General features: G+C 45.0%; 56 protein-coding genes and 1 riboswitch (1 of these 57 only partly in view). Of the genes, 36 read left to right on the forward strand and 20 right to left on the reverse strand.

The window, feature by feature from the left end; translation table 11 throughout:
• Positions 1–153: 153 nt before the first annotated feature.
• Complete coding sequence (locus CES79_RS08850) at positions 154–540, reverse strand: hypothetical protein (protein ID WP_089136957.1); 387 nt, start codon at positions 538–540, stop codon at positions 154–156.
• Between the two features lie 190 nt (positions 541–730).
• On the opposite strand from CES79_RS08850, the gene CES79_RS08855 reads away from it, so the two are divergent.
• Positions 731–1,063 carry a hypothetical protein gene (locus CES79_RS08855; protein WP_143456347.1) on the forward strand — a complete coding sequence of 111 codons (333 nt, stop codon included), beginning with the start codon at positions 731–733 and terminating at the stop codon, positions 1,061–1,063.
• A gap of 124 nt (positions 1,064–1,187) precedes the next feature.
• Here the strand turns inward: CES79_RS08855 and CES79_RS08860 are convergent, their stop codons facing one another.
• The gene (locus CES79_RS08860) at positions 1,188–2,420 is read right to left on the reverse strand and encodes a DNA/RNA non-specific endonuclease (RefSeq protein WP_089136959.1); all 1,233 of its coding nucleotides are present in this window, start codon (positions 2,418–2,420) and stop codon (positions 1,188–1,190) included.
• Positions 2,421–2,679: 259 nt separating this feature from the next.
• Between CES79_RS08860 and CES79_RS08865 the strand changes: the two genes are divergently transcribed.
• On the forward strand, positions 2,680–3,003 hold the full coding sequence (locus tag CES79_RS08865) for a thioredoxin family protein (RefSeq protein ID WP_054655444.1): 324 nt from the start codon (positions 2,680–2,682) through the stop codon (positions 3,001–3,003).
• A 68-nt stretch (positions 3,004–3,071) separates the two neighbouring features.
• Here the strand turns inward: CES79_RS08865 and CES79_RS08870 are convergent, their stop codons facing one another.
• The 3 genes from CES79_RS08870 to CES79_RS08880 form a co-directional block, all read right to left on the reverse strand.
• On the reverse strand, positions 3,072–3,266 hold the full coding sequence (locus CES79_RS08870) for a hypothetical protein (protein WP_054655442.1): 195 nt from the start codon (positions 3,264–3,266) through the stop codon (positions 3,072–3,074).
• A gap of 14 nt (positions 3,267–3,280) precedes the next feature.
• On the reverse strand, positions 3,281–4,156 hold the full coding sequence (locus tag CES79_RS08875) for a DegV family protein (RefSeq protein WP_089136960.1): 876 nt from the start codon (positions 4,154–4,156) through the stop codon (positions 3,281–3,283).
• 91 nt (positions 4,157–4,247) lie between these two features.
• Entirely contained in the window at positions 4,248–5,159 is a 912-nt protein-coding gene (locus CES79_RS08880; protein ID WP_089136961.1) for a magnesium transporter CorA family protein, read from the reverse strand.
• A 278-nt stretch (positions 5,160–5,437) separates the two neighbouring features.
• Between CES79_RS08880 and CES79_RS08885 the strand changes: the two genes are divergently transcribed.
• From CES79_RS08885 to CES79_RS08915, 7 genes are all read left to right on the forward strand, one after another.
• Complete coding sequence (locus CES79_RS08885) at positions 5,438–5,767, forward strand: hypothetical protein (protein ID WP_054655440.1); 330 nt, start codon at positions 5,438–5,440, stop codon at positions 5,765–5,767.
• A gap of 56 nt (positions 5,768–5,823) precedes the next feature.
• Complete coding sequence (gene prmA, locus CES79_RS08890) at positions 5,824–6,783, forward strand: 50S ribosomal protein L11 methyltransferase (RefSeq protein WP_054655438.1); 960 nt, start codon at positions 5,824–5,826, stop codon at positions 6,781–6,783.
• On the forward strand, positions 6,784–7,518 hold the full coding sequence (locus CES79_RS08895; protein ID WP_089136962.1) for a 16S rRNA (uracil(1498)-N(3))-methyltransferase: 735 nt from the start codon (positions 6,784–6,786) through the stop codon (positions 7,516–7,518). It begins immediately after the preceding gene.
• Between the two features lie 76 nt (positions 7,519–7,594).
• Positions 7,595–7,921 carry a hypothetical protein gene (locus CES79_RS08900; RefSeq protein WP_133286358.1) on the forward strand — a complete coding sequence of 109 codons (327 nt, stop codon included), beginning with the start codon at positions 7,595–7,597 and terminating at the stop codon, positions 7,919–7,921.
• A gap of 4 nt (positions 7,922–7,925) precedes the next feature.
• Entirely contained in the window at positions 7,926–10,163 is a 2,238-nt protein-coding gene (locus tag CES79_RS08905) for a RelA/SpoT family protein (RefSeq protein ID WP_089136963.1), read from the forward strand.
• Between the two features lie 65 nt (positions 10,164–10,228).
• Entirely contained in the window at positions 10,229–10,675 is a 447-nt protein-coding gene (gene dtd / locus CES79_RS08910; RefSeq protein WP_054655434.1) for a D-aminoacyl-tRNA deacylase, read from the forward strand.
• 10 nt (positions 10,676–10,685) lie between these two features.
• Complete coding sequence (locus CES79_RS08915) at positions 10,686–11,330, forward strand: HAD-IA family hydrolase (RefSeq protein ID WP_054655432.1); 645 nt, start codon at positions 10,686–10,688, stop codon at positions 11,328–11,330.
• Between the two features lie 3 nt (positions 11,331–11,333).
• On the opposite strand, the gene CES79_RS08920 is transcribed toward CES79_RS08915, so the two are convergent.
• On the reverse strand, positions 11,334–12,167 hold the full coding sequence (locus CES79_RS08920) for a fructosamine kinase family protein (protein WP_089136965.1): 834 nt from the start codon (positions 12,165–12,167) through the stop codon (positions 11,334–11,336).
• A 23-nt stretch (positions 12,168–12,190) separates the two neighbouring features.
• A complete protein-coding gene (locus tag CES79_RS08925) occupies positions 12,191–13,039 on the reverse strand; it encodes an N-acetylmuramoyl-L-alanine amidase family protein (protein ID WP_089136966.1) in 849 nt (282 codons plus the stop codon).
• Between the two features lie 361 nt (positions 13,040–13,400).
• Between CES79_RS08925 and hisS the strand changes: the two genes are divergently transcribed.
• Positions 13,401–14,687, forward strand: a complete 1,287-nt coding sequence (gene hisS / locus CES79_RS08930) for a histidine--tRNA ligase (protein ID WP_054655430.1) — start codon at positions 13,401–13,403, stop codon at positions 14,685–14,687.
• 12 nt (positions 14,688–14,699) lie between these two features.
• Positions 14,700–16,496 carry an aspartate--tRNA ligase gene (aspS, locus tag CES79_RS08935; protein ID WP_089136967.1) on the forward strand — a complete coding sequence of 599 codons (1,797 nt, stop codon included), beginning with the start codon at positions 14,700–14,702 and terminating at the stop codon, positions 16,494–16,496.
• A gap of 104 nt (positions 16,497–16,600) precedes the next feature.
• Here aspS and CES79_RS08940 read toward each other — a convergent pair whose 3' ends face one another.
• The gene (locus CES79_RS08940) at positions 16,601–17,923 is read right to left on the reverse strand and encodes an MFS transporter (protein ID WP_089136968.1); all 1,323 of its coding nucleotides are present in this window, start codon (positions 17,921–17,923) and stop codon (positions 16,601–16,603) included.
• A gap of 606 nt (positions 17,924–18,529) precedes the next feature.
• Between CES79_RS08940 and msrA the strand changes: the two genes are divergently transcribed.
• From msrA to CES79_RS08970, 6 genes are all read left to right on the forward strand, one after another.
• Positions 18,530–19,069 carry a peptide-methionine (S)-S-oxide reductase MsrA gene (gene msrA / locus CES79_RS08945; protein WP_089136969.1) on the forward strand — a complete coding sequence of 180 codons (540 nt, stop codon included), beginning with the start codon at positions 18,530–18,532 and terminating at the stop codon, positions 19,067–19,069.
• A gap of 100 nt (positions 19,070–19,169) precedes the next feature.
• Positions 19,170–20,045 carry a YitT family protein gene (locus CES79_RS08950; RefSeq protein WP_054655427.1) on the forward strand — a complete coding sequence of 292 codons (876 nt, stop codon included), beginning with the start codon at positions 19,170–19,172 and terminating at the stop codon, positions 20,043–20,045.
• A gap of 179 nt (positions 20,046–20,224) precedes the next feature.
• On the forward strand, positions 20,225–21,379 hold the full coding sequence (locus CES79_RS08955) for a CDP-glycerol glycerophosphotransferase family protein (RefSeq protein ID WP_225362374.1): 1,155 nt from the start codon (positions 20,225–20,227) through the stop codon (positions 21,377–21,379).
• A 23-nt stretch (positions 21,380–21,402) separates the two neighbouring features.
• Positions 21,403–22,209 (forward strand): ABC transporter permease, encoded by an 807-nt coding sequence (locus CES79_RS08960; RefSeq protein ID WP_089136970.1) that lies wholly within the window; start codon positions 21,403–21,405, stop codon positions 22,207–22,209.
• Between the two features lie 38 nt (positions 22,210–22,247).
• A complete protein-coding gene (locus CES79_RS08965; protein WP_054655508.1) occupies positions 22,248–23,459 on the forward strand; it encodes a CDP-glycerol glycerophosphotransferase family protein in 1,212 nt (403 codons plus the stop codon).
• Positions 23,456–24,385, forward strand: a complete 930-nt coding sequence (locus CES79_RS08970) for a deoxyribonuclease IV (protein WP_054655425.1) — start codon at positions 23,456–23,458, stop codon at positions 24,383–24,385. The genes CES79_RS08965 and CES79_RS08970 overlap by 4 nt, the downstream gene beginning before the upstream one ends.
• Before the next feature lie 238 nt (positions 24,386–24,623).
• Here CES79_RS08970 and CES79_RS08975 read toward each other — a convergent pair whose 3' ends face one another.
• Together CES79_RS08975 and CES79_RS08980 are read right to left on the reverse strand one after the other, a co-directional pair.
• Entirely contained in the window at positions 24,624–25,469 is an 846-nt protein-coding gene (locus CES79_RS08975) for a GNAT family N-acetyltransferase (protein WP_159459481.1), read from the reverse strand.
• A 118-nt stretch (positions 25,470–25,587) separates the two neighbouring features.
• Positions 25,588–26,427 carry a pyruvate, water dikinase regulatory protein gene (locus CES79_RS08980; RefSeq protein ID WP_089136972.1) on the reverse strand — a complete coding sequence of 280 codons (840 nt, stop codon included), beginning with the start codon at positions 26,425–26,427 and terminating at the stop codon, positions 25,588–25,590.
• 209 nt (positions 26,428–26,636) lie between these two features.
• Here CES79_RS08980 and rpsU point away from each other — a divergent pair, with 209 nt between their 5' ends.
• Entirely contained in the window at positions 26,637–26,822 is a 186-nt protein-coding gene (gene rpsU / locus CES79_RS08985) for a 30S ribosomal protein S21 (protein WP_054655423.1), read from the forward strand.
• A 292-nt stretch (positions 26,823–27,114) separates the two neighbouring features.
• Positions 27,115–27,561, forward strand: a complete 447-nt coding sequence (locus CES79_RS08990; protein ID WP_054655421.1) for a GatB/YqeY domain-containing protein — start codon at positions 27,115–27,117, stop codon at positions 27,559–27,561.
• Between the two features lie 80 nt (positions 27,562–27,641).
• Here CES79_RS08990 and CES79_RS08995 read toward each other — a convergent pair whose 3' ends face one another.
• The 4 genes from CES79_RS08995 to thiS are packed head-to-tail and all read right to left on the reverse strand — an operon-like array spanning position 27,642 to position 30,502.
• Complete coding sequence (locus CES79_RS08995) at positions 27,642–28,865, reverse strand: M20 family metallo-hydrolase (protein WP_089136973.1); 1,224 nt, start codon at positions 28,863–28,865, stop codon at positions 27,642–27,644.
• A complete protein-coding gene (locus CES79_RS09000) occupies positions 28,862–29,632 on the reverse strand; it encodes a thiazole synthase (RefSeq protein WP_089136974.1) in 771 nt (256 codons plus the stop codon). Before CES79_RS09000 ends, CES79_RS08995 begins: the two co-directional genes overlap by 4 nt.
• A 12-nt stretch (positions 29,633–29,644) precedes the next feature.
• Positions 29,645–30,289, reverse strand: coding sequence for a sulfur carrier protein ThiS adenylyltransferase ThiF (gene thiF, locus CES79_RS09005; RefSeq protein WP_054655417.1), 645 nt, complete (start codon positions 30,287–30,289; stop codon positions 29,645–29,647).
• A gap of 12 nt (positions 30,290–30,301) precedes the next feature.
• A complete protein-coding gene (thiS, locus tag CES79_RS09010) occupies positions 30,302–30,502 on the reverse strand; it encodes a sulfur carrier protein ThiS (RefSeq protein ID WP_054655415.1) in 201 nt (66 codons plus the stop codon).
• A gap of 110 nt (positions 30,503–30,612) precedes the next feature.
• A riboswitch (TPP riboswitch) is annotated at positions 30,613–30,704 on the reverse strand.
• Positions 30,705–30,867: 163 nt separating this feature from the next.
• Here thiS and thiE point away from each other — a divergent pair.
• From thiE to recO, 6 genes are all read left to right on the forward strand, one after another.
• Positions 30,868–31,500 carry a thiamine phosphate synthase gene (gene thiE, locus CES79_RS09015; protein WP_089136975.1) on the forward strand — a complete coding sequence of 211 codons (633 nt, stop codon included), beginning with the start codon at positions 30,868–30,870 and terminating at the stop codon, positions 31,498–31,500.
• 379 nt (positions 31,501–31,879) lie between these two features.
• Positions 31,880–32,845, forward strand: a complete 966-nt coding sequence (locus CES79_RS09020) for a PhoH family protein (protein ID WP_089136976.1) — start codon at positions 31,880–31,882, stop codon at positions 32,843–32,845.
• Positions 32,846–32,864: 19 nt separating this feature from the next.
• Complete coding sequence (ybeY, locus tag CES79_RS09025) at positions 32,865–33,353, forward strand: rRNA maturation RNase YbeY (protein ID WP_054655413.1); 489 nt, start codon at positions 32,865–32,867, stop codon at positions 33,351–33,353.
• Positions 33,337–33,735 (forward strand): diacylglycerol kinase family protein, encoded by a 399-nt coding sequence (locus CES79_RS09030; protein WP_089136977.1) that lies wholly within the window; start codon positions 33,337–33,339, stop codon positions 33,733–33,735. Before ybeY ends, CES79_RS09030 begins: the two co-directional genes overlap by 17 nt.
• A 15-nt stretch (positions 33,736–33,750) precedes the next feature.
• A complete protein-coding gene (era, locus tag CES79_RS09035; RefSeq protein ID WP_089136978.1) occupies positions 33,751–34,656 on the forward strand; it encodes a GTPase Era in 906 nt (301 codons plus the stop codon).
• A 14-nt stretch (positions 34,657–34,670) separates the two neighbouring features.
• Positions 34,671–35,450: a DNA repair protein RecO gene (gene recO, locus CES79_RS09040; protein ID WP_089136979.1), complete on the forward strand. Its 780-nt coding sequence runs from the start codon at positions 34,671–34,673 to the stop codon at positions 35,448–35,450.
• 271 nt (positions 35,451–35,721) lie between these two features.
• Here the strand turns inward: recO and CES79_RS09045 are convergent, their stop codons facing one another.
• A complete protein-coding gene (locus CES79_RS09045; protein WP_089136980.1) occupies positions 35,722–36,555 on the reverse strand; it encodes a CAP domain-containing protein in 834 nt (277 codons plus the stop codon).
• A gap of 335 nt (positions 36,556–36,890) precedes the next feature.
• Between CES79_RS09045 and CES79_RS09050 the strand changes: the two genes are divergently transcribed.
• The 7 genes from CES79_RS09050 (at position 36,891) to CES79_RS09075 (ending at position 45,089) form a co-directional block, all read left to right on the forward strand.
• Entirely contained in the window at positions 36,891–37,613 is a 723-nt protein-coding gene (locus tag CES79_RS09050) for a hypothetical protein (RefSeq protein ID WP_089136981.1), read from the forward strand.
• Between the two features lie 685 nt (positions 37,614–38,298).
• On the forward strand, positions 38,299–39,708 hold the full coding sequence (locus tag CES79_RS09055) for an MFS transporter (RefSeq protein WP_089136982.1): 1,410 nt from the start codon (positions 38,299–38,301) through the stop codon (positions 39,706–39,708).
• 312 nt (positions 39,709–40,020) lie between these two features.
• A complete protein-coding gene (glyQ, locus tag CES79_RS09065) occupies positions 40,021–40,947 on the forward strand; it encodes a glycine--tRNA ligase subunit alpha (protein ID WP_089136983.1) in 927 nt (308 codons plus the stop codon).
• Positions 40,947–43,019, forward strand: a complete 2,073-nt coding sequence (glyS, locus tag CES79_RS09070) for a glycine--tRNA ligase subunit beta (RefSeq protein ID WP_089136984.1) — start codon at positions 40,947–40,949, stop codon at positions 43,017–43,019. Before glyQ ends, glyS begins: the two co-directional genes overlap by 1 nt.
• 421 nt (positions 43,020–43,440) lie before the next feature.
• Positions 43,441–43,590 carry a hypothetical protein gene (locus CES79_RS12850; RefSeq protein ID WP_159459482.1) on the forward strand — a complete coding sequence of 50 codons (150 nt, stop codon included), beginning with the start codon at positions 43,441–43,443 and terminating at the stop codon, positions 43,588–43,590.
• 176 nt (positions 43,591–43,766) lie between these two features.
• Entirely contained in the window at positions 43,767–43,940 is a 174-nt protein-coding gene (locus CES79_RS12855) for a hypothetical protein (protein WP_159459483.1), read from the forward strand.
• 231 nt (positions 43,941–44,171) lie between these two features.
• Positions 44,172–45,089, forward strand: coding sequence for a DNA/RNA non-specific endonuclease (locus CES79_RS09075; RefSeq protein WP_054655405.1), 918 nt, complete (start codon positions 44,172–44,174; stop codon positions 45,087–45,089).
• 76 nt (positions 45,090–45,165) lie between these two features.
• On the opposite strand, the gene CES79_RS09080 is transcribed toward CES79_RS09075, so the two are convergent.
• On the reverse strand, positions 45,166–45,507 hold the full coding sequence (locus CES79_RS09080) for a hypothetical protein (RefSeq protein WP_089136985.1): 342 nt from the start codon (positions 45,505–45,507) through the stop codon (positions 45,166–45,168).
• 233 nt (positions 45,508–45,740) lie between these two features.
• On the opposite strand from CES79_RS09080, the gene CES79_RS09085 reads away from it, so the two are divergent.
• Entirely contained in the window at positions 45,741–46,895 is a 1,155-nt protein-coding gene (locus CES79_RS09085) for a hypothetical protein (protein WP_089136986.1), read from the forward strand.
• Between the two features lie 214 nt (positions 46,896–47,109).
• Here CES79_RS09085 and CES79_RS09090 read toward each other — a convergent pair whose 3' ends face one another.
• The 4 genes from CES79_RS09090 to CES79_RS09105 all read right to left on the reverse strand — a co-directional run bounded on the left by CES79_RS09090 (position 47,110) and on the right by CES79_RS09105 (position 50,608).
• Complete coding sequence (locus tag CES79_RS09090) at positions 47,110–48,003, reverse strand: quinone oxidoreductase family protein (protein WP_089136987.1); 894 nt, start codon at positions 48,001–48,003, stop codon at positions 47,110–47,112.
• Positions 48,004–48,161: 158 nt separating this feature from the next.
• Complete coding sequence (locus CES79_RS09095) at positions 48,162–48,785, reverse strand: HAD family hydrolase (RefSeq protein WP_159459484.1); 624 nt, start codon at positions 48,783–48,785, stop codon at positions 48,162–48,164.
• Positions 48,786–49,068: 283 nt separating this feature from the next.
• The gene (locus CES79_RS09100; protein ID WP_089136989.1) at positions 49,069–50,169 is read right to left on the reverse strand and encodes an iron-containing alcohol dehydrogenase family protein; all 1,101 of its coding nucleotides are present in this window, start codon (positions 50,167–50,169) and stop codon (positions 49,069–49,071) included.
• Positions 50,170–50,359: 190 nt separating this feature from the next.
• Positions 50,360–50,608 (reverse strand): hypothetical protein, encoded by a 249-nt coding sequence (locus CES79_RS09105; RefSeq protein ID WP_054655395.1) that lies wholly within the window; start codon positions 50,606–50,608, stop codon positions 50,360–50,362.
• Between the two features lie 267 nt (positions 50,609–50,875).
• Here CES79_RS09105 and dnaG point away from each other — a divergent pair, with 267 nt between their 5' ends.
• The 3 genes from dnaG to CES79_RS09120 form a co-directional block, all read left to right on the forward strand.
• Positions 50,876–52,723: a DNA primase gene (dnaG, locus tag CES79_RS09110; RefSeq protein ID WP_089136990.1), complete on the forward strand. Its 1,848-nt coding sequence runs from the start codon at positions 50,876–50,878 to the stop codon at positions 52,721–52,723.
• Positions 52,724–52,734: 11 nt separating this feature from the next.
• Positions 52,735–53,877, forward strand: coding sequence for an RNA polymerase sigma factor RpoD (gene rpoD / locus CES79_RS09115; protein ID WP_054655393.1), 1,143 nt, complete (start codon positions 52,735–52,737; stop codon positions 53,875–53,877).
• A gap of 354 nt (positions 53,878–54,231) precedes the next feature.
• On the forward strand, positions 54,232–57,671 hold the 5' portion of the coding sequence (locus tag CES79_RS09120; RefSeq protein WP_089136991.1) for an LPXTG cell wall anchor domain-containing protein. It continues 3,325 nt past the right edge of the window; the window shows 3,440 of its 6,765 coding nt (coding positions 1–3,440); it begins with the start codon at positions 54,232–54,234; the stop codon falls past the right edge of the window.

Consider the following 57,671-nt stretch of genomic DNA (forward strand, 5'->3'; position numbering starts at 1 on the left):
ATGACGTAGCAAATAAAAATTAAATGGAAAGCCAAGTCGTTTTTTAATGTGGGTACAAGTGTACTTGATTGCATTGGGAGTGACTGGCTTTCCATTTTTGTACATAGAAATACAGTAAATAAAAATAAAAAGCACTCCGAAGAGTACTTAATTTTAGCGATGATATCTATACCAGTGACCCGTTGTATCCAGCATATACATGTGACCATGAGAAGAATAAAGATATAATGGATCAGCATTCATGATTGGTGCGTACTCAACACGGTGCTTATACGTAAATTTTTCAACGTGGCTATAGTGTATTCTGCCGCTATCTTTATACATTTTTCCATTGGATTTTCCCGTAAATCTATACCGTACATGATGTTTAGTAAATTTGAGCATATCTTTACCATGGTGCCATGTGTGGCGGAAGTAGGCCGGCATAGTATGAACCTTAGTATTATGTAGAGTAGCAGCTTGTGCTGTGGTGCCAGATGTTACAGCACCGCCAACTAAAGCAATGCCAAATGCAAGTGTAACCAGAATAGATTTTTTCATGAATTTTCCTCCGATGATAAATATATTACACTAGTTGATTTGCCAGAAATAGTTGTAATAAGTCAAGTAATCGTCATTTCTGGTAGATGAAGGACGCCATAATAATTAGGAAGCTTTTTAGTTGTGTATTAAGCTGCCATTTGGTATACTCCAATTATTCAAGCCGTTGCCAACTATGAAAGGATTACAAATGATCTATTATATGACAATCAGTGCTTCATTTGAGAAGACTCGTAAACGTAAAATGAGAAAGAATCGCAAAGACCAATTTGAAATCATGATACTCATGGCAGAACCGGATAACCCATTTGCACCGAAAAATTTGTTCCATTCAAAGGTCAGGTACGTGCCAAGTCGAATTTACGAAAGTGTTCCAATTAGGGACGTGATTGAAGATGAAAGAACCTGGAATGGAAACGAGACGACCATTTTTCGGCAGACTATTTTTTCAATAGATAGTTCGGAACAGGCCGATGAAATCATTGAAATGTTCCGTCAAGAATATCAAAGTAAAGCCTCGTAAAATCTTTCATTGCACAGGGACACTTGTAAACGGATCATTCACTACAAAAACAAAGAGCAGCTAGACCAATATCGGTCTAGCTGCTTTTTGTGCTGAGACATAAAAAAGTTACTTTTACTAAAAATTAAGGCTGGGCGTATTCATTGCCACGCAGCGCTTCAGTTGCACCGGCTTTTTGGGCTTGGGCTTTTGTTTCTTTCGTATAATTGTGTGGATTCTTAACGCGCGTATAGTATTTATTGGATTCAGATACGTATACGTGACCAGCTGGTGCAACGTGCCATTTGCCAGACGTTGTTGCCTGCGAATGGGTCGTTGAACCTTGATAGCCCTGATTAGAATTAGTTGTGTTGTGGCGCTGATAAGGCGTTGTTTGTGATCGGTGGTAAGGCTTGGCATTGGTCGTGACATTGCTGTAGTTAATTTTGATACCTTCAGCATCGTTAATGACGGCAATTTCAGTATTAATAACGCCATCAGACGATTTAATATCAACCAGTGAACCGCGTGGAATACTCTCGTTACCCTTGTAAATGGGTGTGGTCTGATAGTCGACTGTCTGGTGGGTACCAGGATGTTCAGACCAGTAATTTTCAACGGTTTCTTCCCCGTAGCGCATGCCGCCGTCCTGATCAGCACCGACGTTTTGGGGCCGCGTGCCAGTAGTAAAATTATTGACAGAAGTATATGATTTTCTCCCTAAAAGGCTATCACCAATGGAGTGGCTACGGTTCCATAAATAACCATGATAGGTCCGACCGGTAGCTGCGTACGAAATGGCAACGATTGGGTTCGGACTTGGCCAGGCATAGGGCTCTAAAGGATCACCTTGACGGCCACCTCGTGAAGAAGCGTATTCCTGATAGGTGAGCTTTGCGCGGGCAGCGGCTGGGCGTTGTTCGGCGTCAGCAGCAAAGTGGGTATTGCCAGTTCCCAGAGTTTTAAAACCAGTGAGATGCGCTTTGCCAACGTGCCAATAATAGTTGCCGTTGGGGCCGGCAGATTCGTTATCCGTGTAGCGCACGAGTTGATTCAAAACGCTAGTGTGGCCTTGATGGTTCGACTGAGCGCTCTTTTTCGTTGAACTTGGTTTAGAACGATGAGTGGCGTGGGCGTGCGAACTAGAACTAACCGCTGAACTGGAATCTTTCAGTTCAGCTTTACTGCTGGATTGCTCGTTAGCAGTTTTAGTTGCTGAGTGACTACCAGAAATACCGCCAATCACGAAGGCTAGAACAAATAAAATGATGGCGCTCCAACCTAATCGTTTAGTGGGCAAGTGTTTAAAGCGGCGGATGCCCCAATAGCCAAATAGAATAATACTGATAAGCAGCAAGATAATGCCGAGTGAAGACATGGATGAATCCTCCTTATATAAAATAAATAATGGATAAGTAATCAATATGCTTACTCCAATATAGCAAGTCTGACGAGGCTTTACCAATTATAAACTAATATCATTTTAGGTATTGTACGGAAAAGGGTGGTTGTTTGCCAAAAGAGTTTAACTGATCAGACTTATTAAATAAACTGATTGAATGATGAGGCTCAGAAAACAGCAGCTCTGGTCAATTTGTTTTATAATGAAGCTGGATTAAAAGAGAGGTGGGTTGCTGATGGCACCAATTAAACCGATTCAAGACACAACTTATGCGGCGGAGACCCGTCACGGATTAGTACTGGTTGATTTTCGTTCGGATTGGTGTCCACCATGCACCGCTGTTGATCAGGTACTGACCCATCTCGCAACTGCGACTGAATTGGCCCAACAAGTGAAGTTCACGTCCATCACGGTTAACCAGCAGCCACTGATTGCTGAAGCACTGGGTGTTCAAAGTACCCCAACGGTCATCTTGAAGAAGGATGGTCAGATCGTAGATGCGGTGATCGGTGCCCGTTCGGTAACGGTATTTGAGGCGTTGATCAGGAAACATTTATAAATCAAGTAAAAAAATAGAAGCTAACTCCCGGTTTTAAGGAAGTTAGCTTCTATTTGCTGTGTTACAGGTTAATGTTTTAACCGCGGTAAAATTTGTTTTTGAATAAAGGTTAATAATTGCTGATACTCATCTTTATTTTTGGGCGTTGGCAATTGTGAGAAGTCGAAGTCCGGCTGGTTTAGATCACGGTTGAGTGCCGCAATGAAATCGTGTCGGGAAAGGTACTTAGTATCACCCTTGCCGCCAATGGAGAAAATATTCATCCGCTGACCTTCTTTCAGTTAGATACTGGCCACTGTTCCCAATCATAATCCCAAAGTAACGCCATGGTACCGGCACCAACGTGGACGCCGATGACTGGGCCAATTTCACTATGGGCGATTTTAATCTGGGGGAAGCGCTTTTCCAGATCAGCAGACCAGTCTTCTTGCAGCTGCTGGTTGTTGGCGTCGATAATGGTGAGACGCAAGGGGTAGTCGGCTTGATCATAGGCCGCCTGCAGTTTTTGCTTAATTCGCTGATAAGCGCGCCGCATGGTACGTTCCTTTTCAATGGCGACGATTTGGGCCTGGTCATTGAACGTTAAAATGGGTTTGATCCGTAATAAACCGCCGACAATACTAGAAGCGTTCGATAAGCGTCCCGTGCGAACTAAGTGAGACAGGTCATCGACCACGAAGTAGGCATCGATCGTGTCTCGTAAATGAGTCAGGGCACGCATGATCTCTTCTGGTGAACGGCCAGCTTCAACGAGCTTGGCAGCTAACATCACGAGGTCGGCTTCACCAGCCGATGCGATCCGGGAATCAAAGGGATACACTTTGATATTTTTAACGTTCGGTAAATAATTAACGAGGTTACTGTAAAAAGTGGTGATTCCCGAAGACAAGTGAATACTGATGACGGCATCATAATCTTCAGCAGCTAACTGATCGTACATGGTCTGCATCTGGCCTAGGGTGACTTGCGTCGTTGTTGGCATCTGCGGGTCAGTTTTTAAGCGCTGGTAGAATTCACTCGTCGTAATTTCAACGTTATCTAAATAAGTCTGCTGACCAAAAATAACGGTGATAGGTACCACGTGAATATTATGATCCGTTATCTGTTTCGGGGTTAAATAACTGGCTGAGTCAGTCACAACAGCAATTTTCATTGGTTCAGGCTCCTTCGAAATTATTAAATCGGTTATGAGCATATCAAAGACGGATTAAGTTGGCAATCATATCGGGTACAATTTAAAAAATTTATAAGCGATGGTGCATCTTGAAAATCAGCAGTAGCCAGATGATTAAACCAACGGATAGGCCGATCACCATGATCCAGGCACTGTTAAAGTTTGCGAACGGCAGCTTGACGTTCATCCCGAAGAAGCCGGTAACGATGGTCGGAACAGCCATGGTCAGAGACCAGATCGTTAAAAACTTCATCGTATCGTTTAAGTTGTTATTAATGATACTGTCAAAGGTATCCGTAATCCGGTTGACCACCTGTTCTTCATTTTCAATCATATGTAAAACTTGGTCGGATTCAATGGCAACATCTTCCAGCATATCGTTTTCATCACTGGAATTATTGACGCCAAAATAAGTTCGCGGGATCCGCGTGAACAGATCGTTATTGGATTCCACACCACTATTGAAAAAGGTCAGGGTCTGGCCCAAATAAGAGAGGGCCACTAAGTTGGAATTCTTAGCATCCTTATTAAGCATCTTATCAAGTTGATTTCGCTGCTTAGTCACAAATTTAACGATCGGAATGTAACTGTCGATCAGGTCAAACATCGATTCCAAAATAAACGCCGAAGCGGAAGTCGTTTCAGCGTCTTGAGCCGTTTTTTGAAAGGCTTCACTGACAAAATTCAAGCGGCTTTCGTTAAAGGTAAAGAGTACGCCCTGGTGAATTAAAAAGCCCACTGGCCGGGTGATATAGCGCGGTGCCTGGGTGTTTTTTAGCTGGTAGGGGACTAGGACGATCATCAGTTGTTGATTGTTGGCCGGATCGTAAACGTAATTGGCGGTTTCATCCTTATCAGTGACGTAAGTAATGATATCGTCGGTGATGCCGTAATCAGCCATCAGTGTCCGTTCTTCGGTTTCAGTTAAGGCCGTTGTTTCAACCCAATCAAAGCCATTTAAATGTTTGGTTGGTTTAATCATGAATAAACTCCCTTTTTAAACGTTTAATTTAAAAGCGGTTATGCTTCAAGAATACTATTTCCACGGGTAAAAGCAAGCACTAAGGAAAGTCAGACAATGATGAAAATAAAACCAGAATTTGGTAAAAATTAGGCGTGATTTGGTTGACTTTTTTATAAAAATCCAGTAACATGTTCTTTTTAAAGAGCGGAATAGCCCTGTCTTCTGTTGCTCGCAGGTTAAATATGATATGATATATCTAATAGTGAGTTAGCGGGTTATAGAAAAATCATTGGGAGGTGATTACCGTGCTAAATCTAACTAAACAGTACTTAAAGAGCCGACATTATCGGTATGAAAAATCATACATTCGGCCACTGATGACTCCTGAAAGTGTCTATGTCTTTAAATTTGGTCGGGAGGCTTTGAATAATCGGGTAATCATCCGATACAGTCATACGTGGACTGGTCGTCGAAAGATTAACGAGATTGACCTTCGGCTGCACAAACAAAAGCATCCACGAATCTTCCGAAGTGAAAAAGATTTACTAAACTATCTGGAGTCGCGTTTACCACGACGAGAAGAAGAAGAAAAAGAACATCAGACTGATGAGGAGAACGCTAAGTAACTTTGGCGTTCTTTTTTTGGAAATTTATTTTTTGAGGAATACGGAGGGCGATAAGTATGAATTGGACCGCAGTGACAGTAACAACGACCAATGAAGCAGTGGAAGCTGTTAGTAATATTTTGATGGAACACGGGGCTTCTGGTGTGCAGATCGATGATGAAAAGGATTATGAGCAGCTTAGTCAGGTTGACTGGGGTAAAAAGGGCGAGATCTTAAACGTGGATGAAATTCCCCACGTTAAAAACGGGGCGAAAATTACCGCTTACTTTCCAGCCACGATTTTTGTGCCGGAAATCATCCCCGCAATCAAACACCAAGTTGAAGGATTAAAGGCCTTTGGCTTAGCCGTGGCACCGGCCGAAGTGACCACGGATAAAGTTGACGAAACGAACTGGGCAACCGAATGGCAAAAATACTACCATCCCGTGCAAGTCACCCGCTTTTTGACCGTGGTCCCAAGCTGGGAGGATTATCAGCCGAAAACGAAGGACGAACGGATCATCAGACTGGATCCCGGAATGGCCTTTGGTACCGGGACCCATCCAACGACTAAGTTATCAATGCAAGCTTTAGAGCTCGTGATTCATGGCGGTGAGTCCATGATCGACGTGGGGACCGGTTCTGGGGTTCTGAGTATTACGGCCAAGCAGTTAGGTGCTGGCGACATTCGCGCTTATGATCTGGATCAGGTTGCCGTGGATTCCGCTAAGAAGAATTTGGCGCTTAATCCAGTTGCTGCGGATATCACCGTTGCTGCCAACAACTTACTAACGGGGATTCAGGGTGAAGCCGATATCATTGTTGCTAACATTTTACCAGATGTAATTCTTCCCCTGATTCCGCAGGCCTGGGGTTTACTGCCGGTACACGGTTACTTCATCACGTCAGGAATCATTACGGAAAAACTTGATCAAGTGCTTGATGCACAGCGCAAGCAGGGCTTTAAAATTTTGCAAACACTTAACATGGGTGATTGGTACGGTGTCATCGCTCAAAGACCGGGGGCCGACGATTAAATGCAACGGTATTTTGTAAAGCCCACTTTAAAAACGGGCAGTCAATTTGAACTTGACAGTAACGTATCTAAGCATTGGCTGCAGGTCATGCGTGGTGTACCAGGTGATCAAGCTGAGTTTGTCGATGGCCAAGAAACGCTTTATTTAGGGCAATTGAATGAAGACCATTCGGTGACGGTGGTCAAACCCTTGGCAAATCACGTTGAATTACCAGTCAAAGTTACCATTTTGTCTGGACTGCCAAAACAGGATAAAGCCGAATGGATCGTCCAAAAAGCCACCGAAATGGGGGCTGATACCATTTGTTTCTTTGGTGCTGACTGGTCGGTGGCCAAGTGGCAACCCAATAAACTGAGTAAAAAAGTGACTCGGCTGCAAAAAATTGCCCAGGGCGCTGCTGAACAGGCGCACCGGACGCACATTCCAACGGTACGTTACTTTAACACTTTGAAACAGGCGATTACGGAACTGTCATCCGATCATCTGCTGGTAGCCTATGAAGAGGCTGCCAAACAGGGTGAGCAGGCACAGTTGGTTCAATTACTTAATCGCATCAAAACGGGCGAGCGGCTTACGGCAGTCTTTGGTCCTGAAGGCGGTATTTCACCGGCTGAAATGCAGTTTCTCGAACAAAGTCAGGCCACGGTTGCCGGGCTTGGGCCGCGAATTTTACGGACGGAAACGGCCCCGTTATACTTTTTAGCGGCGGTTTCGACGATGTTAGAATTACAGTGATTGAATGCTATCCATACGCGTAAAATAATGCTAAAATGTAAACCATTCATGAAATAAGAGAGTGAAGCAAACGAAGATGACAATTTTAAAACGAATCGGCTGGCCTTATTGGGCACTCAGCATAGTATTGGGCGTGGTTTTGCCCGTCTTGTTACACAGTATTTCAATTGGTGGTCTCTGGCGTTCCGGTGTGATTTACGGTTTGATCTATTCCGTTACCGCTGGGGTGATTGGCCACTATGTTAAGCGTCGCGGTGACAGCTGGTGGCTGTTATTTGTTTTACCCGTATTATTTGCGTTAGGAATTCTCATGTCTGGGCCAAAATACGCAATCTATTTTGCCCCAGTATATCTATGTATTAGTTATTTAGCCTATGGTCTGAGTGCCATGGAGGGGATGTGATTAGATGTCTAGAGAGCAAACTTGGACAGCTCAAGGCGTAATCGACGCAGTATCAGCTTATATGAATAAGGATCACGTCGCAATTGTTAAGCGGGCCTATAAGTTCGCCGCGGTTGCGCACAAGGATCAGGTTCGTCAGTCGGGCGAACCCTACATTATGCACCCCATTCAGGTCGCCGGCATTTTAGCCAATCTAAAGATGGATCCGACAACCATCGCGTCCGGTTTCCTTCACGATATCGTTGAAGATACCGGCGTCACCCTCGATGACGTTCGGGAACTCTTTGGCGACGACATTGCGATGATCGTGGATGGCGTCACCAAACTGGGTAAGATTAAGTATAAATCCAATAAGCAGCGGCTGGCAGAAAATCACCGAAAACTGCTGTTAGCGATGTCTAAGGACATTCGGGTCATGATCGTTAAGTTGGCTGACCGGCTGCATAATATGCGCACGCTGCAGCACTTGCGACCAGATAAACAGCGCCGGATCGCTAATGAAACGCTGGAGATCTACGCACCATTAGCTGACCGTTTAGGGATCAGTGCCATTAAGTGGGAACTGGAAGATATTTCGTTACGCTACCTGAACCCGCAGCAGTATTACCGGATCGTGCACCTGATGAATTCGCGTCGTGATCAACGGGAAAGCTACATTGCCGAAGCGATTGTCGATATTAAGCATGCCATTGGCGATTTGCACATTGATCCGGAGATTTATGGCCGGCCAAAGCACATCTATTCGATCTATCGCAAAATGCGTGACCAGCACAAGCAATTTAGCCAAATCTATGATCTACTGGCAATTCGGGTGATCGTGGATAACATCCGTGACTGCTACGCGGTTTTAGGGGCCATTCATACGAAGTGGAAGCCCATGCCAGGGCGTTTTAAGGACTACATTGCCATGCCTAAGGCCAACATGTATCAATCTTTACATACGACGGTGATCGGGCCAGAAGGACGGCCGCTGGAAGTCCAGATTCGGACTAAGGAAATGCACCGGGTGGCTGAATTTGGGGTGGCGGCCCACTGGGCTTACAAAGAAGGCAAAACGGATAAGGTTGAAGCAACCAATACCGGCAACAAGTTAAACTGGTTCAAACAGATCATTGAACTGCAAGAAGATACCGATGATGCTGCCGACTTTATGGACAGTGTTAAGGGTGAACTCTTTGGTGACCATGTGTATGCCTTTACGCCTAAGGGTGATGTTTTGGAACTGCCGAAGGGTGCTGGACCATTGGATATGGCTTATCAGATCCATACTGAAGTTGGTAACCATACCACCGGTGCCACGGTGAACGGTAAAATTGTGCCGTTGGATTATGAAGTTAAAAACGGCGATATTGTCGATATTAAAACGTCTTCTAATTCGGCTGGCCCCAACCGTGACTGGCTCAAGCTAGTCTCAACACGGCGGGCGCGCAATAAGATCAAGCAGTTCTTCCGGCAAAAAGACCGGGAAAAGAACGTTGAATCCGGGCGGCAGATCATCGAACAGCAGCTGCGCGATTTTAAGTTCGATCCTAAGGAATTGATGACGAAGGATAAGCTGCAAAAAGTGGTCGATAAGATGCACTATTCACACATTGACGATCTGTTTGCCGCCGTTGGGTTTGGCGACCTGCAGCCAGTGGGGGTTGCTAACCGTCTGACTGAAGATGTGCGACATCAACGTGAAGAACAGCGACAGCGGCAAGAAGAACATGAATTGCTGGAAGAACATCAGACCATTGATAACACTGAATCGGAGTCTAGTTCGCACCGTAAGCGTAAGCTCAAGCCATCAGAAGGGGTCGTCATTGAAGGTGTCGATAACCTGCTGGTCCGTTTAAGCCATTGCTGTGCCCCAGTTCCCGGTGATAAGATCGTCGGGTATATTACTAAGGGCCGTGGGGTTTCAGTCCACCGTGCCAACTGTCCTAACGTGGCGCACGCCGAAGCTAACGGTGAGCGGATCGTTGAAGTGTACTGGGATAACCCGAGCGAAACCACGTCAATGTACAATGCTGACCTGGAGATTCAGGGTTATAACCGTGATGGTCTGCTTAACGATGTTTTGCGGATCGTTAATAGTACCACTAAACAATTAAACGTGGTCAACGGCCGGGTCGACCATAATAAGATGGTCACCATATCCATTTCGCTGGGCATCAGAAATGCCGCACAGTTGGAACGGTTAATGGATAACCTGAAAAACGTTCAGGATGTCTATGTGGTTAAACGACCGTTTAGATAAATGATAAAATTAAAAAAACGACACGGTCAGCCGTGTCGTTTTGATATTTATGAGGAGGATTCATCGTGCGAATCGTATTACAACGGGTAACGTCTGCTCAAGTCGCCATTGACGACCAAGTAGTCGGTAAAATTAAACAGGGTTATTTAGTGTTGTTTGGGGCTGCCGATACCGATGGTGAGGACGAATTGGACTATTACGTGCATAAGATTGCTAAGCTGCGGGTCTTTTCAGATGATGCCGGCAAAATGAACTTGTCGATTCAAGATGTGGGGGGCGCCATTTTATCCGTTTCACAATTTACCCTCTATGCCGATACGAAAAAGGGCAACCGGCCAAGCTTTACTAAGGCCGGCGCACCGGACCATGCCAAAGAGATCTATGACCGGTTTAACCAAAAATTGCGCAATGCTGGTATTCAGGTTGAAACTGGCGAATTTGGTGCCGATATGCAAGTCAGTTTAGTCAACGATGGTCCCGTCACCATTCTGTTTGATAGTGCGGATCTATAAGGAGATTGTAATGAAATATCAATCGTTTTTCTGGGATTTTGATGGCACCATTTTTGACACTTATCCCATCATGGTGCAAGCCTTCATGACCGCGTTGACCAGACAGCAGGTTTCTGAACTTGAGTTAGATGAACAGGAAATTTACGAAGTGATGCGCCAGCATTCATTTGGCACCGCGAAGCAGCAGTTCAGCGCAGAATTTAGTATCGACGCTGAGCGATTAGAACACGATTACCGTCAAATCGAAAGCCAGCACATTGAACAGGCCCAGCCGTTTGCCGGGATGCTGGATTTACTGCAGCAACTAAACGACGTAGGCGGGACCCATTACCTGCTGACACACCGTAACCGCAGTGCTAACCAACTATTAGAGACGGCTGACATTAAAAGACTGTTCGCTGATGAAGTCACCAGTGAACAGCCCTTTCCCAGAAAGCCGAATCCAGCTTCCCTGAATGCTTTAATTGAACGAAACGGTGTCAAACGGCCAGAAGCCATCATGATTGGGGATCGAACGTTAGACATTGACGCGGGTCATAATGCTGGCATTGCTGGTGCTCTATTTGACCCGGGCCGGTTGATCGATTTTCGTTCCAGCCAGCCCGAAATCAACGTGACTAACGTGGGCGAGTTGAAAGCCGCCTTGCTTCAGTAATTTTTAGTAGTTACTGAGAATACGATCAACTGAGCCACCGTAGGATTCACCGAATAAATTGAGGTGTGCCATCAGGTAGTAGAGCTGATACCACGGCAGTCGCTCTTGAAAGCCCGACTGAATGGGGTAGGTGTCGTTGTAACCCTGGTAAAACTGGTCATCGAAGCCACCAAATACCGTGGTCATGGCGAGGTCGAATTCCCGATCGCCATACAAAACGTCCGGGTCGATCAAAGCCGGTTTACCATCAGCGGTAAACATCACGTTGCCAAACCACAGATCACCGTGGAGTAAACTGGGCACGCTGTCGTGATGCTGAAAATAATCTAAGATAATCTGGCAGAGCCGTGTAAGATGGGCCTGCCTTTTTTGATTCCATAAACCGTGCTGGTCAGCTCGCTTAGCTAGAACTTCCAGCCGTTGATGGACGTAGAAGTCACCCCAATTAGTCTGCCAAGTATTGATCTTGGGCAGCTTGCCGTCAACGTCATGGTCGAAGCCAAACCGGTCGTTGTGCAGCTGATGCACGTGGGCCACCAGTTTGCCGAGATCGTATTGACTGCCTTGACCGCTCTCCAGCCAAGACAAGATCAGGTAGGCGTCACCGTTAATTTGACCAGAAGCGATGACTTGGGGTACTAAGGCCGCCTGTGCTAATAGCTTAAGGCCTTCAATTTCGTGTTGATAAAAGACCTGTTCACGATTGGGCTGCACCAGCAAAAAATAGGTCGTGTCGGCCGTTTCCAGTCGATAGGCTTGATTAATGTCACCACCTGAAACGGGGATCACCCGTTTGATGGCGTCGATTGGCAGTTGCTTGAGCCATTCATTATCCATGTATTTAACCAACCTTTCTGAACTTATTTGTTTTCAAAGTAGGCGGCTAGACCATTGGTGACATCCTTAGCCACCTTATTTTGATAGGCGGGATCTTCAATTGATTTGAAGTCCTTGGCGTTATTGATATAACCCATCTCTAATAGTAACGCAGGTCGCAGGTTGTCGCGAATCACTTCAAAGTTGCCAACATCGACCCCCTTATTAGTTAGCGGTAAGCCCGTGAGATGCTGATTAATGGTGCGCGCTAACTTTAAGGAGGTATTGGCATGGTAATAGTAAGTCGTGAAGCCGGAACCCAGGTTATTTTCAGGACTGGAGTCAAAATGAAAACTAATAAAAGCGTCCGCATGGTTGTCAGTGGCCATTTCCGGCCGGGCTCCCAAAGAAACGGTCTGATTGCCGGTGCGTGTCATAATGACGTGGGCGCCGCGGGCAGTTAACTGGTTGCGGACTTTCTTGGCTAATTGCAGCGTATAGGTTTTTTCATCGTGATGCTGGTCAATGGATAGGGCACCGGAATCACTGCCGCCGTGACCGGGATCCAAAACGATCGTGGCTTCAGACAAATTAGTCGCTGTTTTGATTTTTGACGACTGATTGATCAGCCAGCTGGCGACCCAGCCGAAATGGTGATCATCATAGCGGACTTTGTACCAGTTATCCGTTTTCTGAACGATGTAAACGGCCTGCCCCTTTTTCAAAATAGCTTTAGTCTGATAGTTAATATTGGGACCGGTTCGGACGTTAATGTTAGCGATGGGGGTCGTTAAGCGGTCTTGACGAACGGTTTGAAAGACAGCAATGCCTAAGGTCAGCAGGATCACCAATGAAATGGTGATTTGTTGCCAGTGTTGTTTTACGTAGTTCAAATTAATTTCCTCGATTAGTTTTTTAAATAATTATAGGTTATTTTGTTACAAAGATACAGCCTGCAAATGAAAACGTCCTTGACTTTTCGCGGGTAACTGAGTAGTCTTATTGGTAGTTAAATAAATGAAACGCCGATGAAAAAGATCAGTAAATGACCCGTGACTTTCAGAAAGTATCTGGTTGATGAAAAGATACAGCAGACGGGAAGTTGAAGACACTTTTGAGGTGGGTAAGCAATTATCCGTGTCCAACGTTATGGATGAGTAAATTTAAGGTGGTACCGTGCGAAGCACCCTTGTGAAAACAAGGGTGCTTTTTATTTTTTTACGCCACTATATCAAAATCAGAAAGGGAGATACTATGCGTTATCAGCGACCAAAAGGCACTGCGGACATTCTTCCAGGTGAGAGTCAGCACTGGCAGTATGTTGAGACAGTGGCGCGACAAGTATTCAATAAGTACCGGTTCGAAGAAATTCGCACACCGCTATTTGAAAATTTCGAAGTGTTCTCGAGAACCTCTGGCGACACTTCAGACATTGTTACTAAGGAAATGTACGATTTTAAGGATAAGGGTGACCGTCACATCAGTTTACGGCCAGAAGGGACCGCTGGCGTTGTGCGGGCCTTTGTGGAAAACAAACTGTATGGCCCAGAAGTTCAAAAGCCCTTTAAGACTTATTATATCGGACCGATGTACCGTTATGAGCGACCACAATCAGGTCGGCAACGGGAATTCCACCAAATGGGGATCGAAGCTTTCGGTTCTGATGAGCCAGCACTAGATGTTGAAGTGATCGCGGTCGGGATGGATCTGTTTAAGCATTTCGGGATCTCGAACCTCCGTTTAGCAATCAACACACTAGGCGATAAGGAGACTCGGGATAATTACCGGCAGGCGCTGATCGATTATCTGGAACCGCACTACGATGAACTGAGTGAAGATTCTCAGATTCGCTTGCACAAGAATCCGCTGCGGGTACTGGATAGTAAGGATAAGAAGGATAAGCAGTTCGTGGCGGATGCGCCATCGATCCTGGATTATCTGACGCCTGAAGCCAAGGCGCATTTTGACCAGGTGAAGAGCTTGCTGTCAGCCATCGGTATTGACTACGTGGTCGATTCAACCATGGTACGTGGTCTGGATTACTACAACCACACCATTTTTGAAATCATGGTTGATTCGAAGGCGTTAGGTCATGGCTACACCACAGTGTGTGCCGGTGGCCGTTACAACGGCTTGGTCGAAGAACTGGGCGGCCCGGAAGTTTCCGGTGTTGGTTTTGGCCTCGGTATGGAACGCTTAATCTTATTGATGGAAGCTGAAGGGGTCAAATTTCCTGAAGAACATCATTTGGACGCCTACGTTGTGGGCATTGGTGATGAAGCCAACGCACCAACGTTAAAGGTCGTGCAAGCGTTGCGTCAGCAGGAGTATTCAGCTGACCGCGATTACTTAGCTCGTAAGCCTAAGGCCCAGTTTAAAACGGCTGACCGCTTAAGCGCTGCCTACACGCTGACTCTGGGTGAAAAAGAGTTAACGACCAATACGATTCACGTTAAGAATATGAACTCTGGTAATGAAGTTTCAGCACCGCTAGACGATGTGATGACTGATTTCGCCAGTGTCATTAAAAATATTGATTAAAAGGAGAGCAAGATGAAGCGAACAACATATGCCGGTCTGGTGGACGAAAAATATCTTGATCAAGATGTCGTCCTCAAGGGCTGGGTTCAAAAGCGCCGTGATTTAGGCGGTTTAATATTTATCGATCTACGAGACCGCGAAGGCATTGTCCAACTGGTCTTCAGTGAGGAATTCGATAAGGATGCACTGGCCGTTGCTGACCAGCTGCGAAACGAATACGTCATTGAAATTAAGGGTCACGTGGTACCACGGGCCGAACACGAAGTTAACGAGAAGATGCGGACCGGTAAGATCGAAGTCCGGGTATCTGAAATTAACCTGTTAAACAAGGCTAAGAACCCGCCATTCTATATTCAAGACGGCATCAACGTTTCTGACGATCTACGGTTGAAGTACCGTTACTTAGATCTGCGTCGGCCAGAAATGCAACGTGGTCTCTTGATTCGTAACCGGATCACCCAATCAGTCCACAGTTACTTTGATTCTCAGGGCTTCATTGATATTGAAACCCCTGATCTGACTAAGTCCACCCCAGAAGGTGCTCGGGATTATCTGGTCCCTTCACGGGTCTATCCAGGTCATTTCTACGCGCTGCCACAATCACCACAACTGTTTAAGCAGTTACTGATGGGTGCCGGGTTTGACCGTTACTACCAAATCGCTCGTTGCTTCCGTGACGAAGATCTGCGTGGTGACCGTCAGCCAGAATTTACCCAAATTGATATGGAAACTTCTTTCTTGGACGCTGAAGAAATTCAGGATCTGACTGAAGGCTTGATTGCTAAAGTCATGAAGGAAACCTTAAACATTGACGTTAAGTTACCATTCAAACGGATGGACTGGGATGAATCCATGGCCCGCTTTGGTACTGACCAGCCAGATGTTCGTTATGGCATGGAACTGAAGGACTTAGGCGACTTAGTGAATGATCTCGGCTTTAACGTCTTTAACAAAGTTCTCGATGATGGTGGCCAAGTTAAAGCAATCGCCGTTCCTGGCGGTGCTGATAAGTACTCCAGAAAAGACATCGATAAGTTCGTGGAACATATCGAACGCTTCGGTGCTAAGGGCTTACCTTGGTTGAAGGTTACTGAAGACAACTTTACCGGCCCAATTGCCAAGTTCTTCAAGGATAACGCTGAACTGTACAAAGCCATTACGGAACGGACCGGCGCTAAGCCTGGCGATCTTCTGTTATTCGCCAGTGATTCCAGCCGAGTGGTTGCCCAAACCTTGGACTACCTCCGTCGGACAATTGCTAATGAGCTTGGTTTGATCGACGAATCGAAGTTTGCCTTCTTATGGATCGTGAACTGGCCATTATTCGATTACGATGTGGACTTGAAGCGCTGGGTTCCAGCCCATCACCCATTCACCATGCCAAAAGCCGGTGACGAACATTACTTGGACGAAGGCGAAGATCCGCATAAAGCCTACGCTCAAAGTTATGACATCATCTTAAACGGTCTGGAATTAGGTGGCGGATCGATCCGGATCCACACCCGTGACCTGCAAATGAAGATGTTCAAAGCTCTTGGCTTCACCAAAGAGCGGGCCGAAAAGCAGTTTGGTTACCTCCTGACCGCTTTGGATTACGGTTTTCCGCCTCATGGTGGTCTGGCAATCGGCTTGGATCGGTTTGCCCGCTTGTTAGCTAAGCGCGGTAACATTCGAGACGTGATCGCCTTCCCTAAGAACTCCAAAGCTGTTGAACCATTAACGTCTGCACCAACCACGGTTTCAGACAAGCAATTACAAGATTTAAGCTTGTTTGTGACCAAGGATGATGACGATAAAAAAGATAAATAAGTTTTAAAAAGTGCTAAACAAAAAGCATGGTTCTCAGTCGAAAATGGCTGAGAACCATGCTTTTTTGATGCCCATATATTATTGTAGATCATTGATTTTAAAAACTATTTAATGATCTTATCGTCTGTTTCAGGTCCCCAAATGAAGATGACAGCGGCCGCAATCACAGCAATTGCTGCGATGCCATAGTAGAGAAACGACGTTGAAAAGTGGGTGATCACGATGGCGACGACTGAGGGCATCAAAACGTTCAATAGTTTGGAAACACCGTTGGCAATACCGGCGCCACGGAAGCGGTGGCTGGTTTCAAACAATTCGTTGGTGTAGATGCTGACCACGGTTGCCATTAGAATGTAGAGTACCACTGTCAGCAAAAAGCCGTTTAGCAAGATTCCCACCGTGGTAGTCTCATAGGCATAAGCAAAGCCCAAAATGGCAACAATAATAAATGAAACGCCAATCAATTTCTTGCGACCAGTCCGGTCTACCAGCAGGGCGCCAATAGCACAGCCGATTGGGGCACCCAGCATCATGATGGCAGAAAAGCCGATGGAACTGACAATGTTAATGCCGCGTTTCAGCAGTAACGTTGGCACCCAAGTAGAGAAGGTATACTGGCAAAGCAAAGTGGCACTGACAGCAACGATGGCGATAAACAAACCCTTGGCAAAGCTAATGTGGATGACGGCTTCATTCTTATCTTCTAACTCACCATCATCGTAAAGCCCGCGGGTCGTGAGCTGTTTAATAATGGTATCAGCCTCTTGAGTCCGGCCCTTGGTCAGCAGCCAGCGGGGAGATTCAGGAAAATGACGACGGGCGAACCACAGGATCATGGCCAAAATCCCTAACAGCAGAAACATTGACCGCCAGCCGAATTTAGGAATCATGAAGGTGGCAATCAGTAAGGTGACCGGTGCACCGGTGTTGGCGATGATCGCGGTTAGTCCGGACCAGTGACCGCGACGTTTGACTGGTGCAAATTCATTAACAACGGCATAACTGGTGACGATTTCGGCACCCAGACCAGTGGCCGCAAATAGCCGGCAGATGATCAGCGTGATCATATTCGGTGCAAAGGCGGCTAAGAGGGTAAACGCGCCAAACAGTAGTAAATTATACTGATAAGATTTTTTGCGGCCGTAGAAGTCGCCGATATACCCGGAGATTAATGATCCAAGAAAAAGTCCCAGAAAGCCACTTGATAAGAAGAGCGAACCCTGCGCAACGGTGGCAAAATGTGACGCAACCATGGCGCCATTGATGGCACTGGCAACGTAAACGTCAGCTGCATCCAGCATGATGCCAGCGCCGGCCAGCCCAAATACCTTGTAGAACAAGGGCGTTTCACGAGCGGAATTAAGCTGTGTTTCGAGGTTAAGTGAACTTGAACTGATGTTATGAGAAGTAACGGTGTTAGAAGCCATATGTATTTCCTCCTAAAGTATGTATAGACGTGTTTTTGATGTATTTATAATGAGCTAAGGGCAAGAACGGACACGCTGATGAATTCTAGCCACTGTGATTTGGTAAAGTAAAAGAATCAATCTTAATTCCTCCTCGTATGAAAGATAGATAAAATAAAAACGCCCTTCGAAAAAACTTCCGAAGGGCGCAATAGTATGCACGGTACCACCTTGATTTGTTGTCCATAAGACAACCTTAGCGGACTTAATTATTTAGATCCGTTGACCAGATAATGGTGGTAACCAGGAAAGCCCGATAAACAATTATGGCTCAAAGCCTACTTTCAGTTCTAGACGTCATCCGTTTGCAGCAACTACGGACTCTCTGAGCACGTCGAAAGAACTTACTCTGCTTATTCACTCTGTTTATCATTACTTTTTAATTATTTTTTAATTTAATTGTATGCTAACTCATAACTTGAATCTTGTAAAGGGGGCCAGCTAAAATCGATTTTAGTCACGTCATGAAATTTTGATTGAGGGTACTGACAGCGGTTGGCTTGTTTCATGAGCTGAAATACCATATACTGGTTACTATTCAATTTAGTTAATTTAGGGGTGAACGAAATGAGTAAAAAACGAGAAACAGCAATCTTTGCGGGCGGGTGCTTCTGGTGCATGGTCAAGCCCTTCGATACGCAGCCAGGCATTGAAAAAGTGGTCTCCGGCTATACGGGTGGACACGTGGCCAATCCGACTTACGAGCAGGTCAGCAGTCACACTACTGGTCATACCGAAGCGGTCAAAATTACCTTTGATCCAGAAATCATGCCTTATGAAAAATTAGTCCAGATCTATTGGCAGCAGACCGACCCAACGGATGCGATGGGCCAGTTTCAAGACCGTGGTGACAACTACCGGCCAGTCATTTTTGTGAAGGATGAGGCGCAGCGTAAAATTGCGGAGCAGTCCCGCCAAAAGCTGATCGACAGCGGTAAGTTCGATGCCCCGATTGTGACTCAGATTGAGGATGCCAAGCCATTTTATGAAGCTGAGGAAGAACACCAAGACTTCTATCGTAAGCAGCCAGCACGAATGGCCATGCAAGAAGCCGGCGGACGTGAGAAATTCGTTAACGAACACTGGCAAAATCCAAAGGCTAAATGAGGGTTGCTTTAGAAAGTAAAAAGAGTGGTGTGCAGTCGGAAAAGATATGCTATGCTAGGATACTGTCGGTTACTGAACGATTGGATAGAGAGGGTTTGTTATGGATGATGTACAGCGTTTAGTTAAACGCCATCAATCAATTGGAAAAATTTCGACTGCATTTATATACGGTATTTTAGTGTCGATCGCCATGAATTTCTTCTGGACGCCGGGACACATTTATTCTTCTGGTATTACTGGGCTGGCACAAATTGTGACTACTTTGACTGAGCGGCACCTGACCTTCGTGGTTTCAACTGCTTTAGGATTATTTTTGCTGAACGTCCCACTATTCGTCCTAGCGTGGCGGGCAATCGGTCATAATTTTACGGTTTATACGGTTATTGCGGTTTTTCTTGCCAGTTTAATGATTAAGATGCTGCACCCGGTTCATCTGACGACTGACCCCATTATCTGTGCGTTATTTGGTGGAGCGGTCAACGGGTTTGGGACCGGCTTGGCCCTTAAAAGTGGGATTTCAACCGGGGGCTTAGACATCTTGGGAATCGTGATTCGCCGCAAGACGGGCCGCTCGATTGGATCCATTAACATTGCGTTTAATTCGCTGATCATTTTAGCGGCTGGTTTTCTGTACGGCTGGCCCCACGCGTTTTATTCCGCCATTGGGTTAGTGGTTAACGCCCGGGTCATGGACATGACTTATACGCGCCAGCAGCTGATGCAAGTGATGATCATTACTGACCGGCCGAAAACGGTGATCGATTCGATTCAAAACCATATTCGGCGGGGGATCACCATCGTGCACGATGCCGAGGGGGCCTATCACCATGATACAAAGACGATCCTCTTCACCGTGATTTCACGTTATGAAATGTCGGATCTAGAGGAAGCCATGAATGAAGCTGATTCAAGTGCCTTCACCAGTGTTTCAGAAATTTACAAGGTTCTGGGTCATTTTTATGAACCTAGACTATGACAATTTCACCGCTGTGTCCTTGATATCAAGGGCATAGCGATTTTATATTCCGGCAAATTCTTAAATTCTTATAAAAGCCAGTTACTTAAAATTTGAATGTGGTATAATACCTTGTTGTGCGTTACGGCACCCGTTATTGGTGGCGTAACACAGGAGAAAAATAGAATTGGTGGTCTGCTGTGAAAGTAATTTATATTTGGCTGGTCCGGTTAATATCTGCGCTGAACTTTTTTAGGCGAAGCAAGGTTCATTCAGTTATTTACCTGATGAGTTTCGGCAATAATTTGAAGTTTATACTAGCGCTGGCTGATAAATTACCTGACAATCAGCAACTGGTCGTTTTTTACCGGCCAGACGTTGAAGTCGAGGCAACTCAGCTGGCTGCTTATGGAATCAAAGTTGTTCCGTTTCGGGATAACCTGCATTTTGTGTTCACTGGGATACCGGTGATTATGACATCCCAACTGATCTTCTGCGATAACTACTACGCCTTTTTAGGCGGTTTGCTGCATCCGCGACACGCCAAGATCGTTCAGCTCTGGCATGCTAACGGTGCGATTAAGCGCTTTGGTTGGGGCGACCCAACCACGAGTCAGCGTTCTAAAGAAGATCAGCGGCGGTTCCAACGGGTCTATGATCAGTTCGATGATTACGTGGTGGCTTCAGATGCCATGGGCAACGTTTTTCAGGATAGTTATCGCGTTCCGCGTTCACGGATGCAGTTAATGGGCTATCCGCGGTCTGACCGGTTTTTTTCTGCTAAATGGCAGGCAGGAGCGCGTGACCGTATTGATCGGCTGGCACCGGGATTGGCCAAGCACCGCGTGATCTTATACGCACCGACGTACCGTGATTCAATGACCTTTGAGCTGACGCCGGAACTAAAAGAAGCACTGGTGGCTGATCCAAATGCCGTGGTGGTGGTCAAACTCCATCCTTTGCTGCAAAAGTATGAACAGCGGCTCAGTCAGTCAACGACGCATCAGGTACGCTTTTATCCGCAGCTGTCGACGACCGATCTGCTGATGGTAACCGAGACTTTGATCACCGATTATTCGTCGATCGCGTTTGATTATAGTCTGCTGCCACACGCGCATAGTCTGCTGTTTTATATGTCTGATTTAGAAGAGTACCAGCAAAATCCTGGTATTCAGCCCCACTTTTTAAAGTGGCTGCCATCAGCACCTTTAAAGACACCGGCAGAACTGCGAACGGCGATTGTCACTGACCGGCAAACGGATTTTACCAAGTTTAACCATCATTGGAATACCTACAATGATGGTCATGCGACCCAACGGGTTGTGGAATATTACTGCCGCTATTTGAAAAAATAGCTGGCGTAAAGGAGTGTTAACCTTTGAAAGAGGTCGTAACCTTATTTAAGGAACAATTTAAGAGTTTAGGGATTATCTTTAGAATTTCAAAGTATCAAGATCGGGCCAGTTATCAAAGTCATTATCTTGGGTTGATCTGGGAGTATTTATACCCCTTAATTCAAATCTGTATTTACTGGTTAGTCTTTGGTGTGGGTCTTAAGCATGGTCAGTCCAGCGGTATTGATTACCTGCCTTGGATGGTGATTGGGATCACCCCATGGTTCTTCATGAACCGGGCGACCTTGGATGCTTCTAAGAGTATTTACCAGCAAGTGGGAATGGTTTCCAAAATGAAATTTCCCGTTTCGGCACTGCCTTCAATTAAAATTGTTTCCAATTTAAGTTCGTTTTGGACAATGTTAGTTGTTTCAGTGCTGGTCGGTTTGATTTATGGGATTCGGCCCAATATTTATTGGCTGGAATCCATTTACTACTTCTTCTGCATGATCATGTTTTTGATTGCCTTTGGGATTTTTAACTCGGCAGTGTCAGTACTTGTGCGGGATTATCATATCTTACTGCAATCAGTGATGCGGATGTTATTCTACATTTCCGGTGTACTGTTCAACTTTGAAACGGGTGGCTTTCCACCAATCGGAATTCGCGTTTTGCAGTTGAACCCATTCTTCTACGTGGTTTCCGGTTTCCGGGAATCAATGCTGGGTCAAGGCTGGTTCTGGCAACGGCCAACGTTAACCATTGAATTTTGGTTGATCGTGCTGTTCTTCCTGTTAGTCGGCTCGCATCTGCATTATAAGTTCCGTTCACGTTTCGTTGATTTAATTTAGTTAATTAATAAGGAGGAATTACGGTGACAACGACTGGACTGGTCAATCAAGTCATAAAAGGTCTAAAAATCGTGATTCGCAATGGACTCATCGTTTTAAACGATGGGTTTATTTGTATCCCGGCAAAAAAAGATCTGCTGGTGTTTGAGAGTTTTAATGGTAACGATATTAATGACAATCCGGCAGCCATTTACCGGCAGCTGATTCACGACCGACCCGAGCTGAAGACCACGGCTTATTTTGGGGTTAAGCCGCGGCGGTATCACGAGCTGCACGCGAAGTATCCAGACATCAAGCTGGTGAAACGTTTTTCGTTTAAATGGGTGTGGTTGATGGCGCACGCTGGGTTTTGGGTGTTTAATTCGCGCCTGCCAAATTGGTGGCATAAGAATAAGGGAACGACTTACATTCAGACCTGGCACGGCACACCGCTGAAACATTTAGGCGTTGATATTGAACACGTCGCGATTCCGGGTACTAAAACCGCCGATTACTATCAGCAATTTACCCGGGAAGCGGCTCGCTGGGATTACTTAATTGCGCCTAATGATTACTCGAAGCAAATTTTTCGTTCCGCGTTCCAGTTTCACAATCGGTTTTTAGACATTGGGTATCCCAGAAATGACGTTCTCTATCATCAAGATCAACCGGCCGTGATCCGGCAACTCAAGCAGCGGCTGGTTGGTGATCCGGATGCAACGGTGATCACGTACGCGCCGACTTGGCGCGATGACGATGCCATTAAAACCGGTCAGTATCATTTTGAACTGCCATTTAAGCTGCAACGCTTTTTTGAACAGGTGGATGATCAGACCATCTTGGTTTTAAGGCCGCACTATTTAGTGAAGGATCACATTGATATCCGGGGGTTTGAAGACCGGGTCAAGATCATTGCCGATGAGGACATTGCTCATTTGTACCTCATCTCCGATCTCATGATCACCGACTATTCATCAGTGATGTTTGATTTTGCTAACCTGAACCGGCCAATGCTCTTCTATGCCTATGATCTCGAGCATTACCGCGATCAGCTGCGGGGCTTTTATTTTGACTACCAAGCTGAGATTCCAGGCCCGTTAGCCACCACTGAGGCTGCCTTTGACGAGTATTTAAACCAGTTTGCAACCCAGGGGACGTTTACCGGCTATCGTGCGCAATTAGCTGGTTTTAACCAAAAATACTGCGAATGGGAAGACGGTTCAGCTTCAGAAAAAGTCGTTAAGATTATCCTAGGGGGAATTCAAAAATGACATTTTTAATTGGTTCGCACGTCAGTATGAAGGGCAAGGAGATGTTACTGGGGTCAGCTAAGGAAGCGGCTTCCTATGGTGAAAATGTGTTCATGGTTTACACGGGCGCACCGCAAAATACGCGCCGTAAACCGATCGATGAGCTTAACATTGAGGCCGGCCACGACTTTATGAAAGCACATGGCCTGCAGCAAATCGTGGTTCATGCGCCATACGTGGTCAATCTGGGTAATACTATCAAGCCTCAAAATTACCCCTTTGCAATCCAGTTTCTGCGTGAAGAAGTGAACCGGGCTGAAGCCATTGGGGCAACGCAGATCGTGTTGCATCCTGGTGCCCACGTTGGTGCGGGACCCGAAGCGGCCATTGCACAAATTGCCAAGGGTTTAAACGAAATTATCACCCCGGATCAAACCGTCAAAATCGCACTGGAAACCATGGCCGGTAAGGGGACCGAAGTGGGCATTACCTTTGAGCAATTGGCGTCAATCATCGACAAAGTTACCGATAACGATAAACTGTCGGTTTGCTTTGATACCTGCCATACCAGCGATGCCGGTTACGCCATTAAAGATGACTTTGATGGTGTGTTAAAGCAGTTCGATGACGTGATTGGCCTTGATCGGCTGCAGGTCATTCACTTGAACGATTCTAAGAATCCGCAGGGCAGTCATAAAGACCGTCATGAATTGCTGGGTAACGGCACGATTGGTTTTGAGGCCTTAAATGCCATTGCCCATCATCCCAGTTTGGTCAACGTGCCTAAAGTGATGGAAACGCCGTGGGTGGCCATTGATAAAAAGCATAAACTGGCGCCTTATGGGTATGAAATCGAAATGCTGAAACGCCAAACGTTTAATCCTAATCTGGAAGCGGACGTTTTAGCGCAAAAACCGTTTGATACGAATTTGACATCAGATAATTGATCGCAAAGAATAGAGGCTGTGCCATAAGTCTCTATTGGTAAGTATCCTAATTGATTTCTTAACTGAAAATAGTAATAAATGGCCATTTGTTCAATCCTTCGATATGGTCTAATAGTGCGCCAAAACTCAGATTCCGGTCATTTAACCCAAATAAGGCCTATTCCGATAAAGTTCATCGAAATAGGCCTTATTTGGGTTAAATTCTGGAATCTACCGAGTTTTGTCGCACACTCTGTTTTTAGTTAGTCGTAAACAAGTCTTGATATTCAGGGTGCTTTTCAAGAAACTTTTGTGCGTATGAACAATCCGGAATGATCGTTAAGTGATAAATTTGTGCAAAGCGGATGACACGCAGCATTAACCGCTTAGCAATGCCTTGTCCCCGTAGCTGCTCACTGACCTGGGTATTGGTAACCATGATCCGTTTATTTTGCTGGTCGTGAAAAATGATTTCAGCTAAGGTACTGCCATTTTCACCGTTGATGTAAAAGCGGCCGGGTTCGTATTTTATGGCCAGCGCATTCAGATCATCAGCTGGCTGCGGATCAAACTTGGCCTGTAAGGCAACAAAGGCGTTAACTGCCGTCTGTAAAAATGAGAGCGTATCTAAGTTGGTCATCAGATTTTGGTCATTAAACAAATGGTTAACGTGTCCCAGATAGACTTCGGGGCGTTGAACGGGGAATACGTTTAACGTGACCAGTACTTGGCGAACTTGCTGGTTAGCACCAAAGCCGCCAGTTGCTTCAGGTGAACTGGAAACGACTAAGGCAATTTGATGTTTCCAATGATTACGTCGCTTGGAACCAACGTCAAAGGCATTCTTAAGGGCACCCGTCATTCCGCGATTATATTCCGGGGTGACGATGATCAAGCCGTCGACGTCATCTAATTGCTGCCGGAAAGTTTGCCAAGCAGGGACGGTATCGTCTTCGTCGAGATCAGCGTTGTACAGTGGTAACTGACCAATATCAATAAAGACGGGCGTCAGCTGAACGGGTAATAAATTTGCCAGTACGTTAGCGACTTTTTGAGAATAGGCGGCTTGACGTAAACTGCCCACAATAATTCCAATCTGAGTCAAATGAACCACTCCTTTATTTAAACCAGCGAGTGAAAGCCAACTTGAACTTTGCTGAACAGTGTCACGCAATAGTGTGTCTCAGAAATTTAGTTAAATGATAAATGTGTCGCCAATAGGATCAGTCTTTAATGGTATCGATTTCGGCCGGTTCCAGGTTTTGATTTTCAAGAATCAGGGTCGCCGTTTCTTCAATTGATTTATTGGAGACGTTGATGACTAAACAGCCGATCTTCTTATAGATCTTATCGGCGTATTTTAATTCGGCCTTGATCTTTTCGGTATCCGAATAGGCACTTTCGGCGGGTAAACCGTATGAAAGCATCCGTTGCTGGCGAATCCGTCTTAGTACTTTAGGACTATTGGTCAAACCAATGATCTTCGCCGGATCGACTTTCCATAGTTCATCTGGTAACTGTGACTTGGGTGATAGTGGCAGGTTAGCAACTTTAATACCCCGGTTGGCCAGAAAGAGGGATAGCGGCGTTTTGGAAGTTCGTGAAACACCCAGGATCACAATGTCTGCTTTCTGCAGACCAGTAGGATCCTTCCCATCATCATAGGCCACGGCAAATTCCATGGCACCGATGCGGTCAAAGTAAGTATCGGTTAAACTGTGGTTGATGCTTGGAATGGAGGCGGGTTCAACACCGCTGCGGTTAGCGAGCGCCTTCATCGCGGGCTGAATGCAGTCAAAGGACTGCAGGTGATTTTCTTCAGCGAAGCTTCTTACCTGTTCACTTAATGAATGCGTGACTAACGTATAGTAGAGGACCGCGTCTTTTTTTGCAGCCATTTTTAAAATGTCGCCGAGGATCGCTTCCGTTTGAATAAAGGGGAAGCGCTGGTACTTCACTTTAATATCAGGGAATTGCGCCACTGCAGTTTGGGCAACGGTGAGTGCCGTTTCACCAGATGAATCGGAAATAATAAAGATATCAATATCAGAATTTTCAGCCATCATAAAGCCTCCGTTATTTAATAGTTAGTCTAATTTTAGCACAGGCAGAAACGAATCGATGATATTTGAATTTTCTGTTTAAAACTTAATTGAAATGATTGACGTGACGCAATTAGGTAGGTATAATTAAAAGGAACTATTGAGGAGGACAATTTTTTTGTTGCCTATTTTCAATCGGTTACTACTAGAGCTCGGAGGGAGGGATTTACATGACAAAGACAGTCGTTCGCAAAAACGAGTCTCTTGACGATGCTCTTCGGCGCTTCAAACGAACCGTTTCCAAAAGCGGTACTTTACAAGAATACCGTAAACGTGAGTTTTATGAAAAGCCAAGCGTTAAAAAGAAATTAAAATCAGAAGCAGCAAGAAAACGTAAGAATAAGAAGCGTTTCTAGTTGCATCGAAGACTCCTGGCTACCAGGAGTCTTTTTTTATGCTTATTTAACGTCAGCACGATTCGGTTAGGGTGTACTGAATTGCCTATGTTGCTAATAACGAATATAATAAACATGTTGGCGATAGCGAAGTTATCAAAGACTGGCGCGGAACGCACCTTAGTAAATTACCGTCAACTGATGATGAGTCAGCGGTGTTTCTAGAAGCTCGTTGCCTAAGTAACGAGCAGTTCACGAGAATTGGCGCACTCCAGGGGTGAACCAATTAATGAATATTAGGAGGTTTTTGTACATGTCATTATCAGACACGCTCACAGAAGATTTAAAAACGGCCATGAAGGCTCGCGATAAGGTTGCTTTAAACGTCATTCGGATGATCAAAACATCCCTAACCAACGAACGGATCAAGTTAGGCCATGATCTAAACGATGACGAACAGTTGACGGTCCTTTCCCGTGAATTAAAGCAACGGAAAGAATCACGCCAAGAATTTGCCGATGCCGGCCGTCAGGATCTCGTTGACGGGTTGGATGCCGAAATCAAATTGGTTGAGAAATACGCACCTAAGCAATTGAGTGAAGATGAAGTTAAAAAGATCGTGACGGATACTGTCAGCGAAGTTGGCGCAAGTTCAATGGCTGACTTTGGTAAAGTGATGGGTTCAGTCATGCCTAAGCTCAAAGGTCGAGCAGATGGCAGCATTGTTAACAAGACTGTCAAGTCACTATTGAGCAAGTAAAGATTAACATTAAAGGCACTGCCTAACTGCATATCAGCAGTTAGACAGTGCCTTTTTGATTACTTGGAAAGTGTTTGAGGCTAGTATGACTGGGCATGCAGACTAGCCATTAATAGCTGGATACCATTTTTTAAATCTGCCGGGTAAGTCAATTCCGTCGGTGCGTGGCTGATGCCACCCTCACTAGGCACAAAAAGCATGGTGGTAGGGGTGACCTGGTTCATCACATAACTATCATGACCGGCACCAGAGACCATCACTTGAGAAGTCAGGCTTAGCTGCTGTGCCAACTGTTGATTTCGCGCCAGCAGGTTTGCGTCAAACGTCGCGGGCAGATCTTGGACATAACGTTTTAAAGCGTATTTGATGTGCGGATCGGTTTGACGGTTAAGCGTTTCTCCAATCAGCTGTTCAAACCGGTCCAGCAGGTGGTCGTCTGCATGGCGGGCATCAATCGTAAATTGGACGGTCCCCGGAATGACGTTCGACGTATTGGGGGAGACCGTTAACTGACCGACTGTAAAAGTGAGATTGGGGCTTAAATGATGAGCGAGTTCGTTTAACTGATAGATGATGGTGACTGCGGCTTGAAGGGCATCATGACGGTCATTCATAGGGGTCGTTCCCGCGTGATTAGACGTACCGTGAACGGTGACTGACCACCGTCTTTGACCCACGATACCAGAGACCAGTCCAATTGCAGCGTGCGCGTTAATCAGTCTGGGACCCTGTTCAATGTGGAGTTCAGTAAAGCTGATCGGCAGTGCAGGCCGTTTCACCATGACGTGATTGATGGCCTGTAGCTGTTCAACGGCTTGACTACGGGCCTGTTCAAAGCTGATGCCGTTTTGGTCGCTTAACGAACCAACTGATTGGTGCAGCGCATAGTATTTGGAACCGCTGAAAGTGGTGTTAAAGCGGCTGCCTTCTTCCTCGCTGAAAGAGATCAGGCGCAGCGTGTGTCGGGGCGCACCGAAACGAGTTTTAAGCATGGTAATTGCTTGCAGACCACCTAGAACACCATATAGACCGTCAAATTTTCCGCCATTGCGCACCGTATCCATGTGTGAACCAGTAGCGATAACACGGTCGTCTTCACCAGGGAAATCTAAGTAGACGTTGCCATAATGATCGACCATGGCGGTTAAACCAGCTTGCTGACCAAATTGAATTAAGGCGGCTTGCGCCTTTACCCAGCTGGGCGAATAAACTAACCGGTTTTGACCCACAGTTTTAGCGGAGAGCTGAATGATTTGCTGAAAATGTCGTTCAAAGGTCACCCATTCGTCGGTCGCCCGAATCATTTGCTGACGCCAGCGAGTGGTGAAGAGGCCACTGCACCACGTTCAATAATACGGCCAGGACCAGCTAAATAAGCTTTACGGCCGGCTTCAACGCCTAAGCGGAAGGCCTCTGCCATTAACGGAATGTTTTTCGCTGTCGCCATGGAGGTGTTAGCCATGATGGCATCGGCACCCATTTCCATTGCTTCGGCAGCTTCACTAGGCCGGCCAATACCAGCATCAATAATGACCGGTACATTAATTTCATCGATCAGGATTTGAATGAGGGCTTTGGTGGCTAACCCCTGATTGGTCCCAATTGGTGCTGCTAGGGGCATGACGGTAGCGGCACCGGCGTCAACTAACTGGCGTGCGGTGTTTAAATCAGGCAAGATGTAGGGCATGACGATGAAGCCTTCATTGGCCAGTACTTCAGTGGCTTTGACAGTTTCAGCGTTGTCCGGCATCAAGTATTTCTTGTCGGGGACCACTTCGAGTTTAATAAAGTCACTGCCACTGATTTCTCGCGCTAACCGGGCCGTTCGAATGGCTTCGTCAGCGGTGGTAGAACCCGAGGTGTTAGGCAAAATAGTGATTCCTTCTGGAATGTAATTGAGGATGTTTTCCTTAGCGGAATTGGTGCGGCGCAAAGCCATGGTAATGATTTGCGCCTTAGCTTGGTTAATTGCCGAATCAATTAAATCATAGGAATATTTACCGGAACCGAGAATGAAACGTGATGTAAACGTATGTCCACCAATTGTGAGCAGATCTGTTTTTTCTGACATGTTATCTTCCTCCTAAATCTTTGTTTGACCTAAAATTAAACGCGTGATCATGTTAGCTTCATGACCCGCAGCAATCATGACCCTTGGTGCCATTAGACCCTCAGCACCAGCCGTCGAACCATCACCCGCAATGTACAGGTTAGGGCGGACTTGTTTGGTGATGATCGAATTTGAACTATGGATCCCAGCCATGCCGGTTGCCATCACCATTGGCTTATTCGGGAAAAATTCGCTAGCCGCATCCAATAACATCGCTTTAGCGCTGGGGTTATCGAAGGCCTCGCAGATGATGTCTGCATCACCGAAAAGTTCGGTCACGTTATCATGGTCAACTTTTTGAACCCGGGTCGTGATGGTGACAAACGGATTGAATTCCTGCAGGTTTTGCTTCAGTGCGGTGACTTTATCCATGCCGACCTGACTGAGCTTAAACTGCTGGCGGTTTAAATTACTCAGTTCGACTTGGTCAAAATCGATCAGGGTCAACTGACCGACACCGATGCGTGCCAGTGCAATGGCAATGTTGGAGCCCAGACCGCCGGCACCGGCGATGGCCACGTGAGCAGCAGTTAGACGGTCGGTGGAATCAGCAACGTTGCGGGCTTTCATACCCTGATAGACATCCTTGATGGCCATTCCTTGAATCGTTGGTTGCATAGATTAACCTCCTTAACGACCGCCACCGACAAACGAGATCAGTTCTAGTTTGTCGTCCGGTTTAATCAGCGTCTGCTCGTATTCGGGCCGGTGAATAATTGTCCCGTTTAATTCAACCACCACGTTATCAACGGGCGTTTTGCGCTGTTGTAAAAACGCCAGTAAATTTTGACCAGCAACTTTAGCGAATGGTTCGCCGTTTACAGTAACCATAAAAAAAGCCCCTTTCCGTTTGTCTCCGAGAAAGGGGTTGACGCGTTCAATTAAAAGCACTTATCTACACAAAAAAGACTTTTCGTGCAGAAAAGCCTTTTGACTTGATCGTTCAGTAAAAGTCGCTCTTCCTTCGGTAGTACAAACTACATCAGGTTCGATGGGTTTAATCTCAGCCAATTAGGCACCCCAGACGAACTAACGTTATTCAATTATGATTTGAGTCGGTTAATTGACTCATTGCTTATATTTATAAGCTAGAACGTTGTGAAAGTCAAGCAAGGAAAATCAACGTGACAAGCGTCAGACTTTTCGTTAGACTGTTGGCGAGGTTTGAAAAAGGTTTGTGCGATCAGGAGGAAATTATGAAAATTAGTAATCGGCCGCTTTACTTAGTCACGGATGCGTTAAATTATTCTGAGTCAGATTTTCTTAAACACGTTGAGTCAGCCTGTCAAGGCGGCGTTGACCTCGTGCAGTTACGCGAGAAAAAATTAACCAGCCTGCAGTATTTTCAGCGGGCCTACGCCGTTAAGCAAATCACTGATAAGTTTCAAATACCGTTGCTCATTGATGATCGGTTGGACATTGCTCAGGCAGTAGGGGCAGCTGGTGTGCACCTCGGTCAAAAAGATTTACCAGTGGCCGTTGCTAGGGAGATTTTAGGCCCCCGGGCAATCATTGGTGCAACTGCTAAGACGCTAACTCAAGCACAACTAGCGGTCGAGCAGGGGGCCGATTATCTTGGCACCGGCGCTATTTTTCCCACGCAAACCCACGTTGAGACTGTCCGTACCAGCGTGAAAACGTTAAAGCAAATCAAACAGTCAGTTGGCGTGCCGGTTTACGCCATTGGCGGGTTAAACGCGGGTAACGTCGCAGCGGTTAAGCCAGCAGGCGTTGATGGTGTTGCAGTCGTTTCAGCCATTATGCGGGTGGCTGATCCACAGCGTGCGGCACGTGAATTACGGGATCAAGTTTTGACTATTATTGGGTGAAAGCCATTTAACTATTGCATGATACAATTTTAAAATTGTATCATGCAATAATCAATAATATCAGTAATTTGCAATAACAATGATAGAATGCAAATTACTGGTTGATCAAGTTATCATTATGGACTGGATTAACGTCAATCAGTTGCAAATAACTAAGGTTTAGTATCACTAATTCAGTCACTAATTTTGATTCATCTGTGGCTTCGAAATTACCGTAATTAGTCATTTAAGAAAAGCTATATTGGAACTAAAAGTTTTGCCGAATTGGACATCAAAATCGGGGTCAATCGCTTGTGTAACCACTTGTTCGAGCTTTTATGATGGGATTGTCGTATAATGGTCTAAGAAATCTAATTTAATGTAAAGGAGTCCATTGTTTTTGGCTGAAAATACGCAAACTGAAAAAGAATATATCTTAGCAAATCCGGAACAGGGAGTCGCTATTTTGGGCGCGCAGGATCAGTTCGTTTCGCTCTTAGAAGAAGGGTTAAACGTGACGATCCACCCCTTTGGTAATTCCATTAAAGTTTCTGGTGAACCATTCCAAGTGCAAAAGGCGATGGCGATTCTAAAAAACATGGATAAGCTGATCCAGAAGGGTATTCAGCTGAACAGTGCCGATGTTATTAGCGCCATGAAGATGGCCGACAAAGGAACTTTGGAATACTTCTTGGATCTGTATACGGAAACTTTGATTAAGGATGCTAAGGGCCGTGCCGTCCGCGTTAAAAATTACGGGCAGCGGCAGTACATTGATGCGATCAAGCACAATGACGTCACCTTTGGGGTTGGCCCAGCTGGGACCGGGAAAACCTATTTAGCAGTTGTCATGGCGATTGCGGCTTTAAAGCGCGGTGACGTTGAAAAAATTATTTTGACCCGGCCAGCCGTTGAAGCTGGTGAAAGTCTGGGCTTTTTACCCGGTGATCTCAAAGATAAGGTTGATCCTTATCTGCGACCGATCTACGACGCGCTTTATGCGATTCTCGGCGCGGAGCACACTAACCGGCTGATGGAACGCGGTGTGATTGAGATTGCCCCGTTGGCCTACATGCGTGGTCGAACATTAGAGGGCGCCTTTGTGATCTTGGATGAAGCTCAAAACACGACCAATGCACAAATGAAGATGTTTTTGACCCGACTGGGATTTGGCTCCAAAATGATCGTTAACGGTGATATCACCCAGATCGATCTCCCACGTCATAGTCAAAGCGGGCTAGTTCAGGCAACCCATATTTTAAAGGATGTTAACCACATTGATTTTGTCACGTTTACGTCGGACGATGTTGTCCGGCACCCTGTTGTGGCAGCAATTATTAACGCTTATGAAGCTGTGGAAAAATAAATAAGGACGAGTATAAAACATGGATCTAGAAATTTATGATGAAACAAAAGACGGCGTACCAGCAGAACACATTCAATTGGTGAAAGACGTGCTCGAATACGCCGGCAAATATATTAAACTTAAAGAAAATACCGAAATGTCAGTCACGTTTGTGAACAATGACCGGATTCAAGAGATCAACCGTAAGTACCGGGATGTTGATCGGGCAACGGATGTCATCAGTTTTGCGATTGAAGACAGCAGTAATGAAGACGATGAATTTCCAATCGTGATGGATGACGAGCTGGAAGCTGAAATTCCCGAAAACATTGGCGATATTTTTGTTTCAGTGGATAAAGTTGGCGAACAAGCAGAGTATTTGGAACATTCCTATGAACGGGAACTGGGCTTTTTAGTCGTTCATGGGTTCCTGCATCTCAACGGTTACGATCACATGGAGCCAGCAGACGAAAAAGTAATGTTCAAATTACAAAGGGATATACTTGACGCTTATGGGCTTAAACGATAAACAAGTCAAAAAAAATAAAAATTTCTTTCAATCGCTGCTCCATGCGTTAAGCGGTATTTACAGCTTAGTTTCCACCGAACGAAATTTTCGCAAGCACATTGTCATGGCGGTAATGGCCGTTTTGTTGGGCATTTGGCTGCAACTGACGGTCAATGAGTGGCTGTGGATCACCCTAGCCATCTTTGTGGTGGTGGTTGCGGAAGTACTAAATACCGTTGTGGAATCGATTGTTGATCTGATTGTTGGGCCGCACTATCACAAAGAGGCTAAAAAGGCGAAAGACGTTGCTGCCGGTGGCGTTTTAATTGCGGCCTTTTTTGCGGTCGTGATTGGCTGTTTGATTTTTATTCCGGAACTCATGCAAGAATTTAATATTCATTAATAGGGGGAAATAAATTTGGACAATCCAAATTATCGTAGCGGTTTTGTTGCCATCGTTGGCCGGCCAAACGTCGGTAAGTCGACTTTGCTTAACCGGGTGGTGGGCCAAAAGGTCGCCATCATGTCCGACAAGCCACAAACCACGCGTAACAAGATTCAGGGAATCTACACGACCAATGATGCCCAGATCGTTTTTATTGATACACCTGGGATTCATAAACCCAAGAGTGAATTAGGGGACTACATGATGAAATCGGCCTTGTCTTCTCTTAACGAAGTTGACGCAGTGATCATGATGGTCAACGCTGAACAGCGCCGCGGTGCTGGTGATAATTTCATTATTGATCGGCTAAAGACCGTCAAGAAGCCGGTTTATTTAGTCGTCAATAAAATTGATCAAATCACCCCAGATGATCTGTTGGTCGTGATTGATCAGTATAAGGACGCTTTAAAGTGGCAAGAAGTGCTGCCAATTTCCGCTTTGGAAGGCAACAACGTCGAGGAAATGCTCAATGAATTAGTTGGCAAGTTACCTCATGGACCGCAATATTACCCAGATGACCAGGTTACGGATCACCCAGAACGGTTTATCGTTTCTGAATTGATTCGCGAAAAAATCTTCCAGTTGACCCGTCAGGAAATTCCGCATTCAGTTGCGGTTGTGATTGAAAAGATGAAACGTCAAAACGAGCAGAAGGTTCATATTCAAGCGACCATCATCGTTGACCGACCAACTCAAAAGGGTATTTTGATTGGCAAGGGCGGTTCGATGTTAAAGAAGATCGGGACGCTGGCACGCAAGGACATTGAAAACCTGCTGGGGGATAAAGTCTACCTTGAATTGTGGGTCAAAGTTGTGCCGGGCTGGCGTGATAAATCTTCTGCTCTGCAATCATACGGATACCGTAAAGACGATTATTAGAATGTGGTGATCCAATGGCTGGACAACTCATGAACTTTCATGGCATTGTCATGTATCAAAAAGAATATCGTGAACGCGACATGCTGATTAAATTTTTTACCCAGGAAGCCGGCAAGCGGATGTTTTTTATCCGCGGTGCTAAAAAGCGCGGCTTTAAAATGACTGCTGATTTGCTGCCGTTTACGTATGGCGTATACGTGGGTGATATTCGTGAACCAGGGTTATCATTTATTAATGCGGCTAAGGATACCACTAACTTTACAAAAATTGGACAAGACATTTCCAAAAACGCCTATGCGACTTATATCATGTCATTGTTGGACATGGCGATTCCTGATAATCAACTACTGGGCAGCTGGTATCCGCGATTATTTCACGCGCTGTCCTTAATCAATGACGGGCTGGATGAAGCCATTATTGCCAATATCTTCGAAGTTCAAATGATGAGCTTATTTGGCGTGGAGCCCAACCTGCGACAATGCGTGATCTGTGGCCGGACTGACCTGCCGTTTGACTATTCTGAGTCTTACGGGGGACTGTTGTGTCAGGCACACTGGCATTTGGATCCTAATCGATTGGATTTAGATCAGCGTACGATCTATTATTTGCGGCAGTTTTCAGCCATTGATCTCACCAAGTTAAAAACGATTAGTGTGCACGAAGAGACCAAGCAGCATCTGCGACGAGCACTGGACATGATCTATTCTGATACTATCGGTGTTTATCCCAGATCAAAGCGGTTCATTGATCAAATGACGAAGTGGAAACCACTGGATAATTCTAAAAAAGATTAAGTATTTTGAGAAGGTCAATTCATTTACGAATTGGTCTTCTTTTTCGTCTTGTAAGTAACCTCAATTCGAAACGGAACCAGTTTGTTAAATCAATTTCGATTGGTTTTGGACAACTTGATTGTCGCATGGGATGGATATGTCCCTTTTGTTGTATAAAAATAGTGCTGATGATTTTTCATCAACACTAAATAGCGTAGAACCAAAAAAAAAACCCAGCAGATACAATTGCTGGGGGCTTGGCGTGTATTCAATTTACGATTTAAACTAAAGGTTAGCGTGCGTGATGAGTGCCATAAAAATTCATTACATTATACACGGTACCGTTAATATTAATGGTTGCAAAGGCTGCCTTATCAACTTTTGAATCAAGAATATTTTTCTTGTGACCCCAATTAGACGCGGCATCATCGTAAAAATACTTGTAGAAAATAGCGTTTGCAAGGCTAATGTTATCATCGTTAAAATTATTTTTTGCGATGTTTTCGCTAAGTTTAGAATAATTAATTTTATTTTTTTGGGCTAAATCGGCAGCAATGAAATGATTGTGAGCGTCAAAATGGCTATAGTTTTTAATAAGCTGATGTGCCCGAACCGTTGTAACTTTGTCAAACAACTTCGAATTAACTGTTACTGGCCGAACACCAATCTTAGCGCGTTGTTGGTTCACTAATTTTAATAATTGGGCATCAATGACAGATTCACTGAATTTTCCGGTTTCAGTTTTCTGATTGTTAGGGGCTTTTATGATTGATTTATCTGGTTGCTTATTCTTTACTAAATAACCCTGCCAGACCCAACCACTCTTTTTTCCAGTTTTGATTTGATAATAAATAGTTTTCTTGCCATTTCGATTGATCTGCGAAATGTGATAGGCCTTAACTTTACTACCAAAAGACTTAAGCGTACCTTCCTTGTGGTTCAGCGAGGCAGTTGAATAAACTGCTGCAGACTTTTTCCCCACTTTAAAAGTGGTAACTTTTGCTAAATGGCTAGTTACCGACTTTACAGTTTCTTTGGCACTAGCAGTAGAAGTGGTAGTTAGACCAATACTAAATACTACAACACCAACCGTCAATACTGCTTTACCAACTTTATTGAACTTCATATTCATGAATCTTCCTTTCCTTGGTGTGCATCGTGATACTGTATAAGCAGTACTCTATACAAGTATAATAACACTAGAAAAATTAAGTAGTTCGAAAATAAAATTTAGGTGGACCTTTATGGGGGTGTAACAGATAAGCTTGTCAACGGATGTTAGCAACAATAATGTAGTTGCTAAGGTTGCTAAAAATGCGGTTATAGTGGTTTACATTAGAATCGTTAATGGCTATGTAGTGTTGATTATGTTCATGTAAAATTGGCATAGGATAACCTAGTAAAAATTATTGATGAGTGTTAAATTTAAGGCATAAATTACTGTAAAGCGGGCGTAAAAAAATGAAAATTGTTAACAAATTAATTGCATCTAGTCTTGGCATGGCTGCTCTAGCATCTTTGTTTCTTGTAGCACCAACTAATGCTAGTGCCACCACGTTTAAACCGGAGAGTTATGTAATAACCCGGTCTGTTGTGAAAGCAAAGGTGGGGCATGATAGGTACACGATTCCTAAGGGGACAAGAGTGCATATAACCAGTGATGGGAGTCTTGATGTATCAAGACTGAGTTATAACGTCATTAAAACTCATAAGGAATCTGGCGACCCGTTTAAACCAGAAAATGATGCGATGCATCTCAGTGGTTCCCAGTTCGTCAAGACTCAGCGTAAGCTCACTGATAGTATACCTTTTACCCTCAGTCAAGGTTATCGGTATACAACGGGTGCAGCTGCTCTGAATGCAAAAGCTTTTCAAATAACTACCGATGGCTATGTTGAAACTTTTAAACATGAAGCAACGAATGTAAAACCACAATCTATGGTCAAAATAACCGCCTCTAGAGCCTCCGGTAACACAATGTACATCTACACAAAATCTAAGATGGTTGGGCTTCATGCTAAACATATCGCTAGCAAAACTGGTAAATACAATTACCGACTAGCAGTCATAAATAATAAAAAAGTGATCAAAAGTACTGATTTAGGAACAGTAATGCGTTCACACAGCTTTTCGATAGGCATTAAATCCAACTATTATTACTACACCAACACTTGGTACGACTGATTTTATCTGTAGGTTAAATAGAACGATAGAAAAGCATTCACTGAATGAAAGACCCCATATTGTTAGATAAATTGACTTGTGAGTTTGTAACATAAGTTAAAAATCACGGTCTTCTAGAACAAAGTTTCAAGGAATCCGGATTGGATTTCTTGAAACTCTGTTTTTTTCGTCATTTTTCGGTCAACATAACAGTTTTACCACTAGGCTACTTCAGTTCAGTAGTCCATTTGCGACAGCAATCTAACCGTTACGTTGCTGAAAACATAGGATCTGAAATGCAGCGGAGTGAAACTGGCAAATCATGGTGAAGGTAGTTGTTAGTGAGCGTTTTTTTGCTCACTTAAAACTACGGGAGACGGCGGAAATCCTTTTCGGCGGTTTTCCGAAAATAGTTCCAGAGCGACCCCACTATGAGTTGCCGGTTTCACGGAGCGAAATGAACTTTTATGTGCATTCCTGCAACGTAGATTAATTGGGTTCCAGAAAACAGAGAACAGTATACAAGCCAACTAAGATAAAAATATACGTCAAAAGATAAGACTGTCAAAAGTGAAATATGAAACCGATGAAGTAACCACTTTGCGTCTTAAATTTGCGGGTTGATATTCAATGAGCTTTAACGCACCCTAAACCGCGATTTACAGGTATAATCATTCCCGTAAGAGTAGCTAAGGGGGAGATTAAAATGAATGAAGTTGAGCCACGGCGGTGGTGGATTCTAATTTCAATCGGTATTTTTGCGTTTATGAGTAATTTGGACGCCAGCATTGTCAATATTGCCATGCCAATCATGGCTAAGCAACTGGCGATTCCCATGAATCAAATTGAGTGGGTGGTTTCCATCTACTTAATCGTGGTCAGTGCGTTATTGCTATTTTTCGGTAAATTGGGGGATATGTACGGCAAAATCAAAGTCTTTCGACTGGGCACCGTGATCTTTATTATTGGGTCATTTTTATCCGGGATCCAGTGGACGTTTAATTTTTTACTGATGGGTCGAATCATTCAGGGACTGGGGTCTGCGATGACTTTGTCAAACACTTATGGGATTACCACTGCGACCTTTGGCATTAAAGAGCGTGGCCGCGCCATGGGGCTGATCGGAACGTTCGTGGCCTTTGGTGCGGTGGCCGGTCCCGGAATCGGCGGTTTAGTTTTGTCTCAATTGAGCTGGGGGTACATTTTCTGGATCAATGTACCTTTAGGCATCTTTGCTGTGATTTTAGGCCAGTTTGTGTTGCCTAAATCAGCCGCACAGTCAACGGATAAAAAAATTGACTGGCCGGGTTTTATCTCGTTTGCCTTATTGATCGTCAGTTTCTTTTTGGCCATCTTTTTGGGCCAAGAAGTCGGTTACTTTACACCAATACCAGTGATCGGTTATGTGATTGCGTTGATTTCGATTATTTGGTTCATTCGAGCAGAGCGTCGGAGCAAGACACCGCTGATGCCGCTCAGTATTTTTAAAATTAAACCCTTTTCTTATGGGGTCGGTGCCGCAATTTTAATTTTTCTATCAAATTTCTTTACCGTGGTCTTAATGCCATTTTATCTGGAAGATGCTCGGCATTTAAGTGCTGGTCAAGCTGGGCTACTGTTAATTATTTTCCCGGTGGTTATGATGATTGTCGGGCCGATCAGCGGCGTGTTAGCTGACCGGTTTGATCCTGCTAAAATTGTGACGCTTGGGCTTAGTCTAGTCGCAGTCTCACAGCTGGGGTATTGGTTCTTAGATTTAAACAGCCCACTGTGGGTCTACATCACCGTAACGGTTGTTATGGCGGTGGGGACTGGGCTGTTTCAGTCGCCTAACAGCGATATCGTGATGTCAGTGGTGGGTAAAGACCAGCTGGGCAGTGCCGGCAGTATCAACGCATTAGCCCGAAATATCGGCATGGTGTCTGGAACCGCGCTTTCCACTACGGTATTATTTACCGTGATGAGCATGCTCGCCCATACCAAAGTCACCACTTATTTACCCACTCAACCGGGTCTGTTTATTTCGGGGATGCACGTGGCGTTTACCGCGTCATTTATTCTCATCGTAATGGCCATCTGGCTGTCGTTAAAACAGGGCCAGATGAACTTAAAATAATCCGCGATTCGGTTTGACTTTTATTTTGCAGACGCTTAAACTAATGGAGAATTGAATAGTGATTGGCGATGACAAAAGAGGGTTGATTCATCGGTCAGACAGCGACTTCGGGATAGGTGTGAGCCGGAGAGATCGAGAATCAATTGGCACTTTTAGAGCTGATGCAAACGAAGCTGCTGGGGTCATCCCAGAAGTAGGGTGGAACCGCGAAAATAACTTTCGTCCCTATGTAGGTCTATCAGACTACGTTGGGACGTTTTTTTGTGTCCTGAAATTTGGCATCGCTATCATATATTAGGAGGATATTGGTTTATGACCAAGAAATTGTCAATGCAACAAATCATCTTAACCTTGCAGCAATATTGGTCCGCGCAAGGCTGCATGTTGATGCAGGCTTATGATACGGAAAAGGGTGCCGGGACCATGAGTCCTTACACCTTCTTACGAGCAATCGGTCCAGAACCTTGGAACGCTGCCTACGTGGAACCATCAAGACGGCCAGCTGATGGCCGTTATGCTGAAAACCCTAACCGGTTATATCAACATCACCAGTTCCAAGTAGTGATGAAGCCTTCACCAGAAAATATTCAAGACCTGTATTTGAACAGTTTGAAAGAATTGGGTATCGATCCCTTGGAACACGATATTCGCTTCGTTGAAGATAACTGGGAAAACCCGTCAATGGGCTGTGCCGGTGTTGGTTGGGAAGTTTGGCTTGACGGGATGGAAGTCTCACAATTTACCTACTTCCAAATCGTTGGTGGCCTAGAAGTGGATCCCGTTACATCAGAAATCACTTACGGTCTTGAACGGCTCGCTTCTTACATTCAAGATGTTGACAGCGTCTTCGACCTAGAATGGGGCGATGGCGTATTATACGGTGACATTTTCCGGGAACCAGAAATCGAACATTCCACTTACGGCTTTGAAACGTCCAACCAAAAAATGCTCATGCAGATGTTTGACGACTACGAGGGCGAAGCCAAGAAGCAGATTGCTAACGGTCTGGTTCACCCCGCTTACGACTACATTTTGAAGTGTTCGCACACCTTTAACCTGTTAGATGCTCGTGGTGCGGTCTCCGTTACTGAAAGAGCCGGCTACCTGTCTCGCATCCGTCGCATGGCGCACAGTGTTGCCAGAGCCTTCGTTGCTAAACGAAAGGAATTTGGCTTCCCGTTGATCAAGGATGAGAAAAAGCGTCAAGCACTATTAAAAGACGGGGAGGACAAAAAGTAATGGCACATACATTTTTACTTGAAATTGGTCTGGAAGAAATGCCTGCTCACGTGGTCACACCTTCCATTAAACAATTAGTTCAAAAAACCAGAAAGTATCTCAAAGAACAGCGCATCAGCTTTGACGATATTACACCGTTTTCAACACCACGCCGGTTGGCCATTCAAATCAGTGGTCTAGCTGACAAACAGCCGGATATCGACAAAGAAGTTAAGGGCCCAGCTAAGAAGATCGCCTTAGACAAAGACGGTAACTGGTCAAAAGCGGCTCAAGGCTTTACTCGGGGTCAAGGTGTGACTGTTGATGACATTACCTTTAAGGAATTAAAGGGTACCGACTACGTTTACGTTGAAAAGCACATTGCTGGTCAATCGGTGGAAACCGTTCTGGCTGGTTTGAAGGATGTTGTGACCGGCATGACCTTCCCAACCATGATGAAGTGGGGCAGTTATCACTTCGAATACATTCGTCCCATCAAATGGCTGGTAGCTTTGCTTGATGATAAAGTCATTCCGTTCCAGATCCTCGACATTAAGACGGATCGCCAGACACGTGGTCACCGGTTCTTAGGCAAGACGATCGTTTTGAAAAATGCTACCGACTACGAAGACGCATTGACCAAACAATTCGTGGTGGCTGATGCTAAGAAGCGCAAGTCAGAGATCAAGACGCAGATCGAACAGATTGCTTCAGATAATAACTGGGTCATTAAATTAAACCCAGATCTGTTAGAAGAAGTCACTAACTTGGTTGAATGGCCAACCGCCTTTACTGGCAGCTTTGACGAAAAGTACTTGACCATTCCAGACGAAGTGCTGATCACCTCGATGCGTGACCATCAACGGTTCTTCTACGTGCTGGATCAAGATGGCAAGTTGTTACCGCACTTTGTATCCGTTCGTAACGGGAACGCTGATCACATTCAAAACGTAGTGGCTGGTAACGAACGGGTGTTAGCTGCTCGTCTGTCAGATGCCATGTTCTTCTACCAAGAAGATCAAAAATTGACCATTGATGACTACGTTGAAAAGCTCAAGTCAGTTAGTTTCCATGACAAGATCAGTACGATGTATGAAAAGATGCAGCGGGTAGCTGTGATTGCGGCTAATCTAGGTCAAAAGCTTGGCTTGACGGATGCCCAGATCAAGGATGTTGTTCGGGCTGCTCACATCTACAAGTTTGATCTCGTCACTGGTATGGTCGGCGAATTTGCCGAACTGCAAGGGGTCATGGGTGAGAAATACGCGCTATTAAATGGTGAAAACCCAGTGGTCGCCCAAGCCATTCGCGAACACTACATGCCAATCTCTGCTGATGGTGATCTGCCTGAATCAACGGTGGGTGCGGTACTTGCCATTGCTGACAAATTAGACAGTATTTTGACCTTCTTTGCTGCTGGCATGATTCCAAGTGGTTCTAACGACCCTTACGCTTTGCGTCGTCAAGCGACTGGGATCGTCCGGATCGTCCGGACCAACAAGTGGCACCTTGATCAAGAGATGGTGGACGCTGCCATTGATGCTGAAACCAGTGCTAACGTGGCACCTGATCTGGACCAAAAGGCGCAGGTTAAAGCCGTTGGCGGTTTCTTGAAGGACCGGATCAAAGTGACGTTGCTTGGTGAAAAGGTAAAGCACGATGTCGTTGATGCCGTCATTGGCGGACCCAACACTGATTTGCTGGACAACTTCACCATTGCGCAAGTGCTGAGTGATCACCAAAATGATGACGACTTCAAGGGAACCATCGAAGCCTTGACTCGGGTCTTGAGAATTGCTCAAAAGGCCGACAAGAGTAAGGTGACTGCTGTGGATACCAGTTTATTTGACAACGATAGTGAACCAAAGTTGAAGGCCGCTGTGGATAACGTTGCTCAGCAGGCATCAGAACTGGATATTCCAGCTTACTACAATGTTTTAGCAGCCTTGAAGCCAGTCATTAACGACTACTTTGACGCAACCATGGTCATGGCCAAGGATGAAAAGGTTAAGAACAACCGTCTTAGTCAGTTGAGTCAGTTATCTGACTTGATCTTGCGGATGGGTGATTTGAACCAATTGATCGTAAAATAGTTAGTTATGATGCTGTCATCAACAGTCATTAAGGGGTACCCAGTTTAATTTCTTGGCACTTAGTGGTCTAGTCTGCTGAGTTACTCGACAATGATGTTAAAAGTGATATAATTAAGTTACGCTATTAATGAAACTGAAATCAAATACCAGCTTGAGCGGCGGAGGCTCAGGCTGGTTTTTTGTGTCTAATTTTCTGCCAGTGTCTATCTTAAAATTGCAACCTTTGATCATAAAGTGCAAGGCTGGATCTATAATGGTAAAATAACGAACTATAACGTTGGCGTGATTCAATATAAGGATGCTGCCCATACGGTGCCAGCTGGGGTGTCAACTTCTTTAGGACAGTTACATCAAGTCCCTTAACTACGGATGAGGCTACTAGTTTTATCGTCTGGCTAATCCTGGTACTGCCAACGATGGCATGGCAAAGGTCTATTCCACACCATTCGAAACCAGTCCGTTTAGAGTGGACATTAACATGCCTAACAAGGTTTCGTCAGCTGACTATGCTAACGATGTGTTTGTAATCATTGGTGCCGAGACGCGGACTCGCCAAGTGACCGCTGGTTAAGTGTCCAAGATCTCTCTAATAGTCGAATTGCTGGTGTCATTAGAGACGGTTCCTTAAAAAAGATTGCCCCCGTCAGCACTCAAAATGGGATAACGGTTAACTACGTTGATAAGAATAGCGGTAAGACGGTCGGTTCAATCGTTGTACTATTTGGTGCAGCATTTGGTAAAACGACCATGGACTTTGGCTATGAATTCGGTAATCAAGCAAGTGCCGATCAGTACATGCACATGCCAGATGGGTACCAAGGTGCTTATTCCGAAGATGATTTCTTTGGCACGCAGCCAGGTACGCATGATGTAACCAAGGGTGCCGTTGTGACTTACTACGTTCAGCCTAGGGTGAACTAAGTGTGATTGAAAATTAAAGTTATAGAAAGGGTATTTAGAATGTTATCCATTCTAGATACTTTTTTTGATTACAGAAAAGCACTTTTAATTTATTTAAAGCGCTTTCGCAGGCGAATTATAATGGTTTAAACCATACCTGTGATTGACCCCAATATATCATGACTTGTATAATTAACAAGTTACTAATTCTATAATAACGGATTATTACTAGTCTGTTGGGGAGAAGAGAAAATGTCAAAACTGTTCAAAACGGTACTATCGTTGATTGTAGCGGTGACGATTTTAGCCGTACCAGTAGGTGCTACTTGCGAACCAAGCAATGCCAGTGCTGCAACCATGGTCTACGTAACGAAGACGGGTAAGCATTATTTTTATCACCGCCATAATCGTGGGCTAAACCGGGCACGAAAAGTGTATCGGGTCAGTTTACAAAAAGCTAAGCATAGGGGCTTGACTTTAGCCGCAACGGATCAGGCAACCAAGACACATCATAAACGGACGCATCATCGCCGCATTAAGCGTCGGACCGTTGTCAAACGCGTACCTGTGAAGCACATTAAGCAGGCTAAAGCCAGTGCTTCTGGGCTGCAAAGACTTAAGTATCACGGTCAGCAGATCGTAATCATTAATCATGATCAGCCGAAGTTAAATCGGTTGAGCATTAACAAGGGTGCTTGGCAGCATTATGGTAACCTGGACCGGTTGAACCGAGTCACTACCGCGGATGCCATGTTAAACAAACGCCTGATGCCGCATACTGAGCGTCAAGCGTTATATGTTGATCCCACTGGCTGGCACAATAAACACGGCCATGGTGGCTGGCTTTACAATCGGAGTCATTTAATTGGCTATCAGCTGACGGGTCAAAATAATAACATGAAAAACCTCATGACCGGGACCCGGTCACTCAACACACCTGGCATGGAAAAGTATGAAAACCAAGTGGCCAGTTATTTGCGGAGCAGTCGTTCGCACTATGTCCGCTATGAGGTCAAACCAGTTTTTGCTGGCAATGATCTGTTGGCCAACGGTGTTCAAATGCAAGGCGAATCAATTGGCAGTCACGCAATTCGATTCAACGTCTATATCTTTAACGTTCAACCAGGCTTTCATCTGAATTATCGGACGGGGACTAGTAAAGCAGCTTAATATCAAACAGTAAAAGCGCACTGATAAAGGGTGAAATCCGATTATCAGTACGCTTTTTAGTTGTGCATGAGTTTAGTTACCGGTGCCATCTTTGCCAAGAACCAGCACCATCGTAAGTGTACATATAGCCATGTGAATATTTAAAAGCGCCGATATCACCCATGACTTCCGGTGTGTATTGGTTACCATATTTAGAAACGTGCTTAAAATGATAGCTAAGATTGTACTTATGGCCAGTCTTACCTTGCTGAAGGTGGTGTTTGGTAAATTTCATTTTCCATTGATGGCTGTACCACGTGTGGTGGAAGTGAGCCGGCATGTCACTAATTATTTTCGCACTAGCAGTGGTTGGGGCCAAGGCGGTACCGCCTGCTAAACTAATCCCGACGGCCAAAGCAGTTAAAAGCGATTTTTTCATGTGAATTCCCCCTAATGAATTTCATGATACGCTAATCGATACATTAGTTAAAGGGTAAAATTGATTAGTGAATTGCTAAAATTGATAGGTACTAAACGCTGTTATGCAAGGCTTTAAAGGTAATTAAAGTTGCAAAATCATTGCCTATGATGCGTAATCTTTGCTAAACTTAAACCAGCAATGCGATTGCTTGATGGCAATTATTCAGGGATTAAATTAGGGGAGTGTTTAAAATGAGGATTGGATTTAAAACGGCTTTGGCTGGATTAATCGCCTCGCTAGGTTTATTGAGCCTAACGGCGGTGCCAGCTCATGCGGATAAACCGTCGATTGCGGTGGCTCCAAACGCGGCGTTTAAACAGATCAAGTTAGACGGCACCTTTATGTACAACGAATATACTAAGATCACGCCATACCATTTGAAATCGACCAAAAAGTCAGCCTATATGTGGAACGATCTATACACTAAGAAGCTGCATAATTTGAAGAGTTATCCAAACTACACTTGGTACCAAACGGCAACAGGGACGAAGGGAAATTCTAAGTACGTCCGGGTCTCTAATTTTTCAGAGACTAAAGTTGGCTGGGTCTGGGCCGGTTACCTATCTAAGGGTTATAACAGCAAGGGTTACCAAGTAACAAGAAAGCGTTACGGTCGGCCAACCTACGCTGGCGGGCCCTTTCATGTGGCCAGTACTACCAAGAATGCTTACCTATGGGATTGGACGCATACTAAGGTTCGCGCGAACTTGAAGGATTATACCAATCAAAACCTTTTTAAGCGTCATTCAGTGCGGATGAAGCATAGTGGTAAGGAAACGTGGTATGCTTACGTGACCGTTAAAACGAAGCACGGTGATGTGTCCGGCTATGTAGCGGCCAGTTTATTGACCCCGGGCAAGACCACCAATCATGCCAACACGGATGTGGTTTATCCAGATGACTTCACCAGTACGACTGATTACCTAGAATATATTAAGGATAGTAATTATCAAAAATTGACCCGGTCAATGATGGCGTTGTTCCCAAATACGCCAGTTGATCTAGGGATGTCACAGATTGCGGCGCACAACTATTCTAACCGGATCTATGTTGATGGTGATGACGGTGATGATGCGGTTTCGACTAAGGGCTACAAAGATATCATCGTGTTTCGGCAAGTGTCTAAATACCTCTTTGACAATCGGGCGGCATCCAATGAGACTAAGATTGCCGGCGTTAAGAAACTGTTAGATCAAGCCGGCTATCCACAGTCAAAACGGGATAAAATGACTGATTACAAGCTTGGTATTTACAACATCAATAACGTGCCTATCAGCAACTTATGGGATCAAACACCAGGCGGTAAGATGGCCTGGTACAGTTTAGCAGTTGGCAAAGCTGAATAGAGAAGAGTTAAAGTTTTAGAGCAAAAAAAGAAGAACAACTACGAATAGCAAAATGATCTTGTAGCTCAGTAACTGTGACAAAACCCGGTAGATTCCAGAATTTAACTCCCAAAATGCTTGTTCCGACAAACTTTGTCAGGACAAGCATTTTGGGGGTTAAATGGCCGGAAATCAAGGCTGTAATTTAATAGTTAATGTAATTTGATGATGGCCTCTAAAATGCAACCAAAACACGCCCACGACTATGCGTTTCTTTCGCAAAGTGCTGGGCCTTTTTTGTCTCGGTAATGGGGAAGGCACGATTGATCAGCGGTTTGAGCTCACCGGTAGCCAACTGGTGAATGAACATCCGGTAATCGTCAGCGTTAAAATCATCGTGGATGAACGTGAAGTTGGGTAAGCCCGGATCTTTCATAATGACGATTGACGTTACGCTGGCTTCAGTGGTCCGTGCTACCAAGGTTTCTAACAAACTAACGATACCTACAGTATCAAGAATCAACGTCTTGCCGGTCAACTGTGGCAGCTGATTGCTGGTATAGGCGGTGAGGCTTGGCATTTGTTCTTTAAAGTACGTCAGACTTTCTGACGTCACTACTGGGTAAATCCGTCTTGATTCGTTGTGCAGTAACTGCAGTAAGGTCAAACCAATCACTGAATTGGCACCGGTCAGCACGATATTGTCAGCATCGCTAACGTCGATGAACTTTTTCAACGTCAAGGCTGTGCTAGCAGATAGTGCAGCAGCGGCTTCGTTGCTGACTGCATCCGGCAACAAGAACAGCCAGTCGGGGTTGGTGGAGCGGACATACTCACTATACGTACCAGCAGGGTTAATCACCAAAACGCGTTGGTTGAGTAAACTCTGGTTACGATTTTCACCGACTTCGACCACTTGGCCTGCACCTTGGATACCAATGATCCGTGGGAGCTGGGCTAAGTTTTCGTTGGTGGCGTGTTGATCAGATTCCAATTTCCAATCGGTTGGTGATACGGGCATGGTACTCATTTTGACGATGACGCTATCGGCGGTTAGTTTAGGTTTGGCGACGAATCGAGCGGTGAGACCGTCGATGCCGTTAAAGTTGATTTGTGTGATTGCTAGCATTGTACTGGCTCCTTTAATTGTGAACGTGGGATTGTTTCCATGGCAACACTATACGCTAACATTGTTTCCTCGTCAATAAAATAATAAATGAGCCTGACTATCTAAAAGGGCACGCTTAAAAGCGTGTCCTTAAAGTATTTGTGTCATTTAATTGCTGGCTAACTCAGTAATTTTGTCTGCAGATCTGCCACTGATTTATAAACATCTGCGTTCATTGTCTGGAGCGCATCCAACTGAACACTTGGTGACCACGCTGCCGAAAAACAGTGAACGCCAGCTGCCTGAGCGGCTTTAATATCACTGGTTGCGTCACCAACGTAGGCTAGCTCGTCTGGTGCCAGGTGCTGCGTAGTCAAAAGACTCTGGAGGTTGTCCGTCTTCACATTACGTTCTGGTGAACCAACCAAAATCGGCTTAAAGTAGCCGGTCAGTCCCAGCATTTTCAGTGAAATGTCACACGAACGCTGACCCTTGCCAGTGAGCAGTGATATCTGGACACCATGGTCTTTTAAGGCCTGAAGCAGATCTAGAACGCCTGGAAACGGCTGCCGTAAGGCTTGATGGGCTTGCTCGTAAGCTTGATAAAAGATATCTGAAGCCGTATCCAGCGAAACGTTTGGCAACAGCTTTTTTAGCATTCCTTGCTCATTGGTTCCAAACGTATCAAAAATCTGCTGATCATTGATCTTTTGACCAGTAAGTTGTTTGACCGTGCTATGAAACGACTTTAAAATTACTGGAAAAGTATCTGCTAAAGTGCCATCCAAATCAAAACTAATCATGCGATACATCATTTTCACCTAACTTTCTAAATAACTTGGTTAGAATTGCTTACTTATTAAATAATTATCAGTTTCAGTATTGCACGCTGAGGCGCTGTGTTCAAGTTGACGGAATTGAACCGGATTGCTTCCCATTTACTTACATTACTGGCTGGAATTTTAGTGAACATGGCATAAGCAAAACAGCACGGCAATTTTCCAAGTTTGGAAATTGTCGTGCTGCTTGTTTTAGAATTTTGGAAAACGTTCCAATTGTTTAAATAGTTATGGTTATAGCTAATGTTTATTCTTCGACGGCAGCCGTGACGTCTTCAACCGTTAACATGGCATTCTTAACGACCTCAGCCGTGATGGGTTCTTCAGTGGGTACAAAGTGCATTTGCGTGCTTGGATCCGCTGCAGCGGTGGCAATCTTTTCGATGTCGCTGTCAGCAATACCACCGAGGTTCAAATCTGCCAAGTTAGTCGGTAGGCCGAGCTTGTGGTAGAACGGCAGCAAGTTTCTGATGTCGTCGACTTTATTTTCGATAGCCAATAGAACCAAAATTCCATAGGCAACTTTAGCACCATGTAAGTGTGGGGCAGTTGCTGGGAAAATGGTCAAAGCATCGTGAATCGCATGAGCACCTGAAGCACGGCCGTAATCATCGCCCCAGCCGCCAACGGTACCGGCCATTACAATGATAGTTTCAGCAATTTGGCGCCAGCGTGGTGTTAAACGACCAGCTTTCATGTCTGCCACGGCACCGATGGAATTCTTCAACAAAACTGCTTTACAGTTGTTGGCCATTTGCCGAGAAATGGTCAAGGCTACCGTGTATTGGTCTTCCGGTAATTGTTCGAAGATCAACTCGGATTCGTAGAACTTAGCCAGCGTGTCACCGATGCCGGCAACGAAGTATTCGATTGGTGAGTTCAAGATCACCTTGGGGTTCAGCAGCATCAAGTTAGCAGTTTCCAAGTAAATATTATGGTTAATGTGTTCACCGGTTTCCTTGTAGTGCACGGAAATGGCTGACCAAGGAGAACAGTTGCTGGCCAGCGTTGGGATTAGAACCAGGTAACGGTGGGTTCCAGTGGTGACACTCTTAGAGGTGTCCAAAACTTTTCCACCGCCAAGACCGATGACCATGTCAACGTCATTTTCATCAGCAATCGCCTTCACTCGATCAATCTCTTCAAATGAACATTCACCGCCAAATGGCACGTCAACAACTTTGACGTCATCTGGCCAGGCTGGTAGATACGGTTGCGCTGCAGCTAATGATTTCTCGCCGTGCAGGAATAAGACTGTTCTCACCTTTAACTTGTTCATGAATCCTGGTAATTCGTCATAAGCCTTATTATCTGATATGTAGCGTTGTGGTCCACTTTGTGAAATCATTATCTTCAGTCCTTTTAGTTCGTCCGTCTATTAGACGGGCAGTAGTATGTATTTTAGCCGCACCTCGCTGGATGACAGCTAATAACAAAACATTATCAGCTTGAAGAAATGAAATGTCAAGGTGTTTTTTAATCTATTTTTAATTCTAAAATGGCAAAAAGGGGCACATTGAGAAATTAATTTCTATAGATTATGAGACTTGCGCCCAAACGAAATATTTAGTGATCACGAACTGGTGGCGCTGATTAAAGTGGCCGTAAGCGGCAATCTTAGACTGGGCGTGCGCGCGGTAGAAGAAATCTAGGGCGTGCGAAACAACAATACAGTGCAGTGTTTGGCCATCATCTGTTATGATGGAAACATACAGCATAACGGGATCTGGTTTGATGAGCTTAGGTTCCGACTGAAGGGTCCCGACTAAGTTAATGCATTGGGTCATTTAGAACACCGCCTTTTTAAAGTTAGGTTTATTATACAAACACACGTTCGCATAATCAAGCGAAATATCAGGCTTTTAATAGCGGATGTTTCGAGGCGCTTTAGTTGCACATATTTGCTTTAGTTGATATGATATAACTACGTACGCGGTAGATTGCAAAAAAGAAAGATAGTTAATGCTTATTGAACTTGTTTTGACAATCTATTCGCAGGCTTCAAACGCTGTATTTACAGGTGTTTTGGTGGTTAATCAAAGGGGGTTGCGCCGTTGGCGAGAATACCCGAACAGGTAATTGAACAAGTCCGCGATGCAACTGATATCGTGGATTTTATTAGTCAGTACGTCCAATTGCAGAAGCAAGGAAAAAATTTCTTTGGTCTGTGTCCATTTCATGAGGAACGGACGCCTTCTTTTTCGGTCACTGAGGAGAAACAAATTTTTCACTGCTTTAGCTGCGGTCGCGGCGGAAATGTCTTCAAGTTTTTAATGGAGCTTGAAAACCTCAGCTTTCAAGAAGCAGTGGTTAAAGTTGCGGCATTTTCACACGTTTCGCTTGACGAGCAGATCGTTAACGATGCAACTGGTGGCGGTCAGCACGGCGACCCGCAGTCACCGACTAATCAGCTGATCAAGCTGCACCAGGATGCAACCAAGCTTTACACGCACATTTTAATGAACACGGAGATGGGTCAGCCAGCACTGGATTATCTGCATAAACGCGGGTTGACCGACCAAACTATTTCGGATTACGGTCTGGGGTTTGCACCAAGTAAACAGCTCTTAAAGCCGTTTTTCGAAACCCGCAAGATCGATTACCAGACCCTGCGGCATTCCGGTTTGTTCATTGAAAATTCGGATGGTGAACTGCGGGATCGGTTTGTTGACCGGATCATGTATCCCATTCGTAATCAGTCGGGTCAGGAGATTGCCTTTTCTGGCCGGATGTTGAACCAAACACCAGATCAGCCAAAGTATTTAAACAGTCCGGAAACCGAACTGTTTAATAAACGCAAAGTTTTGTTTAACTTTGATCTGGCGCGAGGCGCCGTGCGTAAGCAGGGTGACCTGATCTTGTTTGAAGGATTCATGGATGTCATGTCAGCGCACCAATCCGGTGTGGATAATGGCGTGGCATCCATGGGAACCAGTTTGACTGAGGAGCAGATCTATGCGATTCAGCGAATTACCAAGCGGATCTACGTTTGTTACGACGGTGATACGCCGGGGCAAAAGGCCACGCAACGGGCACTATCGATATTACGGGATAATTCCAGTCTGACTTTGGGTGTCATTCAGATGCCAGAGGGGATGGATCCCGATGAATACCGGCAGAAGTACGGCGAAGCTAAACTGGCCAACGCGCTGGAATCCGCTCGAGAAACGCCGGTCGCCTTTGAAATGCGGTATCTAAAAACGCAGTATGACGTGGATACCGATACTGGCAGGCTGCAATATTTAAACGATATTTTAGCCATTCTGGCAACGGTGAAGTCACCCGTTGAACAAGACGTTTATTTGACCCAATTAGCTGACAGTTTTCAATTGGAAAAGGCGAGTTTGCGACAGCAATTAGCCATGGTCAAGCCAGTTCGTCAGGCACCTGACAGGTCGGCACCGCCAGCTGTCAGAACCGGTCAAAGCCAACCGCCGACCCAGCAACGGCAGGTGGTGAAGCGCACGCCAATTGAAAAGGCGGAACGGGCCTTGCTTTACCGGATGCTTCACGACCACGATGTGTGGTTGCGCGTCACCGGCATTGCCCAGTTTAATTTTGTTGACGATGATTACCAGCTGGTATATACGCTGGCTCAGGGGTATTTTGAAACCCACCAGAGCTATGCGCCAGCCCAGTTCGTGGATTTTATTCACGATGATCATTTGCAGAATCTGGTGATCGACATTGAATCGATGCAGTTAAGTGAATCAACTAGCGAAGGCGAGATTGATGATTACATTCAGCTGATCATGAACGTGGCACCGTTAACGAAACGGATCGGTGAAACCGAACAGGCATTGCAAGAAGCACGGCGGTTAGGTGATAATGACCGCGTGCGCCAACTTGTGATCGAGTACATTAAGCTACAACAACAAAAGCAGTCTCAAAAACAAGCTTAGGGGGCTTTCTAATGGCAAAACAAACAAAGAGTGCAAAGAGCACCAAGAGCAGCAAAACATTTGATCAAAAAGGTTACGACAAAGCTGTTAAGAACCTGGTGAAGGATTACAAGAAAAAGGGTCAAGTCACCTACGATGAACTTTCAGATAAAATTGCCTCTCCATTTGGTTTAACGGCTAAGAAGATGGACGGTTTACTGGAAAAAGTCGAAGATGCTGGTATCAGTGTCGTTGATGAAAACGGTGATCCAGATTCTCGTGCCGTTAAAGCTGCCAAGAAAGTTACTGCTAGCGAATTAAAGAATACTTCCGCACCATCCGGGGTCAAGATCAACGATCCCGTGCGGATGTACTTGAAGGAAATTGGCCGGGTTAAGCTGTTAACTGCCGACGAAGAAGTTGCGTTAGCGCTGCGGATCGAACAGGGCGATGAAGAAGCGAAGCAGGAATTAGCCGAAGCTAACTTACGGCTGGTGGTTTCCATTGCTAAGCGTTACGTTGGCCGTGGGATGCAGTTCTTGGATCTGATCCAAGAAGGAAACATGGGTCTAATGAAGGCCGTTGAGAAGTTCGATTACCGTAAAGGATTCAAGTTCTCAACCTATGCCACATGGTGGATTCGTCAAGCCATCACCCGTGCCATTGCTGACCAAGCCCGGACGATTCGGATTCCAGTTCACATGGTTGAAACCATTAACAAATTGATCCGGATCCAGCGTCAATTACTGCAAGACTTGGGTCGTGAACCTACGCCTGAAGAAATTGGTGCTGAAATGGATATGCCAACGGAAAAGGTTCGTGAGATCTTAAAGATCGCGCAAGAACCCGTTTCCTTGGAAACCCCTATTGGTGAAGAGGATGATTCTCACTTGGGTGACTTCATTCAAGATGATGACGCCACTAGTCCTGCTGACCACGCGGCTTACGAACTGTTAAAAGAACAGCTTGAAAGCGTGCTGGATACGTTGACTGACCGTGAAGAAAACGTGTTGCGTCTGCGTTTCGGTCTGGATGACGGTCGAACCCGCACCTTGGAAGAAGTCGGCAAAGTCTTCGGTGTTACCCGCGAACGGATTCGTCAAATCGAAGCTAAGGCGTTACGTAAGTTGCGTCACCCTTCACGTTCAAAGCAGTTGAAGGATTTCTTGGAATAAGATTAAAAGATGGATTAAAATTTTTAACAGATTATATGAAGAAAACACTCTGTTCATGGTCGAAAGCGACTAGTGATCAGGGTGTTTTTTTATGCTGTTGGTAAGCAATATACCGGTAATGAAAAATTAACGACAGATAATCTTTACATGTGAAAACCGCTACATTATAATGAAGCCAATAGATGGGGGGCATCGTATAGGAGGAGTGTTTTTTCAGAAAAAGCAGAATAGTGTTTTGTTTTAAACTTATAGTTAATACTGTTAATTACCGCTTGAATCTAAGAAATTAGACTTTAAGTTATTTTTAATAGATTAAATAACTAATTGGTAGGCAGAAGTAGGGGGGTACCAGAAATGGTAGGAAAAAATAATCATATTAGGACGATTAAGTCCAATCTAAAAGAGCATTATAAGGCGTATAAGGCTGGTACAAGGTGGATTTATGCTAGTTTAGCTAGTTTGGCGCTTGGAGCGGGATTATTGCTAGGAAGCAGTATAACCAGTTACGCTGACACTACAGCAGATAATACGCAACAACCAACCGCAACAGAATCCAATGCGACTTCAAACACGGCAGCGAATACGCAAAATGCAAAGACAGCGACGTTAAAAACGGGCACAAATACTAATGCTAGTGATAACGTTGCTAATTTAAAATCAAATGATAATTCAGCTTCCAACACAAATGAGAATACTGAAAACGAAAAAAACAGCACAGCCACGGATACTGGTAATCAAAGTGCTGTTCAAAAAGCACCAACTACGGTCGATAGTCCTGTCAACAACACGGCTGCTGATTCAGCTAAACAAGCCAACACTGCAGATCAGAATACAGCTCAAAATGGCCAGGTAGCTAACGGTGATTCTGCAAATAGTGCAACTAGTGATCTAACTAAACCGGTTACTACAACGCAAACGGCTGCTTCAAAAAAAACGCTGATTGACCCAACTGAAGATCAATTAAACGCAGCCAAAGCGAACGCTGCAGCAGTTTATGCTACAACCCATCAGCCACAAGAAATTGACGCACTAGCAGGCGGCCCAACAGAGGCTGTCACATCACTGAAAATTTCGGAAACTGCAATTGGTACGGGTACCAATGCACAAGATCCTTTGACAATGACCCTAACTGCCAACGCCAAGGCGGGTGATGTTTATCAAATTACGATTCCAAAAAACACGTCCTTATTTACGTTTGATTCGATTGATTCTTTAGATTCAGCAGCAGGTACGACAACCACGACTACGGGTAAGGATGGTTCAACCATCCTTACTGATACCTTTGCGACTGATACTGTAACCACCCAAAATATTAAACTGAAATTGACGAGTAACTACCTACCCGATGCAGGTATGGCTGACGTTGGTAAAACAGTGACGAAAAATGTTCTGTTTACAATCAATGGAAATTCTCAAACTGGGGTTAGTTTCACTCAGACGGTTAAACCAACCACGAACCTATCAACGGTTACTATGCTTCATCCCGATCCAAATACAGTTAAAGCGCTTTTACCTAATCAAAATTATGTTTTTGGCCTGAGCGTTAACGAAAATGATGGGATTCCTTGGATTGATGGCTCAACTTATCGTGTTGGCCAAGTATCCAACTATGGCGGTTCAACGATTACAATTCCAGTTCCTACTGGGTTTACATTAGATTCTGATACGACTAATAAGATGAATGCATTCACAGATGGAACGACGATTACCCAATCCGGCGGTAAGGGAACAACTGTGACTATTTATGTGCCAGCAAAGGCTGGGGCTTCAGCAGCTAACCAAGGACAATATAATACACCACAATATCAAATTGTCGGTGCGTTCGATGTGCCTCAAACGACATCAGCTCAAACGCTCACTGCAGGGGGAAACGTCACTTTCTCTCAAATTGTCAACGGAGATGCTACTAACAACACGCTTACTGATCAGGCTGATCCTTGGAAGGTGACAATCATCGCTAACCAAGGAGGCACTGACGTTGGGAAAAGCGGGGTTACAGCGATTGCTAATGGTAACTCATCAGGAAATCCTTCTCAGTTAATTACGAATCATGTAGATGATCCTGCAAATCTTAACCGCTTTGGTTTTACCTATAATTCAGCTGCCACCACAAATGACGCAACAATTACGATAGCGGTTCCTAATGGCCTTGATGCAACGAGTATTCAAACGCCGGCACAAGGTGTTACGATAGCATCTTATTTACCTGATACATCCAGTTATAAGTACACGATAACTTTAGCAAATGGCCAGACCGAAACGGGTACAGTTGCAGCGGGTGAAAAGATTACATCCACCGATGGTTCTGCAATTAGGACGGCAGTATTAGAGCCAAATGCAGTAGCTCCTGGTTCTTATACGGATGCCTCAACTGAGGCTTCAAGCTTTGCGGTGATTGGTCAACTAGCTGATAAATATGACGATAATACGACTGCTGTTAAAAGTGGTGATAAACTAACTTCCAAGATTGATTTCAGTTATGGGCCAAGTGACAATCTTGTGAAGGATCATAAAGAGGTAGTCCAAACAGTCCAAGAGGCACTGGCCGACGGGCAAGCTTATCTGATAACAAGACCCAATAACCAAACACCAGGTAATCCTAGTGCTGGTACGCTTCAAATCAGATATGATGATTTTCGAAATCAGAATACGAATAAAATTTATGAACCAACCTTCTACTTTGTCCTTCCCAAAGTGACTACGGTAGCTTCTGTTAACAGTCTCGGGGGGATGAACGACGATCCTGTTCATGATTCCCGCTATGGTGGGGCTGATCCTACTGGTGCGCAATTAACCCAGGTAACTGGTGCCAAGGTCTCTGAATTTACCGCAGACAATGGTCAGACTGTCGTTAAAATTGATTACGCCGGAACCGGCCAAACTGTTGATGTCAGTAAAACTACTGGTTATTGGGGTGGAATTACATTAGCGAACAATCCAGATGCATTACCTGGGGATTACCCATACTCTGTCTATATTGTTTCACCAAAGGTTAAGCTTTTAAATACAATTAAGCCGACAGATCCATCGTTTGTTGAAAATAATCCGAATGCTTACATGATGAATGGTGAAGCGGGTCACGGCACGTGGAATATCTCGACTGCAAGCTCATTTTTCAACACCTCGTTAGCACAGGGTAATAAAGATGTTAATGCTGTAGCTGATGGCACTAGTGATGATAAGGGCAGTTCTGATATGACCTTTTACGATTCCATTGTCTATACGTCACCTGCTACTGATGCGCAGGATCATAACGCCACGGCTGTCATCAATTTGCCTACTGTTGGTGATTCAAAGGGTTCTCAATACACCTTTAATTTAAAGGGCCCAATCACTGTGCCAACCAACTTTACAACGGCTGCAGGTGATGGGACTGCTATTAATCCTACTGTTCTCTATTCCACTACCGCTCAAACTTTTAATACTACTGATACGGCTCCGAATACCACCGGTTATGTACTCGCAGATCAGGTTCCTGCTGATGGCTGGTCTAAGATTCGTTCAATCATTATTCAAGTTAACGGCATCAAGCCAAATACTTCAACTGGTAGAATTGCTATTGATGGTAGCGTAGCTGATCAGACGGTTGATGGTAAGATAGTTACCTTCCATAATATGGCAGGTAAAACTGGTACTTTGCAGACGGCTTTTTATGGTGATGGTTCAAAGGTTGTTGTTAGTTCTGCTGATGCTTCGATTAAGATTGTGGGGGCTTCAACGGTTAAGGCGCGTTATCACTATCTAGATGCAAATGGTCAGGATCAATATATTGAAATTCCCGGTTTAACTCAAAC

It is taken from the genome of Secundilactobacillus silagei JCM 19001, assembly GCF_002217945.1.
GTDB lineage: Bacteria > Bacillota > Bacilli > Lactobacillales > Lactobacillaceae > Secundilactobacillus > Secundilactobacillus silagei.

What these genes read in the sequence shown, in the direction of transcription:
- msrA (WP_089136969.1), top strand. Translation starts at nt 18,530, where the DNA reads ATGAGTAAAAAACGAGAAACAGCAATCTTTGCGGGCGGGTGCTTCTGG.
- CES79_RS08850 (WP_089136957.1), bottom strand. Translation starts at nt 540, where the DNA reads ATGAAAAAATCTATTCTGGTTACACTTGCATTTGGCATTGCTTTAGTT.
- CES79_RS08860 (WP_089136959.1), bottom strand. Translation starts at nt 2,420, where the DNA reads ATGTCTTCACTCGGCATTATCTTGCTGCTTATCAGTATTATTCTATTT.
- CES79_RS09080 (WP_089136985.1), bottom strand. Translation starts at nt 45,507, where the DNA reads ATGAAAAAATCGCTTTTAACTGCTTTGGCCGTCGGGATTAGTTTAGCA.
- prmA (WP_054655438.1), top strand. Translation starts at nt 5,824, where the DNA reads ATGAATTGGACCGCAGTGACAGTAACAACGACCAATGAAGCAGTGGAA.
- CES79_RS09085 (WP_089136986.1), top strand. Translation starts at nt 45,741, where the DNA reads ATGAGGATTGGATTTAAAACGGCTTTGGCTGGATTAATCGCCTCGCTA.
- CES79_RS09055 (WP_089136982.1), top strand. Translation starts at nt 38,299, where the DNA reads ATGAATGAAGTTGAGCCACGGCGGTGGTGGATTCTAATTTCAATCGGT.
- CES79_RS09045 (WP_089136980.1), bottom strand. Translation starts at nt 36,555, where the DNA reads ATGAAGTTCAATAAAGTTGGTAAAGCAGTATTGACGGTTGGTGTTGTA.
- CES79_RS08920 (WP_089136965.1), bottom strand. Translation starts at nt 12,167, where the DNA reads ATGGATAATGAATGGCTCAAGCAACTGCCAATCGACGCCATCAAACGG.
- CES79_RS08900 (WP_133286358.1), top strand. Translation starts at nt 7,595, where the DNA reads ATGACAATTTTAAAACGAATCGGCTGGCCTTATTGGGCACTCAGCATA.
- CES79_RS09100 (WP_089136989.1), bottom strand. Translation starts at nt 50,169, where the DNA reads ATGATTTCACAAAGTGGACCACAACGCTACATATCAGATAATAAGGCT.
- CES79_RS08855 (WP_143456347.1), top strand. Translation starts at nt 731, where the DNA reads ATGATCTATTATATGACAATCAGTGCTTCATTTGAGAAGACTCGTAAA.
- CES79_RS09000 (WP_089136974.1), bottom strand. Translation starts at nt 29,632, where the DNA reads ATGTCAGAAAAAACAGATCTGCTCACAATTGGTGGACATACGTTTACA.
- thiS (WP_054655415.1), bottom strand. Translation starts at nt 30,502, where the DNA reads ATGGTTACTGTAAACGGCGAACCATTCGCTAAAGTTGCTGGTCAAAAT.
- CES79_RS08905 (WP_089136963.1), top strand. Translation starts at nt 7,926, where the DNA reads ATGTCTAGAGAGCAAACTTGGACAGCTCAAGGCGTAATCGACGCAGTA.
- CES79_RS09050 (WP_089136981.1), top strand. Translation starts at nt 36,891, where the DNA reads ATGAAAATTGTTAACAAATTAATTGCATCTAGTCTTGGCATGGCTGCT.
- CES79_RS12855 (WP_159459483.1), top strand. Translation starts at nt 43,767, where the DNA reads ATGGACTTTGGCTATGAATTCGGTAATCAAGCAAGTGCCGATCAGTAC.
- CES79_RS08990 (WP_054655421.1), top strand. Translation starts at nt 27,115, where the DNA reads ATGTCATTATCAGACACGCTCACAGAAGATTTAAAAACGGCCATGAAG.
- CES79_RS09095 (WP_159459484.1), bottom strand. Translation starts at nt 48,785, where the DNA reads ATGATTAGTTTTGATTTGGATGGCACTTTAGCAGATACTTTTCCAGTA.
- glyQ (WP_089136983.1), top strand. Translation starts at nt 40,021, where the DNA reads ATGACCAAGAAATTGTCAATGCAACAAATCATCTTAACCTTGCAGCAA.
- rpoD (WP_054655393.1), top strand. Translation starts at nt 52,735, where the DNA reads ATGGCAAAACAAACAAAGAGTGCAAAGAGCACCAAGAGCAGCAAAACA.
- thiE (WP_089136975.1), top strand. Translation starts at nt 30,868, where the DNA reads ATGAAAATTAGTAATCGGCCGCTTTACTTAGTCACGGATGCGTTAAAT.
- CES79_RS08875 (WP_089136960.1), bottom strand. Translation starts at nt 4,156, where the DNA reads ATGAAAATTGCTGTTGTGACTGACTCAGCCAGTTATTTAACCCCGAAA.
- thiF (WP_054655417.1), bottom strand. Translation starts at nt 30,289, where the DNA reads ATGCAACCAACGATTCAAGGAATGGCCATCAAGGATGTCTATCAGGGT.
- CES79_RS08940 (WP_089136968.1), bottom strand. Translation starts at nt 17,923, where the DNA reads ATGGCTTCTAACACCGTTACTTCTCATAACATCAGTTCAAGTTCACTT.
- CES79_RS08880 (WP_089136961.1), bottom strand. Translation starts at nt 5,159, where the DNA reads ATGATTAAACCAACCAAACATTTAAATGGCTTTGATTGGGTTGAAACA.
- CES79_RS08870 (WP_054655442.1), bottom strand. Translation starts at nt 3,266, where the DNA reads ATGAATATTTTCTCCATTGGCGGCAAGGGTGATACTAAGTACCTTTCC.
- CES79_RS08970 (WP_054655425.1), top strand. Translation starts at nt 23,456, where the DNA reads ATGACATTTTTAATTGGTTCGCACGTCAGTATGAAGGGCAAGGAGATG.
- CES79_RS08980 (WP_089136972.1), bottom strand. Translation starts at nt 26,427, where the DNA reads ATGGCTGAAAATTCTGATATTGATATCTTTATTATTTCCGATTCATCT.
- CES79_RS09030 (WP_089136977.1), top strand. Translation starts at nt 33,337, where the DNA reads ATGGGCTTAAACGATAAACAAGTCAAAAAAAATAAAAATTTCTTTCAA.
- CES79_RS12850 (WP_159459482.1), top strand. Translation starts at nt 43,441, where the DNA reads ATGGCAAAGGTCTATTCCACACCATTCGAAACCAGTCCGTTTAGAGTG.
- rpsU (WP_054655423.1), top strand. Translation starts at nt 26,637, where the DNA reads ATGACAAAGACAGTCGTTCGCAAAAACGAGTCTCTTGACGATGCTCTT.
- hisS (WP_054655430.1), top strand. Translation starts at nt 13,401, where the DNA reads ATGCGTTATCAGCGACCAAAAGGCACTGCGGACATTCTTCCAGGTGAG.
- CES79_RS08950 (WP_054655427.1), top strand. Translation starts at nt 19,170, where the DNA reads ATGGATGATGTACAGCGTTTAGTTAAACGCCATCAATCAATTGGAAAA.
- aspS (WP_089136967.1), top strand. Translation starts at nt 14,700, where the DNA reads ATGAAGCGAACAACATATGCCGGTCTGGTGGACGAAAAATATCTTGAT.
- CES79_RS09075 (WP_054655405.1), top strand. Translation starts at nt 44,172, where the DNA reads ATGTCAAAACTGTTCAAAACGGTACTATCGTTGATTGTAGCGGTGACG.
- ybeY (WP_054655413.1), top strand. Translation starts at nt 32,865, where the DNA reads ATGGATCTAGAAATTTATGATGAAACAAAAGACGGCGTACCAGCAGAA.
- glyS (WP_089136984.1), top strand. Translation starts at nt 40,947, where the DNA reads ATGGCACATACATTTTTACTTGAAATTGGTCTGGAAGAAATGCCTGCT.
- recO (WP_089136979.1), top strand. Translation starts at nt 34,671, where the DNA reads ATGGCTGGACAACTCATGAACTTTCATGGCATTGTCATGTATCAAAAA.
- CES79_RS08995 (WP_089136973.1), bottom strand. Translation starts at nt 28,865, where the DNA reads ATGATTCGGGCGACCGACGAATGGGTGACCTTTGAACGACATTTTCAG.
- CES79_RS08915 (WP_054655432.1), top strand. Translation starts at nt 10,686, where the DNA reads ATGAAATATCAATCGTTTTTCTGGGATTTTGATGGCACCATTTTTGAC.
- CES79_RS08895 (WP_089136962.1), top strand. Translation starts at nt 6,784, where the DNA reads ATGCAACGGTATTTTGTAAAGCCCACTTTAAAAACGGGCAGTCAATTT.
- CES79_RS09090 (WP_089136987.1), bottom strand. Translation starts at nt 48,003, where the DNA reads ATGCTAGCAATCACACAAATCAACTTTAACGGCATCGACGGTCTCACC.
- CES79_RS09105 (WP_054655395.1), bottom strand. Translation starts at nt 50,608, where the DNA reads ATGACCCAATGCATTAACTTAGTCGGGACCCTTCAGTCGGAACCTAAG.
- CES79_RS08865 (WP_054655444.1), top strand. Translation starts at nt 2,680, where the DNA reads ATGGCACCAATTAAACCGATTCAAGACACAACTTATGCGGCGGAGACC.